A 56284-nucleotide genomic window follows, 5' to 3' on the forward strand; every position below is an offset into this window, starting at 1 on the left:
AATCACAGAGACGGCTTTGATTCTGGCGGAGCTGCGCCCGCTTGTGCAGGGCGGTGTCGCGGAAGTTGTTGAGGTGGTGGCGCCCGCAGAGGACACCCCTGAGGAAGAGGTAATGACCGAGGCCCGTGAAGAGGCAGGAGACGTATAATGCCTGAGGTTCAGATTGAAATTGGCGGACGGGTGTTTGAAGTGGCCTGTCAGGATGGCGAACAGCACTTTCTGCGTGCTGCGGCTCAGATGCTGGATGATCAGGCGAAAGTTCTGATTGCGCAGGCCGGTCGGATCCCTGAGGCACGTATGTTGCTGATGGCAGGGTTGATGCTGGCGGATAAGACCGCTGGGCTGGAAGATCAGCTGCGGGATGCGCAGGCCAAGATCGCCACGCGAGAGGCAGAGATCAAAGAACTGCGCGATGCGCCTTTGCCGGAGCCTGAGAAGATTGAGGTGCCCACCATTCCCGAAACGGTGACACAGACGCTGGCAGAGATGGCAGCGCGGGCAGAATCGCTCGCGGATCTGGTTGAGGAAAAGGCTGCCGGGTGAGCCGGAATGACCTGTCGCAACTGGCCGCAGGAGACTTGATTTTTGCGGCCATTGGGGAAGATGACAATCTGATTTCTGCGGTGGTCGAAGGTCATCGCGGAGCTCGACTCAACCATGTTGGCATCGTCATAGATCAGGACGGCGCGCTCTGTGTGTTGGAAGCGATTGATCCGGTTGTACGGCTGACATCTTTGGAGGAGTACGCCGCGCGGAGCCATTGCGCGCATGCTCGGCCCAGATTGGTGTTTGCGCGGCTGAGCGCGCCTTATCGGATGTTGATCCCAGCTGCGCTGGAATTTGGCCGCGCGCGGCTTGGGGTGCCTTATGATCCTTACTACAGCAGCAGCTCTGAGGCGCTTTATTGCAGTGAACTGATCCTTGAGATGTTCCGCCATGCCAATGGGGGCGCGGCGTTGTTTCCCAATACGCCACTGAGTTTTCGGGACACGCAAAGCGGGGAGCTGATGCCGGAGTGGGTGGCGCATTATGCGGAGGTGGGACAGGAGGTGCCCGAAGGGGCACCGGGCTCTCATCCGGGCGGGTTGAGCCGGGATGGGCGTTTGCAGGTTTATCGTGTGGAAGGGAATATTCCGGGCTTTAACCGCTAGGCACAAGCAAAGCGAAAAAAGTTGCTTCTGTGCGACGGAAAGGAGCACGCGGTGCGTGCAAGAGACAGAAGGTCTTTGGACCTTGGAAATGTTATCTTGCAGGAGAGTGTGTCGTGTCGCAGGTACGAGCTGTTTATGATCGGGTATCGCGTTGGAATCATTGGATTTTCGCGATTTTGATGATTGGGGCGCTGGCGTTTGGATTTTACGTGTTTCGGGTGGTTCCCAGAGGCCCCGGCAAAGGCGAGCTGATCGGTTTTCACAAGGCGCTTGGCTTGCTGATCCTGATGTTGGGCGTGTGGCGCGTGGGATGGCGTCTGCGTCAGGGATTTATTGAACCCTTGCATCGCGGTTGGCAGCACGTCATGGCCGGTCTGGCCCATTGGGTGCTGTTGGCCGGAATTGTCGTCCTGCCCTTGTCTGGTGTGCTTGGGTCCCTGTTTGGCGGGCGTGGCATTGGATTTTTTGGACTGTTCACCGTTCCTGCCGGGCCAGAAATCGACTGGGTGTCAGATGCGGCCTATGCTGTGCATGAGATCATGGCTCTGGCTATGGTGGCAGCGGTGGCCTTACATATTGCGGGGGCTTTGAAACACCAATTTCTGGATCGCGACGGCACATTGGGTCGTATGATCGGCCGGGTCTGATCAAGGAGCGGCGCAAACAAAAAGCCCCGTCAGAGATGACGGGGCTTTGGTAATTTTATCAGAGCACTTTACGCGTTGGCTTCGCGGATCTTATCTGCGGCCTCTTTGTCATAGGCGACACCGTTGTCATCAAACATCGTGTCCAGCTCACCCGACAGGGTCATCTCTGTGATGATGTCACAGCCCCCCACAAACTCGCCTTTGATATAAAGCTGCGGGATGGTGGGCCAGTCGGAGTAATCTTTGATGCCCTGACGGATTTCTTCGTCCGCAAGCACGTTCACATCTGCATAGTCCACGGCCATGTAGTTCAGCACGCCAGCCACGCGGGAGGAGAAGCCGCATTGGGGCATATCTTTGGTGCCTTTCATGAAGAGCACCATGTCATTGTTTTTCACGATTTCGTCGATGCGGTCTTTAACGTCGGTCATTTGCGTTTCCTTTCGGCGGGCTGGGCCGTGTCAGTTGCATGTCATATAGGAGAGCAGGCGGGGCTTGCCAATGATCAAGCGCAGGTTCGCGCAGCGCCTGATCTCTCTCAGTCAGTCTTTGTCCTTGGGCACAAACAGGCGGGCGTAGGCATCCGGGTCTTTGGGCACTTTCCAAGTGCGCTGTGCACCGCCGCCCATGCCGGACTGATAGTCGGAGCGCAGCACGTGATTGTCTGGATCGTCTTCTTCTTCCACCAGACCGCTGCGATTGCGACCGACCCAGGCATTCAAAGCGACCAAGGCGACCACAGCAGGGATCAGAAAGGGTAAGAGCCCATCCATATTTTGCGCTTATTCCGGTGCTTTGGTGGTCAATGCGAGCGCGTGCAACTCACCTGAGGGGCCATCCATCTTCCCTTTAAGGGCGGCGTAGACGGCGCGCTGTTGCTGGACGCGGTTTTTGCCGCGAAAGCTTTCGTCAATCACCATGGCGGACATATGCACACCGTCGGTACCGCCGACCTGAATATCGGCGTCCGGGAAAGTCTCGCGCAGAAGTTCCTCAATTTGATGGGCGCTCATCGGCATGATTGGCTATTCCTTTGTGTCGTTCAGAAAAAATGTAAGTGGCGCGGCGCTGCTCTGCAAGCTGGATTCCTGCAGCTCAGACGAAAGGCGCAAGCGATTGAAGGTAGGCAGGCACATCTGCCAAAGCATCCTGCACTTCATAATCCTCAAAATCATAGATGGATTTGGCGTCTTGCGGACACAGCGCTGCCATCAGGGCCGCGCCCTGGTCTGCGACGCTTTGTGGCACGCGGATTTGCTGCGCCTGTTTGAGCAGCAGAAGGGCTTCATGGATGGGGCGCAGCACGCGCAGCGCATAGGTCATATGTTCCAGCAGATCGGGATCTTCGCGCCAGTTCTCACCTTCAAACAGTTGCTGGGTGACTCGTTGCCCGGCCCCAGCACAGGAATAGGCCACGCAGCCGCCAAAGCCGCGCGGGATCAGGTCCTTGTGAATGGTGCAGTCAAAGCAGCTGTCAGAGAGATTGGGGCAGGGGGTGTCGGCGCGTTTGAGCAGGCCAAAGTCTTCGTCTGCGTCAAAGGGATAGGCCACACAGCAGAGGGCTGCACAGTTGGCGCAGTCGTCAGAGAGCGCCGGGAGCTCCGGCGCCCTCCGTTGCATTTTCTCAGGCCACCGCCGCTGCAAAGCTGCCCCGGAAGATGTCCGAAAGCTCTGCCAGCGGGGCTTCTGCGCCGCCGAATTTCACAGTATCGCCGCTGAAGCGACCCACGGAGGTGATGGTAACACCGGCTTTGGCCGCATTGATCATCAGCGCTTCGGCCTGATCAAAGTTGCAAGCCACCAGGTAGCGGGCCTGATCTTCGCCAAACAGCGTTGGGGTGTCGTCCATATCCAGCTGGATGCCCACGCCTGCGGCTTCGGCCATTTCAAAGGCTGCCAGCGCAAGGCCGCCATCCGCCAGATCGGTGCAGGCTTTGATCCAGTCGCGGTTTTCGCGGATGAACTCACCGTTTTTGCGCTCTGCCTCCAGATCCACATGGGGGGCGTCGCCATCTTCGCGGTTGAAGACTTCGGTCAGCAGGGCGGACTGGCCCAGATGGCCGGTGGTGTCGCCCACCACAAGTGCCACATGGCCGTCGCGCACGTCGCCTAAGATAGGCTCTTCGCCCGCAGCAATCAGACCCACCGCGCCGATGGTTGGCGTTGGCAGGATCGCGGAGCCGTCGGTTTCATTATAAAGCGACACGTTGCCGGAGACGATCGGCATGTCCAGCGCTGCGACGGCTTCGCCGATGCCTTTGATTGCGCCCACAAACTGCCCCATGATCTCAGGCTTTTCCGGGTTGCCGAAGTTCAGGTTGTCGGTGGTGGCCAGTGGTTTGGCGCCCACGGCGGTCAGGTTGCGGTAGGCTTCGGCCACGGCCTGTTTGCCGCCCTCGGTTGGGTTGGCTTTCACGTAGCGTGGGGTCACGTCCGAGGTGAAGGCCAGTTTCTTGTCGGTGCCATGCACGCGGATCACGCCGGAGCCCATGCCAGGACGTTGGGCCGTGTCGCCCATGACGGTGGTGTCATATTGCTCATAGACCCACTGTTTGCCGCCATAGTTTGGCGTGGAGATCAGCGCCTTGAGGCCGTCGATGGCATCAATGGAGGGCACGTCGCCCAGTTCTTCGGCGGCCGGGGTTTCCACCCAAGGGCGGTCATATTCCGGTGCGCGGCCAGAGAGCGGGGAGAGCGGCAGGTCGGCTTTGACTTCGCCGTTGTGCAGGATCAGGAATCGGTCTTCGGCGATGGTTTCACCGACGATGGCAAAATCCAGATCCCATTTTTCAAAGACGGCGCGAGCCTCGGCCTCAAGCTCTGGTTTGAGCACCATCAACATGCGTTCCTGAGACTCAGACAGCATCATTTCGTAGGCTGTCATGTTCTCTTCGCGCTGTGGCACGTCTTCGAGGTTGAGTTTGACACCCAGTTTGCCTTTGTCGCCCATTTCCACGGCGGAACAGGTCAGACCGGCTGCGCCCATATCCTGAATGGAGATCACGGCACCGGTCTGCATCAGCTCCAGCGTCGCTTCCATCAGGCGTTTTTCGGTGAAAGGGTCGCCGACCTGAACGGTGGGGCGCTTTTCTTCGATGGTGTCGTCAAATTCGGCAGAGGCCATGGTTGCGCCGCCGACGCCATCACGGCCGGTTTTGGCACCCAGATAGACCACAGGCATGCCGACGCCAGAGGCGGCGGAGTAGAAGATGCTGTCGGTCTTCGCAAGGCCTGCGGCAAAGGCATTCACAAGGCAGTTGCCATTGTAGGCCGCATGGAAGCGGACTTCGCCGCCCACGGTGGGCACGCCAAAGCAGTTGCCATAGCCGCCGACACCTTCGACCACACCGTTCACAAGCTGGCGGGTTTTATGGTGGGAGGGTTCGCCAAAGGAGAGCGAGTTCATGGCGGCCACGGGGCGTGCGCCCATGGTGAAGACATCACGCAAAATGCCGCCAACACCGGTGGCGGCACCTTGATAGGGTTCAATGTAGGACGGGTGGTTGTGGCTTTCCATTTTGAAAACAACCGCATCGCCATCGCCAATGTCCACGATGCCAGCGTTTTCACCGGGGCCACAGATCACCTGTGGGCCTTCGGTGGGCAGGGTGCGCAGCCATTTTTTGGAGGATTTGTAAGAGCAGTGCTCATTCCACATGGCCGAGAAAATGCCCAGCTCAGTGAAGGTGGGCTCGCGTCCGATGATCTCAAGGATCAATTCGTATTCGTCAGGCTTCAGTCCATGAGCTTCGATGAGATCGGTGGTGATGGCCGGTTCCTGCATGTGGCGAGAGTCCCCAATAAATAGCGTTTGAGGGGCTTTTAGGGCAGGAGAGACAAAAGGGGAAGAGATTAAAGCGCCACGTCAGGCTGCGCTTGCTTTCGATGCTGTAAATATGCCCAGAGCGTGGCGCAATGCGCGGGGTGCTCCGGGCAATGATCAGGGTCTGCCAGATGTCAGAAGCGCTGCCCGACATAGACATAAAGCAGGTCTTCGCTGCGCTCATTTACAGAAGCGTCCACAGAGAGCATGGCTTTGAACTTCTTGGAGAGTTGGACGCGCAGGCCAAGGCCGCCTGCGTATTTCAGGCCATCGTCGTTGATGTCAGAAAGCGCACTGCCTGTGTCGCCGACGCCGGCAAAGGCGACAAGCCCAAGGCGGGAGAACAATTGGTGGCGGTATTCGATCTGAGCGGAGAGCAGATCGTTGTCCAGAAATTCCGCCGGGCTGTAGCCACGGAAATTGTCGGTGCCGCCCAGAGAACACTTGTCAAAGAACGGTGCGGCATCGGAGACCGTGCAGCCAACCAGATGTAGGGCAAGGCTGTCCTGAGCCCCAACGGGCTGGTGATAGGTGAAGGACAGGGAGGCTTTGACATAGTCGCGGCTGCTGGCGCTGACGACATTGCCATAGCTGATGTCGGCCTCAAGCAGGTGGCCCGTGCGGGCCGAAAAGCTGTCATCGCGGGTGTCCCATTTGCCCAGCAGGCTGATATGGGCGAGATCCAGATCGGCTTCGGGCAGGGGCGGGCCGCCTGCGGCGCTGTTATACCCCAGTGAGGTGGTGACATAGCGCAGACCGCCGCCGATCAGCAGTTCTGGCGTGAGGCCGTAAAAGAGTGTGCTGTCAAAAATCTGACCAGTTTGGCGCACAGGAACGGGAAGGTTGCCAAGGTAGAGATCATATTTGGCCTCCGCATCGGCCAGCGTGACGCCCATTTGCCATTGGTTGTTGTCAAAGGCGAAGTTGCCGCCAAGGCCAACGGCGTGCGAGCCGTTTTCACTGCGCATGGCGGCCACACCCAGATAGGAGGTGTCGCTTTCCGCATCCATTTGAAACAGGTAGCCGCCACCGAGCACCAGGCCAGCACCGATCAACACGTTTTTGAAGGGAATGGGGGCCACCACAAAGGAGCCTTCGCGCAAACCGTAGCCCTCATCTGAGGCTGCGGTTTCCAGCGGTTGCCCCAGCGGGTTGTTTTCGACGGGATCGGCAAAGGCTGCGGGGCTCAATGCCATAAGGGAAATCAGGCTGGCACAGAACAAGACGGCAGGCGCAAAATGCGCCTGCCGTTTCTGTGTTTTGCCTAAGAGGGGAAGTGCCATCTTATGCTTCCTTTGAAGATCAATCCGGCCCTTTGGAGGGGGCTGCGGCACCTTCGCCTTCTTGTTGCTGCTGAGCGGCGGCAGCAGCGGCAGCGGTGAGGGCAGCCTTGTCCGCCTCTGGCAGGTCTTTGGCCGCTTCTGGCAAGGCCACGCGCACTTCGCGGCGGGCAAAGTCGATGCCATTTTCTGCAAAGGCAGCTTTGACGCGGTTGTAGATCTCTTTGCGGATCATGAACTGCTTGCCCGGTTTGGCCATGAACTTACCGCGGATGATCATGCCGACATCATCGATGTCAAACACGCCCTGCGATTTGAACGGTTGCAGGAAGTCATCTTTGTAGAGTTCTTCCACCAGCATTTCCTGGCCGATTTTTTTGAAGATCTTTTTGACCTTGTTTGGATCGGTGTCAAACGGCACGGTGAATTTGAGCTTCATGATCACCCAGTCACGCGAGTAGTTGGTGAGTTTGGGGATTTCGCCGTAGGGGATGGTGTGCACAGGGCCAAGGTGGTGGCGCAGCTGCATGGAGCGGATCGAGATTTTCTCAACCGCGCCCATGGTGCCGTCAATCTCCACATATTCGCCCACACGGAAAGCGTCATCCACAAGGAAGAACACGCCAGAGACCACATCGGTCACCAGTTTCTGCGCGCCAAAACCGATGGCGAGACCTGCAATACCCGCACCGGCCAGAAGCGGCGTGATGTCGATGCCAAGGTTGCCGATCGAAAGCAGGCCGAAGATCACAATGATCACGCCCTGTGCGGTCACCAGCAGAAGGGGCAGTACAGTGGAGAGACGCGATGCGCCGCCGCCTCCCATTTCATTGTCGGCATCTTCCTGGCTCATGCCCAATGCGGTCATCTCCGCCGCCAGACGGCGGTTGATATAGAGGCTGACACCTTCATAGACCACGTAGCCCACGATCACGGTCATGGCGAAGCTGAAGAGATTGTCGCCAATGCCTGCGCGATCCTGGAAGAGATCAAACAGGGCGACATTCCATGCGCGCGCAATCAGCGCCAGCACGGCACCAACAGCGATCACACGACCGATGCGCACATAGCTGCGCTTGGTGGCCACATAGGCTTCCTGTGCGACGGCACCTTCGCCTTGCATCGGGGGTACCAGATGGCGAACAAGGCCGCGAATGCCGGTATCGATCACGGGGGCGATCAGCAGCCAGAACATAGTGGTGTAATGCGCGCCATTCAGCAGAAGCTGAACCTTGCCCAGACCGATGATGATGGAGACCAGCACCCAAGTGCCGCCCGCAACGATCAGCGCGAAATATGGGTAGGCCCGTGCCATGGCTTCGTCAAACTCGGTGCGGTCGGGATCGTCGCCGCGCATCATGTCCGCAAAGCCTTCACGGGCTGTCCATGCGACATAGGCGATATAGAGATAGACCATGGAGTCGATCCAGAAACCGATGCGGGTTTCCCCGGCAGGCACGCCATTGAGCACGTTGAACTGCACCACAAAAATGGTTGCGCCGCCCAAGACAACAATGCCGATGATGTGTCTGTGGATGAAGCTGGCCCAACGGTCATTGACATTGACCAGACGCAGATCCGGGCGCTTTGGCGCCATCAAGAAGCGAGAGAAGGCCGCCGCGATACGGGGCATCCAGATCATGTAGCCAATGAAAGGTGCTACGAAGGTGGCTTGCTGCGGATCCAGAATGGTGCGGCCAAGCGCGCGCACGGTGACATAGAAAATCACCAGACCAAAGATTTCGCGCAGGAAGCGTTTGAACAGGAAAGTCAGGGCTTCCCTAAGGGTCGTATCCCCCTCTGCAACCTGAGGATTGCGCACTTTGATAAGCCAGGTGCGCACAGCATATTCGACGCCAAGACCCACGACGAGCAACAAGGCCGTCACGCCAAAGAGCGACAGGACCCCACCAAAGCCGCCATGTGCAGCGGAAAAGTTTCCAAAGGCCTCGATCTGAGCGGGGATGACGGCAGGCAGTTTGCGTACGGCGTCCAGCAGAGGCTGAGAGAAGGCTGTCCAAAGCAGGGAGACCCGTTCTACCAGCGTTTGGGGAGCCTCAGGCGCTGTGCCATCCGCAGCCACGGCATCCAGCCGGTCCAGCAAAACCGAACGCACCTGATCGTCGGACATGCGGGCGACCATGGCGTTGATGGCCTCGGACGTCATTTCTGATGGGTTGATTTCGACCACGTCTTCGGCAGGGGCCGAGGATGCGGTGGTGGTTGGGAGGCCTTGGGCCTGCGCCGCCGTGATACCGCCGACGCTCAGCAGAAGCGTCAGCAATATGGACGTTACGATGTGTCTCATGGGGGACTCTATGATGAAAAAAACAATCTCATCAATGAGATGACTTTTACGTGATCAGGTCAAGGCTTGACCCCAGCCGTTGTTCACAATTTCAAAAAGTGAAATCGAAATGATACAACACTTGGGCAAAAAAAGGGCCGAGCAATAAGCTCGGCCTTAGTCCAACAGGGAGGTGAAGATGATGCGCTTCTAAGCAATCATCGTCTTCGAGAGATCAATTAGTAGTCAGTTTATAAACCTTCAAGAGATTTTCTGTCGCAGGCGCAGCATGCCTGCTATGCGATTATCGCATAGCTTAGGAAATCTCTTTGTCGCGCAATTGCTTGCGGTGCAGAATGATCTCTTCCTGAACAAAATCACGGAAGGCTGCAATGCGCTTGGATTGGCGCAATTCTTCTGGAAAGGCCAAGTATACTGGGACTTCCGCAGATTCGATGTGTTCGCCAACCCGCACCAGATCCGGGAAATCCTGGATCAGGTAATCGGGCAGAACACCAATGCCGAGATCATGTGTGACGGCCTGAAGCACTCCGAAGTAGTTGTTCACGTAGAGCATCTTGGTGACGTCATTGGCGAGCAGGCTGGTGACAAAGCTGGCGCCTGCGCCGATCTGTTCGGAATTGACGTTTTGGCAGATCAGGCGATGGTCGTGCAGATCGGCGAGATTTTCAGGTTCCCCGTGCTGCTCAAGGTAGCTCTGTGTGGCGTAAAGGCGCATGCGCACGCTCATCAGGCGCTTGCGGACCAGATCTGCTTGACTTGGCTCTTTCATGCGGATGGCCACATCGGCTTCGCGCATTGGAAGGTCGAGCACTTTTTCTTCCAGCATCAGGTCGATGTTGAGGTCAGGGTATTGTTCGTAGAGTTTGGTCAGACGCGGGGCGAGCCAGAGGGTGCCAAAACCGATGGTGGTGGTGACGCGCAACTCGCCAAACACTTCTTCTTCGCTGTCGCGGATGCGCGCGGAGGCGGCGTCCAGACGTTTATTCATGGCGGTGGTCGCATCAAACAGCAATTCACCCTGCTCGGTGAGGATTAGGCCACGGGCATGGCGGTGAAACAGCGTGGTGTTCAGAGATTCTTCCAAAGCGCGAATTTGGCGCGAAACCGCCGACTGGGACAGGTGCAAAACATCCCCTGCATGTGTCAGGCTGCCCGCATCCGCGACGGCATGAAAAATTCTGAGTTTGTCCCAATCCATGACGGCTCCATTTTGTTGTTTTGTGTCATGCGGTTAGTTGTCAGTCAAAGATTTTTTGACCAATGCTCGATTTAGAAGCGCACCGAATAGGCCTTATTTCTTCGGAAGAAAAGTGAAGTTTGTACGAAGTTTCAAAGTCTTGTGTTGGCTTGGTGGACATTGACAGGCAGGCCGCCACTTCCCTTGGTCTGTGATCAAGAAAAGGGCATCTGCCTGCGCTGTGAGAAATGCGATCCAAGACTGTGCGCGATGACGGCTACGGTTGCATTTCACGTTTGAGTGAAAGGGGCAGGGGGGCTTGGGTGGTAGAATTTTTGTTATTCTCGGATTTTTGGAAAATACATTGAATTCAGATGCTTGTCCGAAGGCAATCCGGAAACGCGCGGCGTGCGTATAAGGATAAGTGAACAAACGTTCAAAAAAATGTTTACATAGGTCAGGTATTGCGACCTAATATAGGCACTATATTGGAAGACACCGTCCAGCGAGGGGAGCGCAAGATGAGTATCCAAAAGGTATCTTTGAATGACAGACTGGATCTGAGCAAAGAGCATGTTTTGCTGAATGGGACGCAGGCGCTTGTGCGGCTGATGTTGATGCAGAAGGCGCGAGACAGCGAGGCGGGCTTGAACACGGCAGGATATGTCACCGGCTATCGCGGGTCGCCATTGGGCGCGGTGGACAGTCAGATGATGCGCGCCAAAGCCGAGCTCGAAGCCCATGACGTGCTGTTTCAATCCGGTCTGAACGAAGATTTGGCGGCCACACAGCTTTGGGGGAGCCAGCAGGCAGAGCTGCGGGGCGAGGGCAAATTCGATGGTGTCTTTGGGCTGTGGTATGGCAAGGGGCCCGGAGTGGATCGCACCGGAGATGTGATGCGTCATGCCAATATGGCAGGCACCAGCCCCAATGGCGGTGTGCTGATGGCCATGGGGGATGATCACACCGGCGAAAGCTCGACCGTGCTGCATCAATCCGAATGGGCGCTGGTGGATGCTTATATGCCGGTGGTCTCACCTGCAGGCGTGCAGGAGATCATGGACTATGGGCTCTATGGCCTGGCGCTGAGCCGGTTTGCGGGTGTCTGGGTTGGGCTCAAGACCATGAAGGACACAATTGAAGCAACCGCGGTGGTGAATGGTGATCCGCATCGGCTGTCTTTTGTGACCCCCGCGTTTGATATGCCGGAAGGCGGGCTAAACATCCGGCTCACCGATACGCCGCATGCGCAGGAAGCGCGGATGATTGATCACAAACGCTTTGCCGCAGAAGCCTTCAGCCGGGCCAACAAGATGGACAAACGGGTCTGGGGCAAGCCGGGGGCCAAGATTGGGTTTGTGGCCGCAGGTAAGAACTGGTTGGATCTGGTGCATGCGCTGCAGCTTCTTGGGATTGATGAGCGGGAAGCAGAGCGGCTGGGGATCACCACCTATAAGGTGGGGCAGACTTTCCCGATGGATATGACCACCTTTGCGGATTGGGCCGAGGGGCTTGATCTGATTGTGGTGGTGGAAGAGAAGCGCAAGCTGATTGAGGTGCAAATCAAAGAAGCGATCTTTGATGATCGGCGCGGGCGTCGGGTCTATGGCTGGTATAAGGGCGGCGCAGGCTTGATGGGGCGCGAAGAGCTCTTTCCGACGCGTGGTGCGCTGGACCCGATTATGATTGCTGAAAAGCTCGGCGATATTTTGATTGAAGAAGGGCGGGGCACAGATGCGGTGAAGGCTGGGATGACAACCCTGAAAGAGGCGCAGCGGGCGGACAATGCCGAAGACATTGCCACGCGCACGCCATGGTTCTGTTCGGGGTGCCCACACAACACCTCCACCAAAGTTCTGGAAGGCAGCCGCGCCTATGCGGGGATTGGTTGCCACTATATGGTGCAGTGGATGGATCGCGAGACCACCGGCTTTACCCATATGGGCGGCGAGGGGGCCAATTGGATTGGTGAGGCGCCGTTTTCCAAAACCAAACATGTGTTTCAGAACCTTGGGGATGGCACCTATAACCACTCAGGTGTGCAGGCGATCCGGGCGGCGCTCGCCGCAGGGACCAACATCACTTATAAAATTCTGTTCAACGATGCGGTTGCGATGACCGGCGGGCAGTCTAATGACGGCAATCTGAGCCCACAGAAGATCGCGCATGAGCTTCATGCCATGGGGGTGGAGGCGCTTGCGGTGGTCTATGATGAAAAGGAAGAGGTGGACCCCAGTCTGTTTCCGTCTGGCATCCTTTTCAAAGAGCGCGCGGAGCTACAGAGTGTTGAGGAAAAGTTTCGCGATATCAGTGGTGTGAGCGCCATTGTCTATGTGCAGACCTGTGCCAGTGAGAAGCGTCGCCGCCGCAAGCGGGGGCAGTTCCCGGACCCGGATCGGCGGGTGTTCATCAATACGGATATTTGTGAGGGTTGTGGCGATTGTGGGGTGCAGTCCAACTGTATTTCCATCGAGCCTGTGGAGACCGAGCTGGGGCGCAAGCGAAAGATCAATCAATCCAGCTGTAACAAGGATTTCAGTTGTCTCAACGGGTTTTGCCCCAGCTTTGTGACCGTCGAAGGGGCCAAGATCAAAAAGGCGGCGACGGCGTCGCTGGACCTGCCACAGATGCCGATGCCCGAGATTGCGCCGATTGCCGGCACACATAACGTGGTGATCACCGGCGTGGGCGGCACCGGTGTTGTGACCATTGGTGCGATCCTCAGTCAGGCTGCGCAGATTGATGGCAAGGCCGCAGGCATGATGGAAATGGCCGGGTTGGCGCAGAAGGGCGGCGCGGTGCACATCCACTGTCGTCTCGCGGAGACGCCGGAGGCCATCAGTGCGGTGCGGGTTGCCACGGGCGAATGTGACGCGCTCATTGGCGGAGATCTGGTGGTGAGCGCGGGTGCAAAAACGCTCGGGCTGACTTCGGAAGGGCGCACGGGCGCTGTGGTGAACAGCCATGAGATCATTACCGGCGACTTCACGCGAGATACGGATTTTAGGCTGCCGACCGGGCGTCTGGAAGTGGCGTTGCAAGCGCGGCTGCGGGACAAGCTGGCGCTGTTTGATGCCTCTGAGCTGGCACGGGTGGTGATGGGCGATGCGATCTTCTCCAACATGATGGTGTTTGGGGCGGCCTGGCAGAATGGGCTGGTGCCGGTGAGCCACGCGGCGATTGTCAGCGCGATTGAGCTGAATGGCGCGGCGGTTGAGAAAAACCTGCGCGCCTTTGAGATTGGTCGCTGGGCAGTGCTCTATCCGGAAGAGGCCGCTGGCATGCTGTCTCCCAAAGTGGTTCAGATGCCAAAGTCACTGGAGGAAAAGATCGCTTTTCGAGCCGATCATCTTGTCAAATATCAGGGCAAGGGGTTGGCCAAGAAGTATCGCAAGCTGGTGGAGAGCATTTCCGACCCGCGTTTGAAGCAGGCCGTGGCTTTGGGCTATCACAAACTGCTGGCGTATAAAGATGAGTATGAAGTCGCGCGGCTGCATCTGGAGACACGCGCCAAGGCGGAAGAGGTCTTTGAGGGAGATTTCTCCGTGAAGTTCCATCTCTCGCCGCCGCTTGTGGCGAAGGAAGGGCCAAATGGGCGCCCGCTTAAGTCGGAGTATGGTGCAGGCATGATGTGGCTGTTTCCGCTGCTTGCCAGATTAAAGCGCCTGCGGGGCACGCCGCTTGATGTGTTTGCGCGCCACCCGGAACGGAAAATGGAACGCGCCCTGATTGCGCAATATGAGGCGGATCTGGCTGAGATCATATCCGAGCATGGTGCGGATGCGCCTGATGCGGCTGTGGCGCTGGCAGAGCTGCCATTGCAGATCAAAGGGTTTGGGCCGGTGAAAATGGCCAATCAAGCCAAAGCTGCCAAGCGACGCGAGGAGCTTCTGGCGGCTTTGCAGCAAGGGGATCAGATTAAGGCTGCTGCGGAGTAAGTCGAGTAAGCTTTGATTGCGCCGGCTATGCATTGGAAGCCTGCCGTTTTTGCGGCGGGCTTTTACAAGGTCTGTTTGCAGAATATGGGAGAATTTTGCTTGCGATCCGCAGGAAGGTTAAAAAACTTTCGCATTTCTGTCATAGGGTGCGCGCAGTAACGACATCTGAGACCTGCCATGCCTTCCGCCCTCAAATCTGCCCGCGACATCAGCTATGCCTATTCCGCCCAGACCCGCAGTGGGCGGGCCATGATCCGTATGATGGAAAACTCCACGGGACGTTTGAGGCTGATCAAACGTGCGCGTGGCTATGAGGATGAAGTGGCCGCCGGACGTGACTTTTGGGAAGTCATGCGTGAGCGGTATGGGCTGACGCTGGATGTGATTGGTGGATCGCTCAGCAATATTCCCAAAACCGGCCCGCTGATCATGATCGCAAACCATCCTTATGGTATTCTGGATGGGTTGATGATGGGGCATATCCTGAGTGAGACACGCGGGGATTTTCGCATTCTGGCACATCAGGTGTTTCGCAAGGCTGAAGATCTCAACCGTATCATTTTGCCGATCAGCTTTGATGAGACCAAAGAGGCGGTGAAGCTCAATCTGCAAACCCGCAAGACTGCGCTGGACTATCTGGCGCAGGGCGGTGCGATGGGCATCTTTCCGGGGGGCACCGTCTCCACCGCAGAGCGGCCTTTTGGCACGCCGCTGGATCCGGGCTGGCGTGGGTTTACCGCGCGGATGGTGGCGAAATCTGAGGCGACGGTGGTGCCGGTGTATTTTGACGGCCACACCAGCCGTTTGTTTCAGATTGCAAGCCACCTGCATTATACGTTGCGCATGGGGTTTTTGATCCGTGAGTTCAAAAAGCGCGTGGACACGCCGGTGCGGGTGGTGATTGGTGAGCCACTTGATGCCGATGCGCTTAAGCGCCGCGCGCAAGACACCAAGGCGCTCATGGACTTTCTGCGACACAGCACATATTCTTTGTCGCCAAAGCCGATTGCCAATTTGGGCTACGGCTATGAGTTTGAAGAAAAATATCGGGCCTGACATAGACATTAGGCCCAAGAGGCGGATTGAGGTGTGTCGTGGCAGTTGGACTTTTTGACAGTGGGCTTGGTGGGCTGACCGTTTATGATGCGGTGAGCAAACGTTTGCCGGATGTGCCTTTGGTGTATTTTGGCGACAATGCGCATGCGCCCTATGGGGTGCGGGATGCGGATGATGTGTACAACCTGACCACTGCGGCGGTGGAGCGTATGTGGGATGCGGGCTGTGATCTGGTCATTTTGGCCTGTAACACCGCAAGCGCAGCCGCCCTGCGCCGGATGCAGGAAAGCTGGATCCCCAGTGACAAACGTGTGCTGGGCGTGTTTGTGCCGCTGATTGAGGCGCTGACGGAACGCAGCTGGGGCGACAACAGCCCGCCGCGCGAAGTGGAAGTGAAACATGTGGCGCTGTTTGCAACGCCGGCCACGGTGGCCAGCCGTGCGTTTCAGCGCGAGTTGGCGTTTCGTGCGATTGGTGTGGATGTGGAGGCGCAGGCCTGTGGCGGCGTGGTGGACGCCATTGAAGACGGGGATCTGATCCTTGCCGAAGCTTTGGTGCGCAGCCACGTGGACGCCTTGCAGCGCAAGATGCCCGCGCCAGAGGCCGCGATTTTGGGCTGCACCCATTACCCGTTGATGCATGACACTTTCCAAGATGCTTTAGGCGCGGGCGTAAAAGTGTATAGTCAGGCCAATCTGGTGGCAGATTCGCTGGCGGACTATCTGGAGCGGCATCCGAAAATGATCGGTGAAGGCAAAGACAATCTGTTTCTGACAACAGGCGATCCCCGCAAGGTGAGTGATCGCGCCACCCAGTTTTTGCGACGACAAATCAGCTTTCAGGCGGCCTGACCGCCGCTGATGCGCACAGAGGGCTGCGACCTGCGGGCGCAGGCCCTCGCAATCACATGTATTTCGGATTATTTACCTCGTAGATGACGGGGCGATCGCGTGGAAGCTGCGGTCTGATGAAGGGAAGAGGTCGAAGAGATGACCCATAAAATCGCTATTCTTGGCGCCAGCGGCTACACCGGGGCAGAGCTTGTCCGGTTGATTGCCACCCACCCATCCATGGAAATTGTGGCTCTGTCCGCCGATCGTAAAGCAGGCATGGAAATGGCCGTGGTGTTTCCGCATTTGCGCCACCTGTCACTGCCAACGCTTTGCAAGATTGATGAGATCGATTTTGCCGATGTTGATCTGTGTTTCTGTGCCTTACCCCATGCCACATCTCAAAAGGTTATCAAAGCGTTACCGTCGGATGTAAAAGTGGTGGATCTGAGCGCGGATTTCCGGCTGCGCGACCCTGAGGAATACGCGAAATGGTATGGCGGTCAGCATGATGCGCTCGAAATTCAGAAAGAGGCTGTCTATGGCCTGACGGAATTTTACCGCGACGAGATCAAAGCGGCGCGGGTTGTGGCGGGCACGGGCTGTAACGCGGCCACAGGTCAGTTTGCGTTGCGTCCGCTGATTGAAGCGGGTGTGATTGATCTTGATCAGATCATTCTGGATCTGAAATGTGCAGTCTCTGGCGCAGGGCGGTCCTTGAAAGAGAACCTGCTGCATGCGGAGTTGAGCGAAGGCTATCATGCCTATGCCGTGGGCGGCACGCACCGGCATCTGGGCGAGTTTGATCAGGAGTTTTCCAAGATCGCAGGCCGTGAGGTGAAGGTGCAGTTTACGCCCCATCTGGTACCTGCCAACCGGGGCATCCTGGCGACGGTCTATGTGCAGGGCGATGCGGCAGAGATCCATGCGACTCTCGCGGTGGCATATGGAGAGGAACCGTTCATTGAGGTGCTGCCCTTTGGCGAAGCGCCGAGCACGCGCCATGTGCGTGGCTCGAACTTCTGCCATATCGGTGTGACTGGGGACCGGATCGAAGGGCGCGCTATTGTGATTGCGGCGCTGGACAACCTGACCAAAGGCTCCAGCGGGCAGGCGTTGCAGAACGCCAATCTGATGTTGGGTGAGGAAGAGACGGCTGGCCTGATGCTGGCCCCTTGCTTCCCGTAAATTGCGCGTACGCGCCAGAGAGGAAAGATGAAGAGCCTCAAAAAGCAACGCCGGGTGCAGGTGATTATCCTGACCTTCGTAGCCCTGATCGTGTCCACGGCCCTGATTGGCTATGCGATGCGCGATGGCATCAATTTCTTCCGTTCTCCGTCGCAAGTGGTGGCTGAGCCGCCAGCCGCCAATGAGGTGTTTCGCATTGGCGGCCTTGTGGAGGATGGCTCCCTTGTGCGTGAAGAAGGTGAAACTGTGCGGTTTTCGGTGACAGATGGCGGTGCCTCGGTGCCGGTGACATTTACTGGCATCCTGCCGGATCTGTTCAAAGAAAACGAAGGCATGGTGGGCACGGGATCTTATGTGGATGGGGTGTTTGTGGCCACCGAAATCCTCGCCAAACATGATGAAACCTACATGCCCAAAGAGGTGGTGGATGCGCTCAAGGAGCAGGGTGTCTATCAACACTATGAAGAGGGTGATGGCTGATCACTTTTGGCTTTTCCATGAATTTGACCCCCGCAGGCTGTGCCTGCGGGGGTTTTTGTTGCAACAGCAGCGCGCGCCGCGCTTTGGGGGTTTTAAGGCCAAACCACGAGACTGAATGGGTATCGCATTCAGGAGGTCGGCATGGTGGACGTGCGGCAAATTGCAAAAGAGATCGTGGCGCGGGAAGGTGGGTTTGTGAATGACCCAGATGATCCGGGCGGGGCGACAAAGCATGGGGTGACCTTGGCGACCGCGCGTCGTTTGGGGCTGGACAAAGACGCAGACGGAGATGTGGACATTGATGATGTGCGCCGATTGACGCCGCAGGACGCAGAGCAGGTATTTTTGCGGCACTACTACCACAGACCAAAGATCGACCAACTGCCGGAGGTGCTGCAGGCGTCGGTGTTTGACATGTATGTCAATGCCGGGGCGCATGCGGTGAGAATATTGCAGCGGCTCTTGGGGCAGATGGGGCAGAAAGTGGCCGTGGATGGGCAGATTGGCCCACAAACCATAGGCGCGGCGCAGGCGGCGGCCGCTGCGGCGCCCCATCATCTGGCCGATGCCTATGGGATTGCGCGGCGCAATTACTATTTTCGTCTGGCCGACAAGCGCCCCAAGTTGCGCAAGTTTGCGCGCACGCGTGCAGGCAACAAAGGGGGCTGGATCAAACGGGCGGAGAGTTTCATTTCGCCGCGCTATCATCTGAATGCATGTGAATTTCAGCAGCGGGTGGCGGCATGGGGATGATCGAGCGGCTTTTGTCTTTTGTGTTCGGCGGCGGGCGGAATGTGATTGCAGAAACGGCTGAGGTGTTTCGGGAAAATGCCGACGCTGGAGCACAGCGCGCGCAGAGCGTTCAGGTAGCGGCGATGCAGGCCCATGCGGCGGAGTTTGCGCATGGTGAACGTGGACGATTTGACCGGATCATGGATGGGATCAACCGGTTGCCGCGCCCGGCGATGGCGTTGGGATGTCTTGGGCTATTTGGGGCGGCTATGGTCAACCCGGATTGGTTTGGGGCACGCATGCGGGGGATGGCCTTGGTGCCTGAGCCCTTGTGGTGGCTATTGGGTGTGGTGGTGAGTTTCTACTTTGGGGCGCGCCATCAGGCAAAGGGTCAGGAATTTCAGCGTGTTATGTCGCAATACGTGATGCGTACCAGCGCCAATGCTGGCCACAAGTCACTGGAGGCGAGCGATGGCGGTGACAATCCGGCGCTGCGGGCGTGGCAGGAGGGACAGGATCGCACGCGTGAGCGTTGAGGGTGCGGCGCGGGGCCGCAACAAAGTGATCGTCTGATTGACTCAAATGCCATTGGCCCCGCCTGAGCCGCACTCTATATTGGCGTCATGATAATCGAGCTCGGCCATTTTGCACTGATCCTAGCCGCCGTCACCGCTTTGGTGCAGGCGATTGTTCCTCTTATTGGCGCGCAAATGCGCTGGCCCGGCTGGATGGCCGTGGCTGAACCTGCGGCGGGGGTGCAGTTTGTCTTCACTCTGTTCAGCTTTGCCGCGCTGACCTACGCCTTTGTCACCTCTGATTTCTCACTGAATCTTGTCACGGCCAACTCACATACGTTGAAGCCGATGCTCTATAAAATCAGCGGGGTCTGGGGAAATCATGAAGGCTCTATGCTGCTCTGGGTGCTGATCCTGACATTGTTTGGGGCCTGTCTGGCATGGTTTGGCGGCAATCTGCCCCCCGGCATCCGCGCCCGTGCGCTTGCAGTGCAGGGCTCTGTGGCGGTGGCGTTTTTTGCCTTTATCCTGTTTACCTCCAACCCGTTTGAACGCATGGAGGTGGTGCCGTTTGACGGGCGTGACCTGAACCCGCTGTTGCAGGATGTGGGCCTCGCTTTGCATCCGCCGTTTCTCTATCTGGGCTATGTCGGGCTTTCGATGGCCTTTTCCTTTGCCATTGCCGCGCTGATTGAAGGGCGCGTGGATGCGGCCTGGGGACGGTGGGTGCGGCCATGGACATTGGCGGCCTGGGTATTTCTGACCATCGGCATCGCGCTTGGTTCGTGGTGGGCCTATTATGAGCTGGGTTGGGGCGGCTTCTGGTTCTGGGATCCGGTGGAAAATGCCTCTTTCATGCCTTGGCTTCTGGCGGCGGCGCTATTGCATTCAGCCATTGTGGTGGAGAAGCGCGAGGCGCTTAAAAGCTGGACCATCCTGCTGGCGATCATGGCCTTTAGTTTCTCTCTGATCGGGACGTTTATTGTGCGCTCTGGTGTGATCACCTCGGTGCATGCCTTTGCCAATGATCCTGAGCGTGGGGTGTTTATTCTGGCCATTCTGGCGCTGTTTACGGGCGGCGGGCTGACGCTTTTTGCTGCGCGGGCAACTGCGATGGAGGCCAAGGGTGTGTTTGGCGTGGTCAGCCGCGAAAGCGCGCTGGTGCTGAACAATATCCTGCTGGCGGTGAGCTGTTTTGTGGTGTTCATTGGCACTATCTGGCCGCTGGTGAGCGAGATGTTCTTTGATCGGAAGCTGAGCGTGGGGCCGCCGTTCTTCAATATGGCTTTCACGCCGTTTATGGTGCTGTTGGGCGCGATTTTGCCGATTGGGGCGATGCTGCCGTGGAAGCGCGCCAAACTGGATCGGGTGGTGAAGCCGCTGATCCCGGCTCTGGTGTTGGCGCTGGCCATTGGCGGGCTGGCCTGGGCGATGCAAAGTGGGCGCTCTTTGCTGGGGCCAATTGGTCTGTTTCTTGGGGCCTGGCTGGTCTTTGGTGCGGGGGTGGACCTGATGTCGCGTACCGGACGCGGCGGACTGACGGAACGGCTTGCGCGACTGGGCCGTTTGCCACGCGCCGACTGGGGCAAGGCGGTGGCGCATGCGGGCTTTGGCATCACCATGCTGGGCGTGGCCGGGTTGATGGCCTGGGAGCAGGAAGACATCCGCGTGGCGCAGCTGAATGAACCTTATGTGGTTGGCAAATATGAAATCACATTGGAGCAGGTGCGCGAGGTGGAAGGACCAAACTATCTGAGCACCATGGCGGATATCCGTGTGCGCCAAGATGGTCGGGAGATCGCGCTGTTGCAGCCTGAAAAGCGGGTTTATCCTGTGGCGGGCATGCCCACCACCGAAGCGGCGATTGACTATCGCCCCATGCGCGACGTTTATCTGGCGATTGGGGATGCGCAGGCAGGTGGGGCCTATACGGTGCGGACCTACATCAAACCTCTGACCAACTGGATCTGGCTCGGCTCCGCTCTGATGGCGCTGGGGGGCTGCCTGAGCCTGACAGACCGCCGCTATCGGGTGGCCGCAGGCGCGCGCAAGGCACCAAAAGCGGGAGTGCCGGCAGAATGATGCGGGGGATGCAAACTTTGAAAGCCCTTGTGCTGGCCGGGGCATGTGTTCTGGGCGCGGCTGCACCAGCTTTGGCGGTTCAACCGGATGAGGTTCTGGCTGATCCTGCGCTGGAAGAACGGGCGCGGGTGATTTCCAAAGATCTGCGCTGTCTGGTGTGTCGCAATGAGAGCATTGATGAATCCAACGCCCAGTTGGCGCGGGATTTGCGCATATTGGTGCGCGAGCGCCTTGTGGCCGGGGACAGCAATGTGCAGGTCGTAGATTTTGTTGTGGATCGCTATGGCGAATATGTTCTCTTGCGCCCACGCACAAGTGGGACGAATATCCTGCTGTATGCTGCCGGGCCGGTGATGTTGCTTTTGGCGTTGGGTATGGGATTTGCCTATACACGCCGCCGCTCACAGGCGCGCAGCGCAACCGAACGGGGTTTAAGTGCCGAGGAGCAGGCGCGCCTGAGTGAAATCCTGAAGGAATGATCTGGGGTTCATGACGCGCATATGAGAGCGGGCTGTCGGAATAAGGCAGCGGGCGGAGGGGATTTATGGAATACCAAACCATTTTGTATGAGCTTACGGACAATGTCGCGACGGTGACATTGAACCGGCCAGAGACTTTGAATGCTCTGACCCAGCAGATGCGCGCAGAGATCACCCATGCATTGGGTGTGGCGGGCAAGGAGGCGCGTGTTGTGGTGTTGACCGGTGCGGGCAAGGCATTTTGCTCTGGTCAGGATTTGGGGGATGGCTCCAGCGCGGCCAATCTCGATCTGGAGCGCACGCTGCGTGACGAGTACCTGCCGATGATCCGAGCCATTCGGGAGTGCCCCGTACCCACCATTTGTGCCGTGAATGGACCAGCAGCCGGAGCAGGCGCGAACCTTGCTCTGTCAGCGGATGTGGTGATCGCCAAGGAAAGCGCCTATTTTATGCAGGCGTTTTCGCGTATTGGCCTGATGCCGGATGCTGGGGGCACCTATGAGTTGCCGCGGTCCATGGGCGCGGCCAAGGCCATGGGAGCTGCGCTGTTTGCGGATAAAATCACGGCCCGTCAGGCGGATGACTGGGGTATGATCTGGGAAGCGGTTGCTGATGAGGCGTATAGTGCCCAGGTACAGGCGCGGGCGACCTATCTGGCGAATGGTCCGACACTGGCCTTTAAGGAAATCAAACGCGCTATCCATGAAAGCTATGGCAATGACTGGGGTGCGCAGATGGCTCAGGAAGCCAAGCGCCAGGGCAAATTGGGCAAGACGCGTGACTTCAAGGAAGGCGTGGTGGCTTTTCTGGACAAACGCCCCGCGAAATACGAGGGGCGCTGAGCTTAGCATTCTTTCAGGCGTTTCATAAGGGCCAGCGCTTCGGGCGTTGGCCTTTGTTCGATACGACGATAGACGCGCCCATCAATCGTGCGTGTGGCCAGCTTATGGTCGATCAGGGAGCGCCGCAAAAGCACATGATCGTCAAAGCCAAGGCCAGCTTTGAGCACCTCATTGACTTGCTTTTCGGAGATATCCTGATGCGCAGGCAGGCGTGCCCAGAAAGGCCAGAGACACAGCCCTTGCACTTTGGTCCATTTGGGCCAGCGATTCATGAGGCCGTTTTCATCAAACACACGTAGAGCCCGCTTGAGGGCGAGTTCATCTAGGGTGGGTGCAGTGGCGCTTGTGTCTGCTTTGAGATGTTGATGGTTCTGAAACCCTGCGGCTTTGGCCACCAGCGTTAACATGGTGGCATGTCCGGGCAGGCTGTCCCGATCTGACAAAGCAGCGCGCAGGGTTTTGGTGAAGGCGGAAACATCCGCCACATAAAGAGGGATCACGTCTTTAGACATGAGGGCATCCTTTTGAAATCGTGCATCCCGATAAGGTCGGGGTCGATGGCCGCCCTTGTCGACGGCACGTGCAAAAGTATGCTGTCGATGATGTGTCTGGCAGGTTTAGCGAAGTCATATGACCGGCGGCGCCTGGGTGAACTGCGGACCCTGAGACAACAGCTACGCGCAAGCCGGTGAAAACGCAAGAGGGGCCATGGTCGACGTGTTGTGCGGCCATGGCGCTTTAGAGATCAGGTCACAGTGACGGCGCTCAGTACAACGTCACTGGCAAAGAAGGGGCCGCCGTCGCCTTGTACGCGCAGGACAAGCTGGCCATCTGCATAAACAAGCGTTTCATTGTTTTCACTGCCCAGCGTGATGGTTGGTGGGGTTTCGCCCGCCGGATAGAGTACAGAGATGGTGTCATCTTCTTCGTCAAAGTCTGTCACCAGAGGCACGTTGTCTTCGTCATCGACCCAATGGCCCACGTCAAAATCGTCGTCGCCTTCGCCGCCTGTTGCAACGTCGCCTTCTCCCAAGAGAAGGGTGTCATCACCTTCACCACCATCAAGCACATTGGCTTCGGCCGTGGTGGGCACTTCAAATCTCAGGGGGCTGGAAGGGGTGCGATCATCGTGACGGTCGGCGATTTCCAGATCGCGGTTGGTGATATCTGCGCCCACCAGATCGTCATCACCAGGGCCGCCATAAAGCGTGTCGTTGCCTGCGGCACCATAGAGAACGTCGTCGCCTCGACCACCATGGAGTTCGTCATCGCCGCTGCCGCCGAACAGCTCATCTGTGCCGGTTTGGCCATAGAGGGAATCTTCGCCATCGCCCCCCAGCAGGAAGTCGATACCATCCCGGCCACGCAGACTGTCATCGCCGTCTTGGCCTGACAGAATATCGGGGCCGTTTGTGCCAAAGATCTGCTCATCACTGTCATTGCCGGAGATCAGTTCACCAACTTCGCCATCGCGCTGAATTGGGGTCCGTTCATCGCTTGGCTCCGGGCTTCCGGTGCTCTCATCAGAATCGTCACTGTCAAATGCACCCACCATTGCGCCCACGGCAACACCGGTCAAAAGGAGGCTTAACATCAGCATGGTCTTCGTCCTTGCACGTCGCAACGCCGCGGCGCCACGTCTTAAATTTGGGTCTGAAGCGTCTTGCTGAAAATGATGCAGACGCGTTTGGGTGCACAGTCAAACATTCTGTTCAAAATAATGCGTATGTGTGATGGACCGCTTCGGCGGTCTTGGTTGGGTGGAAACCTGCAAAAACACGCTAAAGGTGTCAAGACTTTGAGGGAAATTCGCCAAAAATCGGGATCAATGGCCCAGGATCAAACGGATTGTTTCTCACAAACGGTGGCCATAAAAAAACGCGCCGAAATCCGGCGCGTTTGGTGTTTTGCATGTCAACGCGTGATCAGCGGTTTTCGATGTCCGCATAGGAGCGCACGTCTTCGCCGAGATAAAGCTGACGTGGGCGACCAATTTTATGCGCCGGATCGGAAAGCTGTTCTTTCCACTGAGAAATCCAGCCCACGGTGCGGGACAGCGCGAAGATCGGTGTGAACATCGACGTTGGGAAGCCCATCGCTTCCAGAATGATGCCGGAGTAGAAGTCCACATTCGGGAAGAGCTTCTTGTCCTTGAAGTAAGGATCGTTGAGCGCGATGTGCTCCAGCTCCTTAGCGACCTGCAGCAGCGGGTTGTCTTCGACACCCAACAGTTCCAGCACTTCGTCGGCGCTTTCTTTCATCACGGTCGCGCGTGGGTCCATGTTTTTGTAAACACGGTGGCCAAAGCCCATCAGGCGGAACGGATCGTTCTTGTCTTTGGCGCGGGCGATATACTCAGGGATGCGATCCACGGAACCGATCTCTTTGAGCATTTCCAGGCAGGCTTGGTTTGCGCCACCATGTGCCGGACCCCAGAGGCAAGCGATGCCCGCTGCGATACAGGCAAATGGGTTTGCGCCGGAAGAAGAGGCCAGACGTACGGTGGAAGTCGATGCGTTCTGTTCGTGATCCGCGTGCAGGGTGAAGATACGGTCCATCGCGCGGGACAGGATCGGGTTCACCTCATAGTCTTCTGCAGGCACAGCAAAGCACATGCGCAGGAAGTTGGAAGCGTAGTCCAGATCGTTGCGCGGGGACACAAACGGCTGACCGATGGTGTATTTATACGCCATCGCCGCGATGGTTGGCATCTTTGCGATCAGACGATGAGAGGCGATCTCACGCTGACGTGGGTCATTGATGTCGGTGCTGTCATGATAGAAGGCGGACATGGCACCCACAACACCGACCATGATGGCCATTGGGTGTGCATCGCGACGGAAACCGCGGAAGAAGTTCACCATCTGCTCGTGCAGCATTGTGTGACGGGTGATGGTGCTTTCGAAATCTTCCAGTTCTGCTGCGGTTGGCAGGGCACCGTAAAGCAGCAGGTAGCAGACTTCGAGATAGTGGGATTTGCCCGCCAGATCTCCGATTGGGTAGCCACGGTGGGTCAGGATACCTTCTTCACCGTCGATATAGGTGATGGTGGATTCACAGGAGGCGGTGGAGGTGAAGCCGGGATCATAGGTAAAGACGCCCGCCTGACCGTAGAGTTTGCGGATATCCAACACATCCGGACCGGATGTCGGCGAGTAGACCGGCAAGTCGTAAGTCGCACCGTCAATTGTGAGGGTGGCTGTTTTCTGAGTCTCGGACATGGCTCTTTCCCTTCTTCTCAAGCCGGGGTCGCGGATCGCCCCGGCGTTTTTTCTATGCTGCGGATTAAGGATACGTTACGCGCCCTCACTCCCCAGTGTCGTTGTCAGCAGCGTCTGTCAGACGTGCGAGCGTTTCATCGCGACCCAACACAAGCATCATGTCAAAGACGCTGGGGGTTGCGGCTCGGCCCGCCAGCGCAGCCCGGAGCGGGCCTGCCATCTTGCCGAACTTGATTTCCTTGGCTTCTGCAAAGCTGTTCATGACAGCCTCAAGCCCTTCACGGGTCCAGCTAGCATTTTGCAGCTGCGGCGTCAATTCAGTCAGTATACCACGGGATACTGAATCAAGGTTTTTGGCCGCTTTTGCCTCTACGTCAATTGGGCGGCTGGTCACGGCAAAGTGAGCTTTTTCAAGGAGATCAGGGAAAGTCTTGGCGCGGTCTTTGAGGCAGTAGAGCGCCGCCCGTAGTAATACGGTCTGCGCGTCGTTCAGGGCAGGCAGACCGGCTGCAGCCATATATTCAAGGGTTTCTTGCAGCAACGCAGCATCGTCGGCCACGGCCATGTGCTGACCGCAGATGTTTTCCAGCTTTTTGGTGTCAAAGCGGGCGGGGCTTTTGCCAATGCCGTTCAGGTCAAACCATTCCTTGGCCTGAGCGTCAGTAAAGAATTCGTCATCTCCGTGACTCCAGCCCAGTCGAGCGAGGTAATTGCGCATGCCCGCCGCAGGATAGCCCATGGCTTGATATTCCTGTGCTCCCAGTGCGCCATGACGTTTTGAGAGCTTTTTGCCGTCTGCGCCGTGGATCAGAGGAATATGCGCATAGACCGGCAGATCCCAGCCCATGGCGGTGTAGATCATCATCTGACGTGCGGCATTGTTGAGGTGATCATCGCCCCGGATCACATGGGTCACGCCCATATCATGGTCATCAACAACTACCGCCAACATGTACACGGGCGTGCCATCGGAACGTAACAGGATCATGTCATCCAGTTGGTCGTTACGAATGGTCACATCGCCCTGAACCTGATCGCGGATCACGGTGGTGCCCTCACGTGGGGCCTTGATGCGGATCACATAGGGTGCATCGGGATGTGTGGCTTCATCGGCATCGCGCCAGGGGCTGTGATAGAGCGTGGATTTGCCTTCGGCGCGGGCCTGATCACGGAATGCGGCGATTTCTTCCTGTGTGGCAAAACACTTGTAAGCCTTGCCTTCGGAGAGAAGTTGCTGTGCCACTTCGGCGTGGCGCGCCGCGCCGTTAAATTGGCTGACGACCTCGCCGTCATGATCCAGACCAAGCCATTGCATGCCTTGCAAAATGGCCTCTGTAGCCTCTGGCGTGGAGCGTTCGCGATCGGTGTCTTCGATGCGCAGGAGGAACTTGCCGCCGCGGCCACGGGCATAAAGCCAGTTGAACAGCGCCGTGCGCGCGCCACCAATATGCAGATAGCCGGTGGGCGAAGGGGCGAAACGGGTGACGACCTGGCCTGTCATAGCGGGCTTAACCTTTCAGTAACCATGGGTGATTTAGCGTTGAGCACTGTCTAGCGACACGGTCGGGAGAGGACAAGGCTTGCGCATCGTCGCATCCCTGCGTCTGTCCCTGTTGGCACAGCGCGGGCATCTGTTTTGTTGGGTGCCGGTCTGTCTGGCAATGGGGATCGGGCTTTATTTTGTGGTGTCCGTGGAGCCAAGCGGCACCCTGTTGATCGGTGCGGGCGCGGTCTTTCTCATTTTAGTGCTTTTCACATGGCGTCGGGAGGCGGATCTGGCAGCCGCGATCTGGGCGCTTGCGCTGATTGCCGCGGGATTTTCTCTGGCTGGCGCGCGCGCGCATGGTGTGGCGGGGCCGGTTTTACAGTGGCGGTATTATGGGCCGATTGAGGGGCGGGTTGTAAAAATTGACCGCTCCGCCTCGGAGGCGTTGAGGCTTACATTGGCGCAGGTGCGGCTTGGCGAAATGCGCCCGGATGAGACGCCCCGGCACGTGCGGGTGGCCTTACATGGCGCACAGATTGGCGTCGCGCCAGCGGCGGGCATGCTGGTGGGGCTGACCGGGCATCTGGCGCCGCCGTCCGGGCCGGTGGAGCCCGGTGGCTTTGATTTTCAGCGCCATGCCTGGTTTCAGAAGATTGGCGCGGTGGGCTATACGCGCAGCCCGGTGGTGCGTCTGGATCCCACGCCGATCCGTGGGGGTATTTATGGGCTGCGTATGTGGATTTCCGCAGAGGTGCAGGCGCGCATGCCGCAGGATGTGGCCGGGGTAGCGGCGGCGATCACCACGGGGGATCGATCGACCATTCCAAAGGCGGTGACCGAGGCGCTGCGGGGGGGCAATCTGGCGCACCTGCTGGCAATTTCCGGGCTGCATATGGGGCTATTGGCCGGTTTTGTTTTTGGCGCGGTGCGGTTCATTGTGGCGCTGTTTCCCTGGCTGGGGCTGCGGGTGAATGGCAAGAAAATTGCCGCTGGTTTGGCGATGCTGGGGGCAGGGGCCTATTTGGTGTTGTCCGGCAGCAGCGTGTCCACGGAGCGCGCCTTTGTGATGACGGCGGTGGTTTTGCTTGCGGTGCTGCTGGATCGCCGGGCCTTGACCCTGCGGGCGGTGGCGCTGGCGGCGGTGCTTGTGTTGATGATGCGGCCAGAGGCACTGTTGGGGCCCGGATTTCAGATGTCCTTTGCGGCGACTGCGGCTTTGGTGGGAGTATTTGGCTGGATTCGCGACAGCGGCTGGCGTCTTGGGCCGTGGTGGCTGCGCCCGATTGTGGCGGTGATGATTTCCTCTCTGGTGGCGGGATTGGCCACTGCGCCGATTGCGGCCATGCATTTCAATCTGGTGGCGCATTATGGTCTGTTGGCCAATGTGATTTCCGTGCCGGTGATGGGGCTTTTGGTGATGCCAAGTGCGGTAATCGCGGCTGTGCTGGCTCCGCTGGGGTTAGAAGCGCTGCCCCTGTGGGTGATGACGCAGGGGTTGCGCTGGATCTTATCAGTGGCCGCTTTTGTCAGTGGGCTTGAGGGGGCGCAGGGCATGGTAAAAGGCGGTGGCGGATGGGCCTTGCCGCTGCTGGCGATGGGCGGCGTCATTGTATTGCTGTGGCAGGGGCGGGGGCGATGGGGTGGCGTGCCGCTTATGCTGGCGGCGGCCTTGGTCTGGGTGTTGACCCCTCGGCCGGATGTGCTGATTTCGGATACGGCCGGGCTTGTTGGGGTTCTGACAGACAAGGGCAGAGCTTTGTCAAAACCCAGCGGGCAGGGGTTTGTAGCGCGCAATTGGTTGGAAAATGACGGGGTGCTTCTGGCGCAGGAGGGGGCGGCCAAGCTTTGGGAGGATGTGCCGCCCTTGCCCCATCTGGGCGCGGTTCAACATGTGGTGGGAAAACGTGGATTGGCGCAGTTTGCGGGCTGTGCGCCGGAGGCTCTGGTGATTTCTTCAGTGCCGTTTGACGCGCCTGTGCCCTGTCAGGTGCTGGATGTAGAGGATTTGAAGGACAGTGGTGCGATTGCGGTGTTTGTCACAGAAACGGGTGTCAGACTAAAAACGGCTCGCCAAGTGGCAGGCCGTCGCCTTTGGAATGATGCAGAGATCCGCGCAGAGCGAGGCCATCAATAGGTGCGGATCAGCCCGACAAGTTTGCCCTGAACCTTGACCTTATCTTCGGGATAGACGCGGGTTTCATAGGCCGGGTTGGCCGCCTCCAACGCAATTGAGGCCCCTTTGCGATGGTAGGTTTTCAGCGTCGCTTCCTGATCTTCGACCAGCGCGACCACGATGTCACCGTTGTCGGCGGCGTTGGTTTCGGAAATGATCACCACATCGCCATTGTTGATGCCCGCGTCGATCATGGAGTCGCCTTTGACCTCCAGTGCGTAGTGATTTTGCCCCACAGAGAGCATTTGTCCGGGCACGGCCACGTGATGGTCTACATGGCTGATCGCCTCAATCGGGACACCCGCAGCAATCTTGCCCATCACCGGCAGTTCGCGGGCAAAGAGCTGTACCTCATCTGGGGTGATATTGGCCGGTTTGGCCGGGGAGGGATGCGGCCCGTCGATGACTTTGGGTGTGAAGCCCGCCGCCGTGGGCGCAGATGGGACACCGCCCATGCTTTCCGGCAGTTTCACGATCTCAATCGCGCGGGCGCGATGGGCCAAACGCCGAATGAAGCCACGCTCTTCCAGCGCAGTGATCAGCCGGTGGATGCCGGATTTTGAGCGCAGATCCAGCGCGTCTTTCATCTCATCAAAGCTGGGCGGCACACCATCACGTTGCAGGCGGGTGTGAATGAATTCCAGCAGGTCCAGTTGCTTCTTGGTCAACATGCTCGACGACCCCTTTATTACACGTATTAACCTTGTTCTACGCATGTTCTCGTTTTGTGTCAAAACATTTTGAGAACATTGCGGAAACAATGCGTGAAAACGCGTTTGAATTCAATGAATTAAATCAAATTTGAATAAATTCCACGGGGGTGCCTGAAGGCTGTTCTGCGGCATTTGGGGGGCAGACGATCAGCGCATTTGCCTCGGACAGGATGGTGAGAAGGGAGCTGTCCTGATTTCCGAAACTGTGCAGCTGACCGTCTTGCAGGCGGGCGCGCATGTAGTGTTCGCGCGGGCCATTGGCGGGCAGGGCTGTGGCAAGAGGAGCGCTCAGGCGTGGGCTGGCGGCTTTGCTCAGGCCAAGCATGGCACGGATCACCGGCAGCACAAAAACATGTCCACAGACCATGGCGGACACCGGGTTGCCCGGCAGGCCGATCATCATCGCGCCATTGGCCATGCTGCCCGCCATCAGCGGTTTGCCGGGGCGCATGGCAATTTTGTAAAAGCGCCGGTCCATTCCGAGCTCTTGGGCCACATCTCCAACCAGATCGTGATCCCCCACAGAGGCCCCGCCAATGGTGATCAGCAGGTCTGCGTCATCTATCAGCTCAAACGCCATGCGGAGTGAGGCCTTGGTGTCTTTGGCAATTGGCAGCAGCCGTGCCTCGGCACCGGCGTTGCGCAACATGGCCTGCAGCCCGAAGCTGTTGGAGGCGATGATCTGATCCGGATTTGGCGTTTCGCCGGGCATGACCAATTCGTCGCCGGTCGAGAGAATGGCCACCTTCGGGCGGCGCGTGACAGGCACCTCGGCGATGTTCATAGCCGCCATAAGCGCCACATCAGAGGGGCGCAGAAGGCGCGGGCCTTCGATGGTTTGGCCGGTCTTAAAATCGCCCCCGGCAGGGCGGATATGGGTGCCTTTGTCGAGCCTGTCGGATAGGGTGATGACATCGCCTTCGCGGGTGACATCTTCTTGGATGATCACACGATCAACCCCATCGGGCACAGGTGCGCCGGTGAAAATGCGTACGGCTTCGCCCGGTTTGACTGTGCCTGCGTAGGAATGACCTGCGGCAGCCTCGCCAATCACCTTGTAGCGCGCGCCGGGGGCGACGCCAGCCGCTCCAACGCCGTAGCCATCCATGGCAGAGGCGGCAAAGGGTGGCTGATCGCGGCGCGCGGTCACAGCGGAGGCCAACACGCGCCCGTTGGCCAGACCCAGCGGGACGGTTTCCGTTTCCAACGTAGATGTCAGAGAGAACAGATGTGCGAGGGCATCAGATACGGAGATCATTTTGCTTCGTAACGTCCTGATTTGCCGCCGTCTTTCAGAATGACGCGGATGCCGCCGATTTCCATATCTTTGTCGACCGCTTTGGACATGTCATAGACCGTCAGGGCGGCAACATTGACCGCTGTGAGCGCTTCCATCTCGACACCGGTTTGTCCGGTGGTTTTTACGGTGGCTTCAATACGCACGCCCGGAAGATCGGCATCTGGGGTCAGCTCTACCGCCACTTTGGTGATCGGCAGGGGATGGCACAGCGGGATCAGGTCAGAGCATTTCTTGGCACCCATAATGCCTGCGAGGCGGGCAACGCCCAGAACGTCGCCTTTTTTGGCGCGCCCAGCAGCGATGATTTCATGGGTTTCTGGCGCCATTTTGACCCAGCCTTCGGCGGTGGCAATGCGGGAGGTGACCGCTTTTTCTGAGACGTCGACCATATGGGCGTCGCCTTTGCCGTCAAAATGGGTGAGGCCTGAGCTCTGCGCGGCCATCACATGCCCCCCATGGCATTGAGCGGGTTGGCTAGAATGCTGCGGGTGGCGGCTGTGACATCTTCCTGTCGCATGAGGCTTTCCCCAATCAGGAAGGTGCGGGCGCCGTAGCGGGCCATATCGGCCAGTTCCGCAGGTGTGTTCAGGCCGCTTTCACAGACAATCAGCCGGTCTTCGGGCACCAGTTTGGAGAGGGTGCGCGTGGTGTCCAGCGTGGTTTCAAAGGTTTTGAGGTTGCGGTTGTTGATGCCCATCAGCGGTGATTTCAACAGGCTCGCGCGCTCCAGCTCTTGCTGATCGTGGACTTCCAGAAGCACATCCATGTCCCAGCTGAAGGCGGCCTCTTCGAGCTCTTGGGCCTGTGCATCGCTGACAGAGGCCAGAATGATCAGGATACAGTCCGCGCCCAGCGCACGGGCCTCGGCGACCTGATAGGTGTCATACATGAAGTCTTTGCGCAGGGCGGGCAGGGTGGTGGCGTTGCGTGCTTCGGTGAGAAAGGATTTCTGCCCCTGAAAGCTTGGTGTGTCCGTCAGAACCGAAAGGCAGGTTGCGCCGCCCTCTTCATAGGCTTTGGCCAAGACAGGCGGATTGAAATCTTCGCGGATCAGCCCTTTGGAGGGGGAGGCTTTCTTGACTTCGGCAATAAGACCATAGCCGGAACGGCTGGCTTTGTGCAGCGCATCGGAAAAGCCGCGCGTGGGGCCAGCTTCGCGGGCCTCGGCTTCGACCGCTTCCAGCGGTTTGGCTGCTTTGTCAGCAGCGACCTCTTCAAGTTTGTAAGCCTTGATTTTGTCCAGAACGGTTTCGGTCATGGGTGCGTCCAGTTTATTTGCCGCTCGCCGCGATCAGCAAGCCAGGTGTTGATTTTGGAAAACGGCCGAGACCCGAAAAAACCGCGCCTTGCGGAGAGCGGAGAGGGGTGCGCCGTTTCAATCATCAGATGTTCAGCGCCATCTTTAGGCGCTTGAATGTGTGGTGCAAGCGTTTGTGCCTGTTTTCCCCACAGAAGGAAGGCACAGGGCCTTTGGTGTGAGACCTCTGCAAGCACCTCATGGGTGAGGTCTTGCCAGCCCAGCGCTTTGTGGCCATTGGCCTCACCGGCGGGCACGGTCAACACTGTGTTGAGCAGCAAAACCCCCTGATCCGCCCAGAATCGCAGATCGCCTGTCTCTGGCGCGGTGCCGAGATCTTCGCGCAGTTCCTTAAAGATGTTGTTGAGCGAGCGCGGCAGAGGGCGCACATCCGGTTCCACAGAAAATGACAGCCCATGGGCGTGGCCCGGGGTTGGGTAGGGATCTTGCCCCAAGATCACCACGCGCACATCCTTCGGGGCCACCCGCTCCAGCGCGGCGAAACGCTGTTCTGCGGGGGGCAGAATGTCACGCGTGTCCGCCACGATCTGGGCCTGAAGCTTGGGCCAGCGGGTCTCAAAAAACGCCAGATGGGCCCAATTGGCAGGCGGTGTCATGGCGTTCACGTTGCGGCTGAAGTGATTTTGGCCAAGGCTGCAACCTTGGCTTTGGCGGCCCCGCTGTCGATGCTCTCGCGGGCTTTTTCAACGCCTTCGCGCAGGTCCGCTGCGGCATCGGCCACCACAAGCGCGGCAGCGCTGTTGAGCAGAACCGCATCGCGATAGGCCCCTGCGGCCCCATCAAGCAACGCACGGAAGGCGTTGGCGTTGTCCTCTGGCGTGCCGCCTACGATGGCTTCAAAGGGATGCACCGGCAGGCCCGCGTCTTCGGGGTGCAGCTCCACGTCTTTGATCTGGCCATCCGCTTCAAGCGCGCTGACCCAGCTGACACCTGTGATGGTCAATTCATCGGTGCCGTCAGAGCCATGCACAAGCCAGGCGCGCTCGCTGCCCAATTGGCCCAGTGTTTCCGCCATCGGGCGGATCAGATCGCGGGTGAAGGCGCCTGTCAGCTGGCGTTTCACGCCTGCCGGGTTGGTCAGCGGGCCCAGAATGTTGAAAATGGTGCGGGTGCCCAGCTCGGCCCGTGTGGGCATCACATGGGCAATGGCCGGATGGTGCATGGGGGCCATCATGAAGGCAATGCCGCATTGTGCGAGGGCTTTTTCAACCACCTCAGGGCCAACCATCACGTTGATGCCCATCTGTGTCTGCACATCAGCGGTGCCAGATTTGGAGCTGAGGTTGCGGTTGCCGTGTTTGGCCACAGGCACGCCCGCGCCTGCGGTAACAAAAGCCGTTGCGGTGGAGATGTTAAGCGTGTGCTTGCCATCACCGCCGGTGCCGACGATGTCGATTGCGCCCTCAGGTGCGGTTACGGCGTTGCATTTTGCGCGCATAACAGCAGCGGCGGCGGCGTATTCATCGACAGTTTCCCCGCGTGTGCGCATGGCCATGAGCAAACCGCCCATCTGACTTGGGGTAGCTTCGCCTTCAAACAGCAGAGTAAAGGCGTCTTCGGCTTCGGCGCGGGTGAGCGGGCGCTCTGCGGCGGCGCCGATCAGAAACTTGATATCTGTGCTCATGCCGCCGCGCCTTTTTTGCTAGGCATCATGTCCAGAAAGTTCTTCAGCAGCGCGTGGCCGTGTTCAGAGGCGATGGATTCGGGGTGGAATTGCACGCCGTGAATGGGCAGTTCTTTGTGTTGCAGGCCCATGATGGTGCCGTCTTCAAGTTCGGCGGTGATTTCAAGACTGTCGGGCAGGGTGGCGCGATCCACCACTAGAGAGTGATAGCGCGTCGCCTCAAACGGAGAGGGCAGGCCGGCAAACAGACCTTTGTTGATGTGATGCATGGTGCCCATCTTGCCGTGTACAATTTCATGACACCGGACCACATCGCCGCCGAAGGCCTGGCCGATTGTTTGATGCCCCAGACACACCCCCATCAAAGGAATACGGGTTTCTGCGGCGGCCTCAGTCAGCGCCAGACAGATGCCAGCCTGATCCGGGTCACATGGACCGGGTGAGAGCAGAATTCCCGATGGGTTCATGCCCATTGCATCCTGAACAGTCAGCGCGTCATTTCGCCAGACCTGCACATCGGCGCCCATCTCGCCAAGATAATGCACAAGGTTGTAGGTGAAACTGTCGTAATTATCGATCAGAAGCAGCATTTTGTGGGTTCTTGTCCTAAAGATGCGAAAGGGGTGGAGGCCGAGGGCCTGCTCGCGGTATACATGCTCAGGCTTGGCCCGGAGGGTCAAGAGGGGCACAGGCAGGTTCGCCCCGTAAATTGGGAACAAACTCCCAAACTGGGAACAAAGAAGGGCAGTGGATGATGTTGCGCGGAGTATTGGCGGGGGCGTTTTGGGGCGTCATCTTGGTGGGCGGTGTGTTGTCGGCGGTGTCATTGTTGTTGCCACTGCCAGCGACGGTCACGCCGCAGACATCGGCTGAGGCTCCCAAAGATGGGTCACAAGTTGCCCCTGTGAGCGGTGCTTTGCAGGACACGTCGGAGGCGGACACCACGGTCGAAGCTGCGCCCGCTGCGGATGCGCCAAGTCAGGCTGGTGGAGATCAGCCCCCTTTGAGTGATACGGAGTCTGCTCCCAAACCAGAAACCGGTGGTGTTGAGGCGGCTTTGGCGGCCCCAGTGGCACCGCAGGGTGGCGGTGCCGTAGCTGTTGAGGCAGAGAGCCCTGTGTTGCCAAACCCACAGGCGCAAAACCCGGAAGCGCCTGATGTGGAAACTGAGTTGTCGATTTCTACAAATCCCGCGCAACCTTCTGCGCCAGAGGTTGCAGCCAGCGAAGCTTTTGTGACGCCTGAGGCCGCGCCTGAAGTGCCAGCGCAGGCGGAGGACGCACCGGTTGAGATCACGACAGAGGGCAGCGCAGATGACAGCGGCGCTGACGGTGGTGACGCGCTTGTTTCTGAGGCGGTGCCGAGCCCTGAGGCCGAAGATGTGACACCGCGCGCTGAGGCAGAGGAGGCGCCTGCACCCGCTGAGACTGCGGAAACCATGATCAAGCCTGCAGGTGATCTGAATGAGGCCTTTCCGCAGCATAAATCCACACGCTTGCCAACCGTTGGGGTGGCGGCAGAAAACGCAGAGGCCCCGGCACCGAGGGCGGCGCGCCCGGTAGAGGCCAATGCGGAAACTTTTGAAAACCCCGATCAAAAGCCTTTGATGGCGATTGTGCTGGTGGATACCGGAGCACATGAGTTTGACATGGAAGCGCTCACCAGCTTTCCGTATCCGGTCAGCATCGCTGTCAGCACGCTGGATCCGCAGGCAGGCCAAAAGGTGGAAACCTATCGGTCCCAAGGGCTGGAGGTGCTTGCGATGATTGATCTGCCTGCGGAAGCAGGTGCGGCGGATGTCGAGCAGGCCATGCAGGCGCATTTGTCGGTGTCTGACCAGTTTGTTGGGGTGGTTGAAGGTCTGGAAGAAGGGCTGCAAAGCAGCAAGGTGATCAGTGATCAGGTGACGGAAGCTTTGATGGGCAGTGGCCATGGGCTTTTGATGTTCACAAACGGGCTTAATACCGCACAAAAGCTTGCGGCCAAAGAAGGGGTGCCTTCGGCCAGCGTGTTCCGTGATTTCGATGACAAAGGGCAGACATCCGCTGTGATGCGGCGTTTTCTGGATCAGGCGGCGTTCAAGGCCGCGCAGGAGGATGGTGTTGTCATGGTGGGGCGTCTGCGGGATGAGACGCTTTCGGCACTGCTTTTGTGGGCGTTGCAGGATCGGATCAACACCGTTGCTCTGGGCCCGGTGTCTGCGCTGTTTGATACCATCAATTGACCTGAACGAACCTGTTGAAATGAAAAAGCCGGTACAGATCTGTACCGGCTTTTGTATGTCTTCAGCGCCTTTATTGAGAGATCTTGACGCGCGGGATGGGCTTTGTGGTGAGCGCGTCTGGCCAGCCGATGAAACGCTCTATAGCGACAAGCGCAAGGCAGGCCAGAATGACTCCAAAGACCAGTTTGACGCGTTTTTCAGACGGTGGGTTGCGCGCCCAGCGGCTCATGCGAATGAGATGTCTGAAATTCATGGCGCGTCCTCATGGGGTCGGTTGGGCAAAATCTAGGAGATCTGCCCGGTTGATACAAACTGCGCGAAGATCAGCCGCCTTCGACGAAGCGCACTTTGCCGATGAAAGGCAGGTTACGGTTGCGTTGGGCGTAGTCGATCCCATAGCCCACGACAAATTCATCGGGAATTGAAAAGCCGATCCAATCCGCAGCGATATCAGCTTCACGGCGGCTGGGTTTATCAAGCAGGGCGATGGTTTTGATCTTGCGTGGATTGCGCGCTTTCAGCAGGTGCAACACATGGGTCAGCGTATGGCCGGTGTCGACAATATCTTCGACAACCAAAACATCGCGCCCTTCAATTTCACCGCGCAAGTCTTTGAAAATACGAACTTCACGGCTGCTTTCCATGGCGTTTCCGTAAGAGGATGCCTCCAGAAAGTCGACCTCAACGGGCAGGTTCAGCTCTCGCACGAGATCGGCGATAAAGACAAAAGAACCACGCAGAAGACCGACGACGATCAGTTTGTCGGTGTCCCGATATTCGGCTGTGATCTCTTTGCAGAGCTCTTCGATGCGGGCAGCAATCGACTTTGCGGAGATCATTTCATCGATGACATATGGACGCTCTGACATGAGACCCTCTTGATTTTCACCATCATGCGCCGCTATGTGCGGCAAACGGGGCCGTTCTTAGCGGGGACGCGCGGGGCTGTCACGTAAAATTCTGGCACGCCAAGATGAGAGCCCATGCCTACGCATTCTGAGACCCGCACCCTGCCATATTCCGCACAGCAGATGTATGATCTGGTGGCAGATGTTGCCGCTTATCCGAAATTTCTCCCCTGGTGTGCTGCGGCGCGTATCCGCTCCTGCACCCCAACGCAGACGGAGTGGGGCGCCTCTGAGGAGATGCTGGCGGATCTGGTGATCTCTTTCAAAGTGTTCCGTGAGCGGTTTGGCAGCCGCGTGATTTTATGCCCGGACGCCAAGCATATTGATACCGAATACCTGGATGGTCCGTTCAAATATATGAAATCCACCTGGGATTTTGCCGATGTTGACGATGGTGTTGAAGTGAAGTTCTTTGTGGATTTTGAATTCAAGAACATCATTTTGCAAAAGGCTATTGGGCTTGTGTTTTTTGAGGCCATGAACCGTATCGTTGCGGCATTTGAGGAACGGGCTCAGACGCTTTACGCTTGAGCGCGGTCTCTATGGCCCGGAAAAAAGAGGTGCCCATGGAAGAAGCTTTTTGGCAGGATCGCTGGAAAAATCAGCAGATCGGATTTCACGAGGCGGTTCCAAATCCGCTTTTGACGGCTCATTTTGGGGCACTGAATCTCGCTCCAAATAGTGCGATCTTTGTGCCGCTTTGTGGCAAAACGCTCGACATCGACTGGCTGTTGGCGCGCGGGCACCCGGTGGTGGGTGTCGAGTTTCATGAAGCGGCCATTCAAGAGGTGTTTGCCCGGCTGGAACTGGCGCCGGAAATTTCTGAGGTTGCGGGGCTGACGCGATATCACGCCGGGGATCTGACACTCTATTGCGGAGATTTTTTCTCGCTGCGCCGCGCTCATCTGCCGAGCGTTGGGGCGGTGTTTGATCGAGCTGCCTTGGTGGCCGTGGCGCCTGCGCAGCGGCAGGCCTATGTGGATCATATGCGCCTGCTGAGCGATGAGGCGCCTATCCTGCTGGTGTCGTTTGATTATGACCCTTCTTTGAAGGTCGGGCCTCCCTTTAGCGTTTCAGGGGCGGAAATTGATCGGTTGATGCGGGGCATCATGACGCGAGGTGTGTTGCAGAGTACCCCGATTACCAGCCCACCCAAGGCGGTTGGGCATGGGGTTGAGGAAGTTCATCTGCTGCGCAGGCAGTGATTTTTGAGAGAAAAAGGGCGACTCGTGTGTGAGCCGCCCTTTTTCTGTTGTGTTTGATTGTTATGGGTAAGGCGCGCTTTAGGAGGCGATGTCGTAGGCGCGTTCGCCGTGGGCAGATAGATCCAGCCCATTGACTTCGCTTTCTTCATCCACCCGAAGCGGGGTGACCAAGCCAACCAGTTTGACGAGCACAACCGTCACCACAAAGGTGAAGATGCCGACCACGGCCAAAGCACCCAGCTGCGCCAGCCATGTACCTTCACCAAAGGCAGCAATCATGATGGTGCCAAAGATACCGCCCACGCCGTGTACGGCGAAGACATCCAATGTGTCGTCAATCTTCAATCCATTGCGCACAACATTGACCGCTTCCTGACAGAGCACGCCTGCGATTGCACCAATGATCAACGCTTCGATGGGACCCACAAAACCCGACGCAGGTGTGATGGAGGCAAGACCTGCGATGGTGCCGGTTACGAGGCCCACAAGGGAGGCTTTGCCATATTTGATGCGTTCCCAAAGCGCCCAAGTCAGCGAGGCGGTGGCGGCGGAGATATGGGTGACGGTCAAAGCCATGGCAGCGCCGCCATCAGCGGCGAGCTGGGAGCCGCCGTTGAAGCCAAACCAGCCCACCCAAAGCATGGCAGCGCCGATCATGACCATCCATGGGGCATGTGGTGGCGTGGTGCGGTGCTTGCGCGCGCCGAGCATGACGGCGATCACCAGAGCGGCAATACCAGCGGTTTCATGCACCACGATGCCGCCAGCAAAGTCACGCACGCCAGTCTCGCCAAAGATCCCGCCATCTGCCATCATGCCGCCGCCCCAGATCCAATGCACCACCGGTGCGTAGCACAGTAGCATCCAGAGACCGGAGAACAGCAGGACAAAGCCAAAGCCGATGCGTTCGACATAGGCCCCAACAATGAGGGCGGGGGTGATGATCGCGAAGGTCATCTGAAAGGCAAAGAACAGGATTTCGGGCAGGGTGCCGGAGAGGCTTTCCGTCGTGACGCCGGAGAGGGCCATTTTGCTCAGGCCGCCCCAGAGCGAAGTCGCGCCGCCCTCATTGCCGAAAGCGATTGTGTAGCCGAATACGAGCCACAAAACGCTCATCAAACAGGCAATGGCATAGGTTTGCATAAAGACGCTGAGCACATTTCTGGCGCGGACAAGTCCGCCGTAGAAAAGTGCCAGTCCCGGTAGTGTCATGAAGAGCACCAAGGCCGTGGCCACGATGATCCATGCGGTGTCCGCTCCGTTCATTTCTCTTCCCTTTTGTCTTGCGAGTGATGGTTTTTTGGTCAAAGAGACGAAAAACCATGCGGGACAAAGGAAAGCCTGTGCGGAGAGCGCCTTAAAATCATGCGTTTTGCAACATGATTAAAAATAAGGCGCTCAAAGTGGTGTGATGTTTAAATTTGCATCATGCGGTGGATGTGCCCGCCAGAATGAGCGTCAACGCGTGATTCCGCGCGGCGATACGGACCTTGTCCCGTCCCAACGCGCCAAACTCAATTGTCTCCGTGCGACAGGCCGCGTGGGTGGCGAGGCCAAAACAGACGCGCCCCTCCGGTTTGTACTCAGAGCCGCCGGGGCCTGCGATGCCAGTGATGGAGACAGCAATGTCCGCGTCCGAGTTCCGTAGTGCGCCCAATGCCATTTCCTGAGCCACCTCTTCGGAAACGGCGCCGACCGCGTCGAGCGTTGGCTGCTTGACGCCCAGCATCTCGACTTTGGCCTGATTGGTATATGTCACAAAACCGCGTTCGAAAGAAGCGGAGCTGCCGGGGATATCGGTCAGCGCAGCGGCCACCATGCCTCCTGTGCAGCTTTCGGCGGTGGCAATGCGCAGATCAGCGGCGCGGCAGGCCGCGAGGAGTGCAGTGACATCCACCATCAGATCAGCACCATATGATAGAGCGCCGCGGCTGCCATGGTGGCGAAGCCTGCAAAGATCCCTGCCCAGATGTCGTCCAGCATCACACCGATGGGATCATGGCGTCTGTCCGCACGTCCCACAAGCCACGGCTTGCGGATGTCAAACAGACGGAAAAATAGGAAGGCCGCCACGGGGCCGGGCCAGACCATGGACATATCGCGCATCGCAAATGCGATGGCCGGGAACAAAAGCGCAATCCACATGCCCGCCACTTCGTCGATGACGATTTCAGAGGGGTCCTCGCCGGGTTTGTCAGAGAGCTCCCGATTGCAGGACCAAAAGCCTGCGAGAATGGCCAAACCTGTGAGTACGATCAGAAGCCAGACGCCGACATAGCGTTCAGCGGCCCAACCGATGATCAGCGCGGCCAGCGATCCCCAGGTGCCGGGCGCAAAGGGCAGTCGGCCGACGCCAAAGAAAGTTGCAATCAAATTGCTCATGCGTTCACTCAATTTGCCACTGGGCGCGGCAATCCTTCCTTTGTGGCCACTGAGGCCGCTATGTATCTTTCCGGAATCTGGTTTCCCGGAGAGGGGTACTTATATCTCTTTTGCTGCCTACCACAATTTGCAGCGCTGATCCCAAAGTGGGCTCTTATCTGCACATCGGATCGATTCAGTGTTGCGGGCAATGTGCGTTAACTTGGGGGCGGGCTGCAAGGTGATGAGCATCCGTTCAGCGACGCTTTTTAAAGCGGTGCATTTCACCATTTGTCTGGCGCGGAGGAGATTGAGTCTCTTGGATACTAAAAACACCTATAGCGAGAATCTCTGAGACGCCGATGAATGAGGCAATTTGGAGGTCTGCCGTGTAGAAGCTGCAAGTCTGAGTGGCAATTGCCCCTATGTGTTTGCTTAAATAATGAGCACATGCGAGTTATTGCCAAAATTATCACCACGCCTTCATTGAGTTCGATCTAGGGGTCAGCTACGCCGGAGGTGCTGCACAAGGATTAAGCACGTGACCATTCAAGTCGCACATCTAACGCTAACACCGCCGGTTTTCCTGGCACCGCTGGCCGGCATCACAGATCGCCCCTTTCGCGATCTGGTGAGCCGCTTTGGGGCCGGGCTGGTGGTCAGTGAAATGGTGGCGAGCCAGGAAATGGTTCAGGCCAAGCCGGGCGTGCGTGAGCGCGCTGAGCTGGGGTTTGGGGAGGCGACCACATCCGTGCAACTGGCAGGGCGTGAGGCCCATTGGATGGCGGAAGCCGCCCGTCAGGTCGAAGCCAATGGGGCGAGGCTGATTGATATCAATATGGGATGCCCTGCAAAGAAGGTAACCAGTGCGAGCGGTGCAGGGGCCAGCGGGTCAGCACTTATGAAAGATCTGGATCATGCGCTGACGCTGATTGAGGCCGTGGTGGGAGCCGTTGATATTCCTGTGACGCTGAAAACCCGGCTGGGCTGGGATGATACGATGCTGAATGCACCTGAGCTTGCCCGCCGCGCAGAGGATGCCGGCGTGCAAATGCTGACGATACACGGGCGCACGCGGTGTCAGTTTTATAAAGGGGCGGCCGACTGGGCGGCCATTAAGGGCGTCAAAGATACCGTGTCGATCCCTGTGATTGCCAACGGCGATATAGTTGATCTGGCGTCGGCCAAAGCGGCGCTTGCCGCGTCGGGTGCCGATGGCGTGATGGTGGGGCGCGGTGCGCAGGGCAAACCCTGGATTCTGGCGCAGCTTGCTGCAGCGCTTTTCGGAGGCGATGCGCCTGTTACGCCAGAAGGTGCAGCATTGGTTGCAATGGTGCAGGGGCACTATGAGGCCATGTTGTCTTTCTATGGCACAGATTTGGGGCTGCGCGTCGCACGGAAGCATCTGGGTTGGTACATGGATGGTGTCGGCACAGAAGCGGGATTGCGCCGCCGCGTACAGACAAGCCGTGATCCGCAGGAGGTTCTTGCACTTTTGCAAGAGGCATTGATGCCGACTGACGGAGCGCCCGATACAACAACTTCAGGAAATAAAGAGGCGGCATGAACGCGCAAAACCCCATATGGAATTCCTTGCCGGTGCCGGCACTGGTGGTGGATGACACGGATCAGATTTTGCGGATCAATCCTGCTGCTGAGACCTTTCTGAATGCCTCTGCCAAAGCGATGGTCGGGCAACCTATCTGGGACAAGGTGATGATTGATGCGCCTTTGGAAGAGGCGTTTCACCGGGCGCGTGAACATGGCACGCCCTTATTCGTCAATGACGCCGATGTTGGCACGGGCGATGGCCCACCTGTGCAATGCAATCTTCAGATCGCCCCGCTGGCCGATGCGCCGGGGGAGATGCTGTTTTTGATTTCCAGCCGGGAACTCGCGGGGCGTATGACGCGCAGCCAAGGGGTCAAATCCTCGGCAAAATCCGCCATAGGCATGGCGGAAATGCTTGCTCATGAGATCAAGAACCCGCTTGCTGGGATCACCGGTGCGGCGCAGCTTCTCTCCATGAACCTGAGCCCCGATGATTTGCAACTGACGGATCTGATCGTGGCGGAGAGCCGCCGGATCGTGAAGTTGCTGGAGCAGGTGGAACAATTTGGCAATCTGTCCTTGCCACAGCGCAAGCCGGTCAACATTCACGATGTTCTGGATCGGGCGCGACGGTCGGCTTTGGTCAGCTATGGTGCGCATATGTCGATCATTGAAGACTATGATCCCTCATTGCCGCCTGCCGAAGGGGATGCGGATCAGCTTTTACAGGTGATCCTGAACCTGCTGAAGAATGCGTCAGAGGCCGCCGAAAAAATGGGTGAGATCCGCATTCGGACTTACTACGAGCATTCCTTCAGGTTGCGTCGCTCTGATGGCAGTGGCCAGCCATTGCCCCTGCAGATTGAGATTATTGACGACGGTCCCGGCCTGCCGCGTGATCTTGAGGGAGACGTTTTTGATCCTTTCGTGTCCGGGCGTGAAAATGGCACGGGGCTTGGGCTGGCTCTGGTCAGCAAAATTATCTCAGACCATGGCGGTCTGATCTCAGTGAACAGCGTGCCCGGGCGCACGGTGTTCAAACTGTCGCTCCCCCGCGCCAGTAAAGAAACCCTTTTGAAATATGAGGAGAGCCTCTGATGGATGGCACTGTTCTTGTCGCAGACGACGACCGCACAATCCGCACGGTCTTGACCCAGGCGCTGACGCGCGCAGGGTGCAAGGTGCATGCAACGTCCTCGCTCACGACGCTGATGCGTTGGGTCGGGGAGGGCAAAGGCGATGTGGTGATCACGGATGTGATGATGCCGGACGGGAACGGTTTGGAGATGTTGCCAAAAATCTCAGAGGATCGCCCCGGATTGCCGGTGATTGTGATTTCTGCGCAAAACACCATCATGACCGCGATTCAGGCCGCAGAAGCAGAGGCTTATGACTATCTGCCCAAGCCGTTTGACCTGCCTGATCTGATGAAGCGCACTGGCAAAGCGCTCGAGCAGAAACGGCGCGCACCGGCCGCGCCGGTGGCGGAGGATGAACGCCCTGATGAGCTGCCGCTTGTGGGGCGCACGCCGGCGATGCAGGCGCTTTACCGTTTGGTGGCGCGGGTGATGAACACCGATCTGCCGGTCTTGATCTCGGGCGAAAGCGGTACGGGAAAGTCTCTGATTGCCAAGGAAGTGCATGATTTCTCTGACCGGCGTAATCTGCCCTTTGTGGTGGTGAATGCATCTGAGTTGAGCGACCTTGAAGGTCCGGCGCGGGTGTTGGCCAAGGCCAAGGGCGGCACAATTCTGTTTGATGAGATTGGCGATATTGATGATGAGGTGCAGGCGCGGATTGTGCGCATGATTGATGCGCCGGGCGATCAGAACCCGCGCTTCATGGCCACGAGCCAGGTTAATCTCAATACGGCCATGGAAAATGGCTCTGTGCGTCAGGATCTCTACTATCGCCTGAACGGTGCGGCGCTACATGTGCCTGCATTGCGTGAGCGCGTCGATGATATTCCGCTGCTGGTGGAGCATTTTCTGCACCGCTCTGAGCGCGAAGGGGCGCCCATGCGGGTTTTCTCTGAAGATGCGATGGAGCTGTTTCGCGCCTATAGCTGGCCTGGCAATGTGCGCCAGTTGGAAAACGCTGTGCGGCGGCTTGTGTTGACCGCGCAAGCAGAAGAAGTGACCCTCTCTGAGGCGGAAATGGTATTGGGAGCGCAACCTCAGGCCGGGCCATTGTTGGGCGGTGAAGACAGCGAGAAGCTCTCTGCAAGCGTGGCGCGCCATCTGCGCCGGTATTTTGATCTGCATGGCAATATGCTGCCACCTGCGGGGCTATACGCGCGGATTCTGCGTGAAATAGAGCTGCCTCTGATAGAAATCGCTTTGGATGCGACGGGTGGAAATCAGGCAAAATGCGCTGATCTTTTGGGGATCAACCGGAATACGCTTCGTAAAAAGATCACTGATTTGGATATTCACGTGACACGCCGTCGCAAATTGATGTAAAAACGCCACATAAGCGTGGCGCGAGGGTCGCAGTTCTTAGAAAAGTTCTGTGGCCTTGAAGATGCCACTGGATATGGCGGAGGACCGCGAAAGCGGTACCAAATCAATTGAGGTAGTCGGGTGTCTAGCCGGACAGTGACCAGTCATTGGGCGCGTTTTCAGCGCCTGCGACGACAGAGGCGTGTTCAGAATGCCGCAACTTTGGGTCTCGTTGTGTTGGGCCCCGCGCTGGCATTGGCCACGTTTCTTGTTCTGGGGCCTTTTGATCTTGGGGCTTCGTCAAGCGCGCTGCGTGCGATTCTGCTTGTGGATTTTGTCTATGTTTTGTCCGTGGCTGCGTTGGTTCTGCAGAACGTGGTGCGTGCAATTGCGTCAAGGCGCGCGCGGTCTGCCGGATCAAGGCTGCATCTGCGACTGACAGGGGCCTTTACGGTGCTGGCGATTGTGCCAGCCGTTACAGTGGCGGTTTTTGCCGGGCTGACGTTGAATATCGGTCTGGAAGGGTGGTTTAGCGAGCGGGTGCGCCAGGTCGTTGGCAACTCTCTTTCTGCTGCGCAGGCCTATGAAGAAGAGCACATCGAAGCGCTTAAGGAAGATGCTGCGGCGCTTGCGGATTTCCTGAATGCACAGCGGCGCGCGACCTATTTTATGGATTCCGGGGAGTTGCGCGTTCTGCTGGCGGCGGGGCAGGTGCAAATTCAACGCGGATTGAAGGAAGCCTTTGTCATTGACGGAACGGGGGAAATCCGTGCGCGTGGCGAGCGGTCCTATCTGTTTGATTTTGAACAGCCCAGCGAAGCGCAAATGGCGGAAGCCCTTGAGCAGGGCTATGCCATTATTCGTGATCTCGAAAACAACGAGATGCGGGCTCTGGTGCGGCTGGACGCTTTTGTGGATCGCTTCCTCTACATCAGTCGCGATGTTGATGCAGAGATCTTTCAACTGTTGGACGACACGCAGGCCAGTGCCATGCTGTATTCGCAATTGGAGAGCGAACGTGGACGGCGGTTGTTTGAATTTGGCCTGATCTACCTCGGCTTTGCGCTTATTCTCGTGTTGGCAGCGATCTGGATGGGCATGTGGTTTGCCGAGCGTCTTTCGCGGCCTGTTGGACGTTTGACCAGCGCGGCGCAGCGTGTTGGGGGCGGAGATCTTGATGTGCGCGTTGTGGAGGAGGAAGGCGACGATGAAATCGCCATGCTCAGCCGCTACTTCAACCAGATGACGCGCCAACTGAAGGTGCAGCGTCAAACGCTGTTGGACAATACACGCCAGATTGATCGCCGCCGCCGCATGTTTGATTCCGTTTTGAGTTCGGTGACTTCAGGGGTTGTTGGACTGGATGCGGAAGGCAAGGTGGCCTTTGTCAATAAATCGGCTGAAAGCCTGTTGGAGTGGGCCGATGATCGGCAGGATATGCCGCTGACTTTGGCTGTGCCTGAGTTTGGTCCGATGTTTGAAGCCCTGTGTGACAGCGGCAAAGAAGTGGCTCAGGAAGAAATCAAAGTTTCGCGCTCCGGACGGCTGGAAAACCTACTTGTGCGCATGTCCACGCGTCGCCGCGATGATGGGTCGCTTGAAGGCTATGTTGTTGCCTTTGATGACGTCACATCGCTTGTGACGGCGCAGCGTATGGCGGCTTGGGGCGATGTGGCGCGCCGTATCGCGCATGAAATCAAAAACCCGCTGACACCGATCCAGTTGAGTGCGGAGCGTATTCGCCGCAAATTTGCCAGCCGTGTGGGCGAGGACAGCGATCAGTTGGAGCAGATGACAGATGTGATCGTGCGCCAGACAAATGATTTGCGCCGTATTGTCGACGAGTTCTCAAAGTTTGCACGTATGCCGGAGCCGGAGCGCAGACCCGTTGATGTGGTGGAACTGGTGTCTGGGGCGGTGTTGTTGCAGGAGGCTGGTCAGCCTGACGTGCGGTTTGTACGCGACATTTGCGCAGGGCCATTGGCGGCTGAACTGGACGCGACAATGATTTCGCAGGCTTTGACAAACCTTATCAAGAATGCCGGAGAGGCCATTGAAACTTTGATGGAAAAATCTGCTCCGGATGGGTTTGTCCCGGAAATACACATTGATCTTTCTGTGGAGGGGCGCGAGGCGATTGTCTGTATTGCAGACAATGGTATTGGCCTTCCTGAAGATCGTGCCAAACTTTTTGAGCCCTATGTGACAACACGTGACAAGGGCACCGGGCTTGGTCTGCCCATCGTGAAAAAGATCATCGAAGAACACGGGGGCCAGCTCTCTTTGCTGGATGCACCGGTGTTTGAAAACAATGCCCACTTTGGAGCCATGGCGCAGATGCGCCTGCCGCTGACAGCGTCAGCGGTCTCCTCGGCGGAAGAGAAAGAGAGCGAGTATTATGAGTGACATTCTGATTGTTGACGATGAACGCGACATTCGCGAACTGATTTCCGATATCCTCAAGGATGAGGGATATAGCACACGGTTGGCAGGCAATTCTGACGAGGCCATGGAGCAGGTGACGCGGGAACAGCCCGCCCTGATGATCCTCGATATCTGGCTGAAGGATAGCAATATGGATGGCATCGACATCCTAAAAGCTGTGAAGACCGATTATCCAGAGGTGCCGGTGGTGATTATTTCCGGACATGGCAACATTGAAATCGCGGTCGCGGCGATCAAGCAGGGCGCCTATGATTTTATCGAGAAGCCCTTCAACATCGATCAGCTTTTGGTCGTGATCAAACGCGCGATGGAAACCAGCCGGTTGCGGCGGGAAAATACGGAGCTGAAACGTCAGGACAGTAAGCCTACCGATTTGATTGGGGAAAGTGCAGCCTATCGCGGGATGATTTCTCAGTTGGACAAGGTGACGCGATCCAACGGGCGGGTGATGCTGACTGGACCGGCAGGCGTCGGCAAGGATGTGGCAGCGCGCTATATTCACGCCAATTCCAATCGTGCGACGGCGCCCTTTGTAACAGTGTCCTGTGCGGGTATGGATCCGGACCGTGTGGAAGAAATCCTGTTTGGTCGTGAGAGCGTTGAACGGGGCATTGAAACAGGTCTGTTGGAGCAGGCCAGTGGCGGTGTTGTCTATTTTGACGAAGTGGCTGACATGCCATTGGCCGCTCAGAGCAAGATCCTGCGTGTGCTGGTCGATCAGCAATTCACGCGTGTTGGTGGCTCCAAGAAGGTGCGTGTGGATTTACGTGTCATTTCCTCGACAAACCGGGATTTGGGGCAGGCCATTGCGGATGGGACCTTCCGGGAAGAGCTCTATCACCGTCTCAACGTTGTGCCGATTGCTGTGCCATCACTGGAGGAGCGTCGCGAAGATATTCCTGCGCTCGCCGGGTACTTCCTTCAGCAACTACATGAAGGGCAGGGCCTGCCACTGCGTGAGCTGAGCACAGAGGCTGTGGCGCTGATGCAGACCATGGTTTGGCCGGGCAATGTGCGCCAGCTCAAGAATCTGATTGAGCGCGTGCTTATTCTGGGCGACGGTCAAGGTCCGATTGAGAGCCGCGAGTTGCCCGGAGAAAGTGAGGTGCCTTCTGATGACGGGCGGGTCGTCTTGTCTGGCACTTTGGCGACACTTCCCTTGAGAGAAGCGCGAGAGGCGTTTGAGCGTGAATACCTTTTGACCCAGATCAACCGTTTCGGGGGTAATATCAGCCGGACCGCCAGTTTTGTTGGGATGGAACGTAGTGCCTTGCATCGCAAGCTGAAATCTCTGGGCGTCGTGACGTCGAACAAGGCGGGTGCACGTGTGGCACATGTCAACGAGACAGGCGATGGCACAGAAAAAGAGGCAAGCTGACGCTTGCCTCTTTCTGGGGGCGCATGGCCCCCTTCATCAAAACCTGATCAGATTGGTTTGCTCAGATCGATCAAGACGCGTCCGCCACCTTCGGTGCGCAGACCACAGATACTGGGCGTAAGTTCTGGGGCCACTTCGATCTTGGCATAGTTGCGGCCAGCGAGCTGTTCATCCTTACAATAGGGGATGGTCACGCGTTCATAGCCTTTTTCCACCATACAGTTGCGCGCGGCAGTGTAGCGCGGGCCCTCGTTGATGTCATATTGCTCCATGCGCTGGCTGACGACGCGGCCTTTGGAATCATAGATCGGCCACCAATCCGTGACGATGCGCGGTGGGTATGCGTCAGCGGCGGCGCGATTGCATTGCGCTTGATCGACGTTCAAGTCTGTCTTGGTCTGACCCACTTTGTAGAAGGTTTTGAATTCGGTGCAGCCGCTGAGTGCGAGTACGGCAAGACCTGTTACGAAAGCATGTTTCACGGTTTTGTCCTTCTCTCTTACACGGGGGCGTTTAGATCAACCAAAGCAACGCCGCCGCTTTGAGCACGAATGGCGCAGATATTTGGTGCAGGCTTGGGCGCGCCAGAAATCGGGCGATAGTTTTGGCCGTTAAGCTGTGCTTCTGTGCAGATAGGGTGCGTGACGGGCGTGTAGCCTTTGAGCGTCATGCAGTCTTGCCGGTGTTCCGCGCGCATGGAGGCGTTGGCGTCGCGCATCTGAACATGAGAACCGCCCCAATACCCCGGATAACCGCCCCAATAACCGCCTGCATAGCCACCGTACCCACCGTGGAACCCCCCATAGACTGTTGTGGTGAAATTGGCAGCAGGGAAAAGCTGGTTGGCTTCGACAGAACAGGCGGTATCGTCACGTGAGGCTGTTTCGCGCGACGCGGAAGGATGAGAAAACCCGGAATAGGTGGTGGGGCTACACCCGGCGACAGCGATTGCTGCGGCAGCCATGGCATATGTTATTTTTTTCATTGCGAACTCTCGCCTCAACCAACTGAAATTGCATACAATCAAAGCGCGATTGGGGGGCGAGGTCAATGGTAACAATTGACCTCCGTTCCCCCTTCTGGCATGGCTTTTTTGAAACCCATGAGGGAAGCACATGAAGGTCATTATCTGCGGGGCCGGTCAGGTCGGATGGCAAATTGCGCGCCATTTGTCCGGTGAAAATAACGACGTCACCGTTGTCGACAATAACCCTGATCTCGTGCGCCGCGCCACGGATACCCTTGATGTTCAAGGGATTTCTGGTTTTGCGAGCTACCCCGATGTGCTGGATCGGGCCGGAGCGCGGGATGCGGATATGCTGATCGCGGCGACTTATTCCGATGAAGTGAATATGGTGACCTGCCAGGTGGCACATTCGGTGTTTGCGGTGCCGCGCAAGATTGCCCGCCTGCGCAGCCAGTCTTATCTGGATGTGTTATATTCGGATCTCTATCGGCGCGATCATATGCCGATTGACGTTGTGATTTCGCCTGAGCGCGAAGTTGCCGATGCCGCGTTAAAACGACTGACCGCGCCGCGCGCATTTGATGCCGAGACTTTTTTGAAGGGCAAAGTGCAGATGTTGGGCCTTTTGCTGGACGAGGAGTGTCCAGTGGTGAACACCCCTCTGCGGCAGTTGACGGATCTTTTTTCGACATTGAGTGCGGTCGTGGTTGGTGTGCGGCGCGGTGGCACGCTTTTCGCGCCTGAGCCGGGAGACCAGCTGTTTGTTGGTGACGAAATCTATGTGTTCACCTTTGCAGCGGACGTGAACCGCACCATGGAGGTTTTTGGCAAACCTCAAAACAAGCAGGAACGCGCCATTATCATGGGCGGCGGGAATGTTGGCCTGATGGTGGCCCAGCGGTTGGAGCAAAGTGCCAACCGTATCCGCGTGAAAATCATTGAGCGCGATCGCAAAGTGGCTGAGCGTGCGGCAGAGGCGTTGGAACGGACCATTGTTTTGAATGGGGATGGATTGGATGCCGCGCTTTTGACCGAAGCGGGCGTGGACCGCGCGGACGCGATTCTGGCGGTGACGGATGATGACAAGACCAATATGCTGGCCTCTGTGCGCTCAAAGGCCAATGGTTGTCCGCTGGCGATTGCGCTGATCAATGACCCTACCTTGGCACCGCTGATGAAGCCTTTGGGCATTGATGCCTTCATCAACCCGCGCGCCACTACGGTGAGTTCGATCCTGCGCCACATCCGTCATGGACGTGTGCGTGCCGTGTATTCCATCGGCGATGCGGAAGCGGAGATCATCGAGGCCGAAGTGCTCTCTACCTCGCCCATTGCCGGGCAGATGGTACGTGATGTTGACTTCCCCGAAGGCGTGCTGATCGGTGCCATTCAAAAAGGCAAAGAGGTGGTGAAGCCAAAAGGTGGTACGCGTATTGACGAAGGCGATGTGATCGCGCTGTTTGTTTTGACTGCGGATGTGCCCGCAGTGGAGCAGCTGTTGCAGGTCTCTATCGACTTCTTCTGATCAGATGAAGCTGAGCCTGTCACGTATTCCTCTGCTTGTGCAGATGGCCCTGATGTTTGGGGGCATGATGTTTGTGCCCGCGGTGGTGGCCAACCGGCAGAACGATGATCACGTGGCGCAGATGTTTTTCTACTCTGGTCTGCTGGTTATGTTTGCCTGTGCGCTGATTGCTTTGGCGGTGCAGGGCACACGTCGCAACTTGCGTATCATCGACAACCTGAAGGCCATGTTTCTTGCGATGTTGTTGCTGCCCGCTGTTCTGGCCATACCGGTTTATGAATCCCTGGATATTGTGCCTTTTGTCACGGTCTACTTTGAAATGGTCAGCAGTCTGACCACAACTGGAATGACCACCTTTGAACCGGCAAGCATGTTGACTGAGGCCCTGCACCTTTGGCGCGGGATGGTCGGCTGGATGGGCGGATTGTTGATGTGGGTGGCGGCGGCGGCTGTGCTTGCGCCGTTGAGCCTGGGTGGCTTTGAAGTTACCGCTTTGGGGGATGCTGGGCAAAACAGTAACAATCATGGTCAGATGCAGCGTGCGCGCCCGATGAAGCGATGGAGCCGGGCCGCGCGGGCCTTGGTGCCCATCTATGTGGGTCTGACATTTGCACTTTGGGTGATGCTCCTAATCCTTGGGGATCGTCCGATCACGGCTTTGATGCATGCCATGGCTACACTCTCAACCAGCGGTATTTCGGGCATTGGTGGTGTTGCTGATGCAGCTTCTGGGGTGGCGGGAGAATTGGTTATTTTTCTCTTTCTGCTTTTTGCGTTGTCGCGCGGTACGTTCAGTTCGGACACGGGGGCCGTGAAGCGCAGCAACCTTTGGGATGATCCTGAACTGCGTCTTGGCTTTTTGATTGTCGTGGCTGTGCCAGCGATGCTTTTTATGCGCCATTGGTTTGGAGCTCTGGAAGAAGAGGCCATCAACGACAGTGCGGCGGCGATAAAAGCGGCTTGGGGTGGGGTGTTCACAGTGCTGAGCTTCCTGAGCACAACCGGTTTTGAAAGTTCCGAATGGAGCGTGGCACGAGAGTGGAGCGGTCTTCAGACGCCCGGTTTGATCCTCTTGGCCTTGGCTATGGTGGGCGGCGGCGTGGCGACCACTGCGGGCGGGGTGAAACTGCTCCGGGTTTATGCGCTTTACCTGCAGGGGTTAGGTGAAATGGAGCGCCTTGTGCATCCAAACGTGGTTCTAGGACGCCGACGTGCGGCAGCGCAGGGCATCCGACGCCGGGGCGCAGTGATTGCCTGGGTGTTTTTCATGCTTTTTGCGCTGTCTTTGGCGGCGGTAACAATGGTGCTTGCTGTGTTGGGCAATAGCTTTCAGGAGGCTTTGATCCTCGCGATTTCTGCTTTGACCACGACCGGGCCTCTGACACAGGTGGCGGGTGAGTTTCCGATTGCGATTTCCTCACTTGGTGCCCCAGAAAAGCTTATTATTTGTGCAGCTATGATCGTTGGCCGTTTGGAAGCTTTGGCGATCATTGCGTTGATGTCCCCTGATTTGTGGCAGAAATGATGCGTTTGGTGATAAGGCTGGCAAAAAACTTAACTTTTTAGGCTGGTAAGTCTCAAAAACGCGTTCCATACTCGCCTCGCACGACTACCCGATGCACGAACAAGAACAAAGGCAAACGCGACATGGCTTCGGATCGACAGAATCTCCAAGACGCTTTTTTGAATCACGTCCGGAAAACCAAAGTTCCGGTGACTATCTTTTTGATTAACGGTGTGAAATTGCAGGGTGTGATCACCTGGTTTGACAATTTTTGTGTGTTGCTGCGCCGCGATGGCCAGAGTCAGCTGGTATATAAGCACGCGATTTCTACCATCATGCCGGCCCAGCCGATCTCTCTTTATGAAGGCGAAGACGCCTCTTGATGGAGCATGACACGCAGGTTACCCGCGCTTGGGTCCTGCATCCCGATATCACTGGCGCTGAGCAGCGGCGCGAGGCCTCTTTCGCATTGGAAGAGGCCATATCGCTTGCAGCGGCGCTTCCTGAGCTTGAAGTTGTAGGCTCAAATGTTGTGCGTTTGTCAAAAGCGCAGCCCGGTAAGCTGTTTGGATCGGGCAAGATCGAAGAGCTAAAGGCGCTTTTTAAGGCCAATGAGGTGGAGCTGGTCTTGATTGATGGACCGGTGACGCCGGTGCAGCAGCGCAATCTGGAAAAAGAATGGAAGGTCAAACTTCTGGACCGGACCGGATTGATCCTTGAGATTTTCTCTGATCGGGCGCGCACGCGTGAAGGTGTGCTGCAGGTCGAAATGGCGGCCTTGTCCTACCAACGTACACGCTTGGTGCGGGCTTGGACCCACCTTGAGCGTCAGCGCGGCGGCCTTGGTTTTGTTGGTGGTCCCGGCGAGACCCAGATCGAGGCGGATCGTCGTGCGATTGACGATCAACTGGTGCGGTTGCGGCGGCAATTGGCAAAGGTGGTGAAAACCCGTGAATTGCATCGCAAAGCGCGCGCGAAAGTGCCGTTTCCGATTGTTGCTCTGGTGGGCTATACCAACGCCGGAAAATCGACGCTTTTCAACCGTGTCACCGGTGCGGATGTGATGGCGAAAGATATGCTTTTTGCCACGCTCGATCCAACCATGCGGGCGGTGGAGCTTCCCAATAACGGACCTGAGGTGATCCTGTCGGATACGGTGGGGTTCATCAGTGATCTGCCGACACAGCTTGTGGCGGCATTTCGGGCGACACTGGAAGAGGTGCTTGCGGCGGATCTGGTGCTGCATGTGCGCGACATTGCACATCCTGAAACAGAACATCAGGCTGAGGACGTGCACAGCATTCTTGAATCTCTGGGAATGAGTGAGGAGACGCCGCAGATCGAGGTCTGGAACAAGATTGATCTGTTGGACGCCGATGACAGAGAGGCTGTTGTGGCTCGGGCGGAGCGTGAAGAGGGTATCTTTGCGGTTTCTGCTGTCAGTGGTCAGGGTCTGGATGACATGTTTGCGGCCATTGCCAAGGCCTTGGCCAGTGAGAAGACCCGTGAAGTGCTCTCCCTGAGCTTTTCGGAAGGCAAAGCGCGGGCTTGGCTGTTTAAGGAAGGCGTGGTTGAAGCGGAAACGCAGACCGACGAAGGCTTTGAAATCGAAGTGCTTTGGAGTGCCAAGCAGCGCGCGCAGTATCAGACGCTGTAGGCGTTTGATTTTCAGACATTCGTAGAGACCTAAGGTGTGGGCGTTATGATTGTAACGCCCACAGCTGCGGCGCGCGCGAGCTCTTTGTCCAAGGACATTGGGATGTATTCACCACGCCTCCAAAGCTGTGCCATATCGTCATAAAAGCGCGACAGGAAATGGCCGGATTGCCCTGTTGAGATTACAAAGACAGAGCTGTCGGGATCGGCAAAATCGTAGACGCCACGATAGCCTGCGGCGTGAACATTGAGAAATGGATTGTCTCCGATACCGGCAGTTTTGCCGCGCTGAAGGGTGTTGTCGCCGCCAGAGGTGGATTGGCGGATGTTGACGAAATAGCGCAGGAGCGGAACCTCGCCGAGTGTCGGGTGATCATGGGTTGCCTGATGGGCATCCCCCCAACGCAGTGCCTCTAGCTGTTGGCCGTAGCGCTCTTCAATTGCCAGAAGCGCATCATCCAATGCGAGCTGGGCCATTTCGGAGCAGGTTTCCACCCGCGCGCTTTGACGGACGTCACACCAGATGGCGGCGCCCTCTACATCCCGGAACACCCGTTCGATGAAGAGCGGTTCCACATGGGTGAACTCCTCAGCCAGCGGGCCAAGGTCGTCGCGGATGAGGCGGCTTTGCAGGCTGCGCATCCATGCCGCATAGATCAGGGGCTCGGGCATATGTTCGTTCATCTCGCCATTCCACTCAGACAACAGCGCCAGTGCGCGTTGCCTCTGACGTGCAGGAGTGCCTTCTGGCGCGGCTTCGCTAGCATACCAGAGATCAGCGGCAATCAGCGGAAGCAGCGCGCGGGCAGAGAAACTGACGGTGTCCAGTTGCGCTTCGATAAAGCTGTCGCGGGTGTGCACGCGGCGGTTCTGCATCAGGCGTTGCCAGCGCTGTATGCGTTGGCTGTCCCCCCACAAGAACGAGATATGGCGGGGGAAGGGGCGCTCTACAATTTTATTGTTGGTATTGCCCAGAATGCCGCCTGAGGGTTGCTCGAAGGTGGGGGCGTCTGTGGCTGGAAGCAGGCCCTGCCACTGGTTTTCCGGCCGCCATCCGAGGGAGGGCAGCCGCCCTTGACTTTGATGGTTTGTCTCGCGCCGCGGTAGGGCGCCGATCAAAGTCATAGCCACATCATTTTGGTCTGCCAAAGTCAGGGTCAAACCGGGGGCAGTATGGTCTTTGCCAGTGGCCAGCGCCGCTGAAATATCTGTCGCGCGCATGAGCCCCATGAGCGCCGTGGTTGAGCGATCTTGTGGGCTGAGCGCGGTCCAACCAAGGGACGCTACGTGGCCGGGGGGCGTCACAGCCGCGAGATTGAACGCAGAGCCGGGCAGAACGGGGCCATTGTCCGTCCAGCGCAGGGTGAGCGTGACGGGCTTGGCATCCTTGATGTTGATGATCGATTTGCGTGTTTTGAAAGGCTTGAAACCTGTGGATGTGCGATAGGACTCTGGGTTTGACGCATCCAGTTCTTCGATGAAGACATCCTGATCATCGACATAGGCCGCTGTCACTCCCCAGCCCAGCTGATCACTGCGCCCTGCCAGAATGGCTGGAATGCCGGGAATGGTGGCACCGATCACACCACCGCTTTGCAGCTCAAGGCGGGCCAGATACCAGATTGCGGGTGCAGACAGACCGAGGTGCGGGTCATTTGCCAGCAAGGTGCCGCCGGCGGCGCTGCGCGAAGGGGCCGCAGCCCATGCATTGGAGGCCCCAGACAGAGGGAGCGGCGCAAATGGAGACAGTGGA

The 56284-nt window shown here is 57.7% G+C and carries 54 protein-coding genes (2 of these 54 only partly in view); 27 read left to right on the forward strand and 27 right to left on the reverse strand.

The window, feature by feature from the left end; genetic code table 11:
- From J7382_RS04780 to J7382_RS04795, 4 genes are all read left to right on the forward strand, one after another.
- Nucleotides 1-148, forward strand: partial view of a hypothetical protein gene (locus J7382_RS04780; RefSeq protein ID WP_209067692.1) — the 3' portion only. 650 nt of this gene lie to the left of the window's left edge; 148 of the gene's 798 nt are visible here — the last part of the coding sequence; the start codon falls outside the window, past its left edge; its stop codon occupies nucleotides 146-148.
- Complete coding sequence (locus J7382_RS04785; RefSeq protein WP_058240661.1) at nucleotides 148-543, forward strand: cell division protein ZapA; 396 nt, start codon at nucleotides 148-150, stop codon at nucleotides 541-543. The genes J7382_RS04780 and J7382_RS04785 overlap by 1 nt, the downstream gene beginning before the upstream one ends.
- Entirely contained in the window at nucleotides 540-1151 is a 612-nt protein-coding gene (locus J7382_RS04790) for a YiiX/YebB-like N1pC/P60 family cysteine hydrolase (RefSeq protein ID WP_209067693.1), read from the forward strand. Before J7382_RS04785 ends, J7382_RS04790 begins: the two co-directional genes overlap by 4 nt.
- A 113-nt stretch (nucleotides 1152-1264) precedes the next feature.
- A complete protein-coding gene (locus J7382_RS04795; protein ID WP_209067694.1) occupies nucleotides 1265-1798 on the forward strand; it encodes a cytochrome b/b6 domain-containing protein in 534 nt (177 codons plus the stop codon).
- A 68-nt stretch (nucleotides 1799-1866) separates the two neighbouring features.
- Here J7382_RS04795 and grxD read toward each other — a convergent pair whose 3' ends face one another.
- The 8 genes from grxD to J7382_RS04835 form a co-directional block, all read right to left on the reverse strand.
- Nucleotides 1867-2229: a Grx4 family monothiol glutaredoxin gene (grxD, locus tag J7382_RS04800; protein WP_209067696.1), complete on the reverse strand. Its 363-nt coding sequence runs from the start codon at nucleotides 2227-2229 to the stop codon at nucleotides 1867-1869.
- 111 nt (nucleotides 2230-2340) lie between these two features.
- Entirely contained in the window at nucleotides 2341-2571 is a 231-nt protein-coding gene (locus J7382_RS04805; protein WP_209067698.1) for a hypothetical protein, read from the reverse strand.
- Between the two features lie 9 nt (nucleotides 2572-2580).
- The gene (locus J7382_RS04810) at nucleotides 2581-2817 is read right to left on the reverse strand and encodes a BolA/IbaG family iron-sulfur metabolism protein (RefSeq protein ID WP_058240666.1); all 237 of its coding nucleotides are present in this window, start codon (nucleotides 2815-2817) and stop codon (nucleotides 2581-2583) included.
- A gap of 76 nt (nucleotides 2818-2893) precedes the next feature.
- Nucleotides 2894-3418 carry a hypothetical protein gene (locus J7382_RS04815; protein ID WP_247744847.1) on the reverse strand — a complete coding sequence of 175 codons (525 nt, stop codon included), beginning with the start codon at nucleotides 3416-3418 and terminating at the stop codon, nucleotides 2894-2896.
- A gap of 4 nt (nucleotides 3419-3422) precedes the next feature.
- On the reverse strand, nucleotides 3423-5582 hold the full coding sequence (purL, locus tag J7382_RS04820) for a phosphoribosylformylglycinamidine synthase subunit PurL (protein ID WP_209067701.1): 2160 nt from the start codon (nucleotides 5580-5582) through the stop codon (nucleotides 3423-3425).
- A 173-nt stretch (nucleotides 5583-5755) separates the two neighbouring features.
- Nucleotides 5756-6904 (reverse strand): BamA/TamA family outer membrane protein, encoded by a 1149-nt coding sequence (locus J7382_RS04825; RefSeq protein ID WP_209067704.1) that lies wholly within the window; start codon nucleotides 6902-6904, stop codon nucleotides 5756-5758.
- 19 nt (nucleotides 6905-6923) lie between these two features.
- Entirely contained in the window at nucleotides 6924-9209 is a 2286-nt protein-coding gene (locus J7382_RS04830) for a mechanosensitive ion channel family protein (protein ID WP_209067707.1), read from the reverse strand.
- Between the two features lie 295 nt (nucleotides 9210-9504).
- The gene (locus J7382_RS04835; RefSeq protein WP_058240670.1) at nucleotides 9505-10410 is read right to left on the reverse strand and encodes a LysR family transcriptional regulator; all 906 of its coding nucleotides are present in this window, start codon (nucleotides 10408-10410) and stop codon (nucleotides 9505-9507) included.
- A gap of 500 nt (nucleotides 10411-10910) precedes the next feature.
- Here J7382_RS04835 and J7382_RS04840 point away from each other — a divergent pair, with 500 nt between their 5' ends.
- The 10 genes from J7382_RS04840 to J7382_RS04885 all read left to right on the forward strand — a co-directional run bounded on the left by J7382_RS04840 (nucleotide 10911) and on the right by J7382_RS04885 (nucleotide 22531).
- Nucleotides 10911-14327: an indolepyruvate ferredoxin oxidoreductase family protein gene (locus J7382_RS04840; RefSeq protein WP_209067709.1), complete on the forward strand. Its 3417-nt coding sequence runs from the start codon at nucleotides 10911-10913 to the stop codon at nucleotides 14325-14327.
- Nucleotides 14328-14504: 177 nt separating this feature from the next.
- Nucleotides 14505-15383 (forward strand): lysophospholipid acyltransferase family protein, encoded by an 879-nt coding sequence (locus tag J7382_RS04845; protein WP_209067711.1) that lies wholly within the window; start codon nucleotides 14505-14507, stop codon nucleotides 15381-15383.
- A 38-nt stretch (nucleotides 15384-15421) separates the two neighbouring features.
- Nucleotides 15422-16234: an aspartate/glutamate racemase family protein gene (locus tag J7382_RS04850; RefSeq protein ID WP_209067714.1), complete on the forward strand. Its 813-nt coding sequence runs from the start codon at nucleotides 15422-15424 to the stop codon at nucleotides 16232-16234.
- 138 nt (nucleotides 16235-16372) lie between these two features.
- Complete coding sequence (gene argC / locus J7382_RS04855) at nucleotides 16373-17401, forward strand: N-acetyl-gamma-glutamyl-phosphate reductase (RefSeq protein WP_209067717.1); 1029 nt, start codon at nucleotides 16373-16375, stop codon at nucleotides 17399-17401.
- Nucleotides 17402-17428: 27 nt separating this feature from the next.
- On the forward strand, nucleotides 17429-17881 hold the full coding sequence (ccmE, locus tag J7382_RS04860) for a cytochrome c maturation protein CcmE (protein ID WP_058240675.1): 453 nt from the start codon (nucleotides 17429-17431) through the stop codon (nucleotides 17879-17881).
- A 141-nt stretch (nucleotides 17882-18022) separates the two neighbouring features.
- Nucleotides 18023-18634, forward strand: coding sequence for a holin-associated N-acetylmuramidase (locus J7382_RS04865; RefSeq protein ID WP_209067720.1), 612 nt, complete (start codon nucleotides 18023-18025; stop codon nucleotides 18632-18634).
- Nucleotides 18625-19149, forward strand: coding sequence for a holin family protein (locus J7382_RS04870; protein WP_209067723.1), 525 nt, complete (start codon nucleotides 18625-18627; stop codon nucleotides 19147-19149). Before J7382_RS04865 ends, J7382_RS04870 begins: the two co-directional genes overlap by 10 nt.
- An 87-nt stretch (nucleotides 19150-19236) precedes the next feature.
- Nucleotides 19237-21210 (forward strand): heme lyase CcmF/NrfE family subunit, encoded by a 1974-nt coding sequence (locus J7382_RS04875; protein WP_209067725.1) that lies wholly within the window; start codon nucleotides 19237-19239, stop codon nucleotides 21208-21210.
- 8 nt (nucleotides 21211-21218) lie between these two features.
- Complete coding sequence (locus J7382_RS04880; RefSeq protein WP_223229188.1) at nucleotides 21219-21689, forward strand: cytochrome c-type biogenesis protein; 471 nt, start codon at nucleotides 21219-21221, stop codon at nucleotides 21687-21689.
- Nucleotides 21690-21754: 65 nt separating this feature from the next.
- A complete protein-coding gene (locus J7382_RS04885) occupies nucleotides 21755-22531 on the forward strand; it encodes an enoyl-CoA hydratase-related protein (RefSeq protein ID WP_209067727.1) in 777 nt (258 codons plus the stop codon).
- Between the two features lie 2 nt (nucleotides 22532-22533).
- Here J7382_RS04885 and J7382_RS04890 read toward each other — a convergent pair whose 3' ends face one another.
- The 4 genes from J7382_RS04890 to gltX form a co-directional block, all read right to left on the reverse strand.
- Entirely contained in the window at nucleotides 22534-23043 is a 510-nt protein-coding gene (locus J7382_RS04890; RefSeq protein WP_209067729.1) for a DUF2087 domain-containing protein, read from the reverse strand.
- 233 nt (nucleotides 23044-23276) lie between these two features.
- Nucleotides 23277-24131: a calcium-binding protein gene (locus J7382_RS04895; protein ID WP_209067731.1), complete on the reverse strand. Its 855-nt coding sequence runs from the start codon at nucleotides 24129-24131 to the stop codon at nucleotides 23277-23279.
- 325 nt (nucleotides 24132-24456) lie between these two features.
- On the reverse strand, nucleotides 24457-25752 hold the full coding sequence (gene gltA / locus J7382_RS04900; RefSeq protein WP_058240683.1) for a citrate synthase: 1296 nt from the start codon (nucleotides 25750-25752) through the stop codon (nucleotides 24457-24459).
- Between the two features lie 85 nt (nucleotides 25753-25837).
- On the reverse strand, nucleotides 25838-27253 hold the full coding sequence (gene gltX, locus J7382_RS04905; RefSeq protein WP_209067733.1) for a glutamate--tRNA ligase: 1416 nt from the start codon (nucleotides 27251-27253) through the stop codon (nucleotides 25838-25840).
- A gap of 79 nt (nucleotides 27254-27332) precedes the next feature.
- Between gltX and J7382_RS04910 the strand changes: the two genes are divergently transcribed.
- The gene (locus J7382_RS04910; RefSeq protein ID WP_247744849.1) at nucleotides 27333-29372 is read left to right on the forward strand and encodes a ComEC/Rec2 family competence protein; all 2040 of its coding nucleotides are present in this window, start codon (nucleotides 27333-27335) and stop codon (nucleotides 29370-29372) included.
- Here J7382_RS04910 and lexA read toward each other — a convergent pair.
- The 7 genes from lexA to J7382_RS04945 form a co-directional block, all read right to left on the reverse strand.
- Nucleotides 29366-30082: a transcriptional repressor LexA gene (gene lexA / locus J7382_RS04915; RefSeq protein WP_058240686.1), complete on the reverse strand. Its 717-nt coding sequence runs from the start codon at nucleotides 30080-30082 to the stop codon at nucleotides 29366-29368. The two genes, J7382_RS04910 and lexA, sit on opposite strands and share 7 nt — an antisense overlap.
- A gap of 124 nt (nucleotides 30083-30206) precedes the next feature.
- Complete coding sequence (gene glp / locus J7382_RS04920; RefSeq protein ID WP_209067736.1) at nucleotides 30207-31382, reverse strand: gephyrin-like molybdotransferase Glp; 1176 nt, start codon at nucleotides 31380-31382, stop codon at nucleotides 30207-30209.
- Nucleotides 31379-31867, reverse strand: a complete 489-nt coding sequence (gene moaC, locus J7382_RS04925; RefSeq protein ID WP_058240688.1) for a cyclic pyranopterin monophosphate synthase MoaC — start codon at nucleotides 31865-31867, stop codon at nucleotides 31379-31381. Before moaC ends, glp begins: the two co-directional genes overlap by 4 nt.
- Nucleotides 31867-32682, reverse strand: coding sequence for an indole-3-glycerol phosphate synthase TrpC (gene trpC, locus J7382_RS04930; RefSeq protein WP_209067740.1), 816 nt, complete (start codon nucleotides 32680-32682; stop codon nucleotides 31867-31869). Before trpC ends, moaC begins: the two co-directional genes overlap by 1 nt.
- On the reverse strand, nucleotides 32679-33338 hold the full coding sequence (locus tag J7382_RS04935) for a uracil-DNA glycosylase (RefSeq protein ID WP_209067743.1): 660 nt from the start codon (nucleotides 33336-33338) through the stop codon (nucleotides 32679-32681). The genes trpC and J7382_RS04935 overlap by 4 nt, the downstream gene beginning before the upstream one ends.
- 5 nt (nucleotides 33339-33343) lie before the next feature.
- Nucleotides 33344-34366, reverse strand: coding sequence for an anthranilate phosphoribosyltransferase (gene trpD, locus J7382_RS04940; protein ID WP_209067746.1), 1023 nt, complete (start codon nucleotides 34364-34366; stop codon nucleotides 33344-33346).
- The gene (locus tag J7382_RS04945) at nucleotides 34363-34956 is read right to left on the reverse strand and encodes an aminodeoxychorismate/anthranilate synthase component II (protein ID WP_209067748.1); all 594 of its coding nucleotides are present in this window, start codon (nucleotides 34954-34956) and stop codon (nucleotides 34363-34365) included. Before J7382_RS04945 ends, trpD begins: the two co-directional genes overlap by 4 nt.
- Nucleotides 34957-35120: 164 nt before the next feature.
- Here J7382_RS04945 and J7382_RS04950 point away from each other — a divergent pair, with 164 nt between their 5' ends.
- Nucleotides 35121-36590, forward strand: a complete 1470-nt coding sequence (locus tag J7382_RS04950) for a divergent polysaccharide deacetylase family protein (RefSeq protein ID WP_209067750.1) — start codon at nucleotides 35121-35123, stop codon at nucleotides 36588-36590.
- Nucleotides 36591-36660: 70 nt separating this feature from the next.
- Here the strand turns inward: J7382_RS04950 and J7382_RS04955 are convergent, their stop codons facing one another.
- Both J7382_RS04955 and hpt read right to left on the reverse strand, forming a co-directional pair.
- On the reverse strand, nucleotides 36661-36843 hold the full coding sequence (locus tag J7382_RS04955) for a hypothetical protein (RefSeq protein ID WP_209067751.1): 183 nt from the start codon (nucleotides 36841-36843) through the stop codon (nucleotides 36661-36663).
- Nucleotides 36844-36913: 70 nt separating this feature from the next.
- The gene (gene hpt / locus J7382_RS04960) at nucleotides 36914-37459 is read right to left on the reverse strand and encodes a hypoxanthine phosphoribosyltransferase (protein ID WP_209067752.1); all 546 of its coding nucleotides are present in this window, start codon (nucleotides 37457-37459) and stop codon (nucleotides 36914-36916) included.
- A gap of 114 nt (nucleotides 37460-37573) precedes the next feature.
- Between hpt and J7382_RS04965 the strand changes: the two genes are divergently transcribed.
- The gene (locus J7382_RS04965) at nucleotides 37574-38029 is read left to right on the forward strand and encodes a type II toxin-antitoxin system RatA family toxin (protein WP_209067753.1); all 456 of its coding nucleotides are present in this window, start codon (nucleotides 37574-37576) and stop codon (nucleotides 38027-38029) included.
- Nucleotides 38030-38064: 35 nt separating this feature from the next.
- Entirely contained in the window at nucleotides 38065-38703 is a 639-nt protein-coding gene (locus J7382_RS04970; RefSeq protein ID WP_209067754.1) for a thiopurine S-methyltransferase, read from the forward strand.
- Nucleotides 38704-38781: 78 nt separating this feature from the next.
- Here the strand turns inward: J7382_RS04970 and J7382_RS04975 are convergent, their stop codons facing one another.
- The 3 genes from J7382_RS04975 to J7382_RS04985 form a co-directional block, all read right to left on the reverse strand.
- On the reverse strand, nucleotides 38782-39969 hold the full coding sequence (locus J7382_RS04975) for an ammonium transporter (RefSeq protein WP_209067756.1): 1188 nt from the start codon (nucleotides 39967-39969) through the stop codon (nucleotides 38782-38784).
- A gap of 160 nt (nucleotides 39970-40129) precedes the next feature.
- Nucleotides 40130-40603 (reverse strand): CinA family protein, encoded by a 474-nt coding sequence (locus tag J7382_RS04980; RefSeq protein WP_209067759.1) that lies wholly within the window; start codon nucleotides 40601-40603, stop codon nucleotides 40130-40132.
- Nucleotides 40603-41085 (reverse strand): phosphatidylglycerophosphatase A, encoded by a 483-nt coding sequence (locus J7382_RS04985; protein WP_058240700.1) that lies wholly within the window; start codon nucleotides 41083-41085, stop codon nucleotides 40603-40605. The genes J7382_RS04980 and J7382_RS04985 overlap by 1 nt, the downstream gene beginning before the upstream one ends.
- Before the next feature lie 520 nt (nucleotides 41086-41605).
- Between J7382_RS04985 and dusB the strand changes: the two genes are divergently transcribed.
- The 5 genes from dusB (at nucleotide 41606) to J7382_RS05010 (ending at nucleotide 48879) form a co-directional block, all read left to right on the forward strand.
- Nucleotides 41606-42631 carry a tRNA dihydrouridine synthase DusB gene (dusB, locus tag J7382_RS04990; protein WP_348540003.1) on the forward strand — a complete coding sequence of 342 codons (1026 nt, stop codon included), beginning with the start codon at nucleotides 41606-41608 and terminating at the stop codon, nucleotides 42629-42631.
- Entirely contained in the window at nucleotides 42628-43713 is a 1086-nt protein-coding gene (locus J7382_RS04995; RefSeq protein WP_058240702.1) for an ATP-binding protein, read from the forward strand. The genes dusB and J7382_RS04995 overlap by 4 nt, the downstream gene beginning before the upstream one ends.
- The gene (locus J7382_RS05000) at nucleotides 43713-45077 is read left to right on the forward strand and encodes a response regulator (RefSeq protein WP_209067762.1); all 1365 of its coding nucleotides are present in this window, start codon (nucleotides 43713-43715) and stop codon (nucleotides 45075-45077) included. The genes J7382_RS04995 and J7382_RS05000 overlap by 1 nt, the downstream gene beginning before the upstream one ends.
- A gap of 120 nt (nucleotides 45078-45197) precedes the next feature.
- Entirely contained in the window at nucleotides 45198-47462 is a 2265-nt protein-coding gene (locus J7382_RS05005; RefSeq protein WP_209067764.1) for a PAS domain-containing sensor histidine kinase, read from the forward strand.
- Nucleotides 47455-48879, forward strand: a complete 1425-nt coding sequence (locus J7382_RS05010; RefSeq protein WP_209067766.1) for a sigma-54 dependent transcriptional regulator — start codon at nucleotides 47455-47457, stop codon at nucleotides 48877-48879. The genes J7382_RS05005 and J7382_RS05010 overlap by 8 nt, the downstream gene beginning before the upstream one ends.
- Nucleotides 48880-48926: 47 nt before the next feature.
- Here the strand turns inward: J7382_RS05010 and J7382_RS05015 are convergent, their stop codons facing one another.
- Nucleotides 48927-49361 (reverse strand): hypothetical protein, encoded by a 435-nt coding sequence (locus tag J7382_RS05015; RefSeq protein WP_058240706.1) that lies wholly within the window; start codon nucleotides 49359-49361, stop codon nucleotides 48927-48929.
- Nucleotides 49362-49378: 17 nt separating this feature from the next.
- Nucleotides 49379-49864 (reverse strand): hypothetical protein, encoded by a 486-nt coding sequence (locus tag J7382_RS05020; RefSeq protein WP_058240707.1) that lies wholly within the window; start codon nucleotides 49862-49864, stop codon nucleotides 49379-49381.
- 130 nt (nucleotides 49865-49994) lie between these two features.
- Here J7382_RS05020 and trkA point away from each other — a divergent pair, with 130 nt between their 5' ends.
- From trkA to hflX, 4 genes are all read left to right on the forward strand, one after another.
- Nucleotides 49995-51371, forward strand: coding sequence for a Trk system potassium transporter TrkA (gene trkA, locus J7382_RS05025; RefSeq protein WP_058240708.1), 1377 nt, complete (start codon nucleotides 49995-49997; stop codon nucleotides 51369-51371).
- A 4-nt stretch (nucleotides 51372-51375) separates the two neighbouring features.
- Nucleotides 51376-52896, forward strand: a complete 1521-nt coding sequence (locus J7382_RS05030) for a TrkH family potassium uptake protein (RefSeq protein WP_209067768.1) — start codon at nucleotides 51376-51378, stop codon at nucleotides 52894-52896.
- A gap of 122 nt (nucleotides 52897-53018) precedes the next feature.
- Nucleotides 53019-53258 carry an RNA chaperone Hfq gene (gene hfq, locus J7382_RS05035; protein WP_008204623.1) on the forward strand — a complete coding sequence of 80 codons (240 nt, stop codon included), beginning with the start codon at nucleotides 53019-53021 and terminating at the stop codon, nucleotides 53256-53258.
- On the forward strand, nucleotides 53258-54532 hold the full coding sequence (gene hflX, locus J7382_RS05040) for a GTPase HflX (RefSeq protein WP_209067770.1): 1275 nt from the start codon (nucleotides 53258-53260) through the stop codon (nucleotides 54530-54532). The genes hfq and hflX overlap by 1 nt, the downstream gene beginning before the upstream one ends.
- A gap of 29 nt (nucleotides 54533-54561) precedes the next feature.
- Here hflX and J7382_RS05045 read toward each other — a convergent pair whose 3' ends face one another.
- Nucleotides 54562-56284, reverse strand: partial view of a penicillin acylase family protein gene (locus tag J7382_RS05045; RefSeq protein ID WP_209067771.1) — the 3' portion only. It continues 743 nt past the right edge of the window; 1723 of the gene's 2466 nt are visible here — the last part of the coding sequence; its start codon lies beyond the right edge, outside the window; the stop codon is at nucleotides 54562-54564.

This window comes from Shimia sp. R11_0 (assembly GCF_017744035.1).
Lineage (GTDB): Bacteria > Pseudomonadota > Alphaproteobacteria > Rhodobacterales > Rhodobacteraceae > Shimia > Shimia marina.

What these genes read in the sequence shown, in the direction of transcription:
- J7382_RS04785 (WP_058240661.1), top strand. Translation starts at nt 148, where the DNA reads ATGCCTGAGGTTCAGATTGAAATTGGCGGACGGGTGTTTGAAGTGGCC.
- grxD (WP_209067696.1), bottom strand. Translation starts at nt 2,229, where the DNA reads ATGACCGACGTTAAAGACCGCATCGACGAAATCGTGAAAAACAATGAC.
- J7382_RS04805 (WP_209067698.1), bottom strand. Translation starts at nt 2,571, where the DNA reads ATGGATGGGCTCTTACCCTTTCTGATCCCTGCTGTGGTCGCCTTGGTC.
- J7382_RS04810 (WP_058240666.1), bottom strand. Translation starts at nt 2,817, where the DNA reads ATGCCGATGAGCGCCCATCAAATTGAGGAACTTCTGCGCGAGACTTTC.
- J7382_RS04815 (WP_247744847.1), bottom strand. Translation starts at nt 3,418, where the DNA reads ATGCAACGGAGGGCGCCGGAGCTCCCGGCGCTCTCTGACGACTGCGCC.
- purL (WP_209067701.1), bottom strand. Translation starts at nt 5,582, where the DNA reads ATGCAGGAACCGGCCATCACCACCGATCTCATCGAAGCTCATGGACTG.
- J7382_RS04825 (WP_209067704.1), bottom strand. Translation starts at nt 6,904, where the DNA reads ATGGCACTTCCCCTCTTAGGCAAAACACAGAAACGGCAGGCGCATTTT.
- J7382_RS04830 (WP_209067707.1), bottom strand. Translation starts at nt 9,209, where the DNA reads ATGAGACACATCGTAACGTCCATATTGCTGACGCTTCTGCTGAGCGTC.
- J7382_RS04835 (WP_058240670.1), bottom strand. Translation starts at nt 10,410, where the DNA reads ATGGATTGGGACAAACTCAGAATTTTTCATGCCGTCGCGGATGCGGGC.
- J7382_RS04840 (WP_209067709.1), top strand. Translation starts at nt 10,911, where the DNA reads ATGAGTATCCAAAAGGTATCTTTGAATGACAGACTGGATCTGAGCAAA.
- J7382_RS04845 (WP_209067711.1), top strand. Translation starts at nt 14,505, where the DNA reads ATGCCTTCCGCCCTCAAATCTGCCCGCGACATCAGCTATGCCTATTCC.
- argC (WP_209067717.1), top strand. Translation starts at nt 16,373, where the DNA reads ATGACCCATAAAATCGCTATTCTTGGCGCCAGCGGCTACACCGGGGCA.
- ccmE (WP_058240675.1), top strand. Translation starts at nt 17,429, where the DNA reads ATGAAGAGCCTCAAAAAGCAACGCCGGGTGCAGGTGATTATCCTGACC.
- J7382_RS04865 (WP_209067720.1), top strand. Translation starts at nt 18,023, where the DNA reads ATGGTGGACGTGCGGCAAATTGCAAAAGAGATCGTGGCGCGGGAAGGT.
- J7382_RS04870 (WP_209067723.1), top strand. Translation starts at nt 18,625, where the DNA reads ATGGGGATGATCGAGCGGCTTTTGTCTTTTGTGTTCGGCGGCGGGCGG.
- J7382_RS04875 (WP_209067725.1), top strand. Translation starts at nt 19,237, where the DNA reads ATGATAATCGAGCTCGGCCATTTTGCACTGATCCTAGCCGCCGTCACC.
- J7382_RS04880 (WP_223229188.1), top strand. Translation starts at nt 21,219, where the DNA reads ATGCAAACTTTGAAAGCCCTTGTGCTGGCCGGGGCATGTGTTCTGGGC.
- J7382_RS04885 (WP_209067727.1), top strand. Translation starts at nt 21,755, where the DNA reads ATGGAATACCAAACCATTTTGTATGAGCTTACGGACAATGTCGCGACG.
- J7382_RS04890 (WP_209067729.1), bottom strand. Translation starts at nt 23,043, where the DNA reads ATGTCTAAAGACGTGATCCCTCTTTATGTGGCGGATGTTTCCGCCTTC.
- J7382_RS04895 (WP_209067731.1), bottom strand. Translation starts at nt 24,131, where the DNA reads ATGCTGATGTTAAGCCTCCTTTTGACCGGTGTTGCCGTGGGCGCAATG.
- gltA (WP_058240683.1), bottom strand. Translation starts at nt 25,752, where the DNA reads ATGTCCGAGACTCAGAAAACAGCCACCCTCACAATTGACGGTGCGACT.
- gltX (WP_209067733.1), bottom strand. Translation starts at nt 27,253, where the DNA reads ATGACAGGCCAGGTCGTCACCCGTTTCGCCCCTTCGCCCACCGGCTAT.
- lexA (WP_058240686.1), bottom strand. Translation starts at nt 30,082, where the DNA reads ATGTTGACCAAGAAGCAACTGGACCTGCTGGAATTCATTCACACCCGC.
- glp (WP_209067736.1), bottom strand. Translation starts at nt 31,382, where the DNA reads ATGATCTCCGTATCTGATGCCCTCGCACATCTGTTCTCTCTGACATCT.
- moaC (WP_058240688.1), bottom strand. Translation starts at nt 31,867, where the DNA reads ATGGCCGCGCAGAGCTCAGGCCTCACCCATTTTGACGGCAAAGGCGAC.
- trpC (WP_209067740.1), bottom strand. Translation starts at nt 32,682, where the DNA reads ATGACCGAAACCGTTCTGGACAAAATCAAGGCTTACAAACTTGAAGAG.
- J7382_RS04935 (WP_209067743.1), bottom strand. Translation starts at nt 33,338, where the DNA reads ATGACACCGCCTGCCAATTGGGCCCATCTGGCGTTTTTTGAGACCCGC.
- trpD (WP_209067746.1), bottom strand. Translation starts at nt 34,366, where the DNA reads ATGAGCACAGATATCAAGTTTCTGATCGGCGCCGCCGCAGAGCGCCCG.
- J7382_RS04945 (WP_209067748.1), bottom strand. Translation starts at nt 34,956, where the DNA reads ATGCTGCTTCTGATCGATAATTACGACAGTTTCACCTACAACCTTGTG.
- J7382_RS04950 (WP_209067750.1), top strand. Translation starts at nt 35,121, where the DNA reads ATGTTGCGCGGAGTATTGGCGGGGGCGTTTTGGGGCGTCATCTTGGTG.
- J7382_RS04955 (WP_209067751.1), bottom strand. Translation starts at nt 36,843, where the DNA reads ATGAATTTCAGACATCTCATTCGCATGAGCCGCTGGGCGCGCAACCCA.
- hpt (WP_209067752.1), bottom strand. Translation starts at nt 37,459, where the DNA reads ATGTCAGAGCGTCCATATGTCATCGATGAAATGATCTCCGCAAAGTCG.
- J7382_RS04965 (WP_209067753.1), top strand. Translation starts at nt 37,574, where the DNA reads ATGCCTACGCATTCTGAGACCCGCACCCTGCCATATTCCGCACAGCAG.
- J7382_RS04970 (WP_209067754.1), top strand. Translation starts at nt 38,065, where the DNA reads ATGGAAGAAGCTTTTTGGCAGGATCGCTGGAAAAATCAGCAGATCGGA.
- J7382_RS04975 (WP_209067756.1), bottom strand. Translation starts at nt 39,969, where the DNA reads ATGAACGGAGCGGACACCGCATGGATCATCGTGGCCACGGCCTTGGTG.
- J7382_RS04980 (WP_209067759.1), bottom strand. Translation starts at nt 40,603, where the DNA reads ATGGTGGATGTCACTGCACTCCTCGCGGCCTGCCGCGCCGCTGATCTG.
- J7382_RS04985 (WP_058240700.1), bottom strand. Translation starts at nt 41,085, where the DNA reads ATGAGCAATTTGATTGCAACTTTCTTTGGCGTCGGCCGACTGCCCTTT.
- J7382_RS04995 (WP_058240702.1), top strand. Translation starts at nt 42,628, where the DNA reads ATGAACGCGCAAAACCCCATATGGAATTCCTTGCCGGTGCCGGCACTG.
- J7382_RS05000 (WP_209067762.1), top strand. Translation starts at nt 43,713, where the DNA reads ATGGATGGCACTGTTCTTGTCGCAGACGACGACCGCACAATCCGCACG.
- J7382_RS05010 (WP_209067766.1), top strand. Translation starts at nt 47,455, where the DNA reads ATGAGTGACATTCTGATTGTTGACGATGAACGCGACATTCGCGAACTG.
- J7382_RS05020 (WP_058240707.1), bottom strand. Translation starts at nt 49,864, where the DNA reads ATGAAAAAAATAACATATGCCATGGCTGCCGCAGCAATCGCTGTCGCC.
- trkA (WP_058240708.1), top strand. Translation starts at nt 49,995, where the DNA reads ATGAAGGTCATTATCTGCGGGGCCGGTCAGGTCGGATGGCAAATTGCG.
- J7382_RS05030 (WP_209067768.1), top strand. Translation starts at nt 51,376, where the DNA reads ATGAAGCTGAGCCTGTCACGTATTCCTCTGCTTGTGCAGATGGCCCTG.
- hfq (WP_008204623.1), top strand. Translation starts at nt 53,019, where the DNA reads ATGGCTTCGGATCGACAGAATCTCCAAGACGCTTTTTTGAATCACGTC.
- hflX (WP_209067770.1), top strand. Translation starts at nt 53,258, where the DNA reads ATGGAGCATGACACGCAGGTTACCCGCGCTTGGGTCCTGCATCCCGAT.